The sequence below is a fragment of the Asticcacaulis excentricus genome, from assembly GCF_003966695.1.
Lineage (GTDB): Bacteria > Pseudomonadota > Alphaproteobacteria > Caulobacterales > Caulobacteraceae > Asticcacaulis > Asticcacaulis excentricus_A.
Map to the genome: position 1 here is coordinate 170,327 of NZ_AP018827.1, position 56,821 is coordinate 227,147.

Sequence of the window (56,821 nt, forward strand, 5' to 3'; positions counted from 1 at the left end):
CGAAAAACCTGCCGCACCGCGCGCGTATCCGCGTGGGCGATGAAAGCATCGACTTGCAGATTTCGGCGGTGCGCGATCACCGCGATCAATATGCCGGGGCGATGCTCGTATGGGATCTCGTCACCGATCAGGCCCAGTTAAGCCGCGATTTCGAAGTGCGGGTGCAGGACGTGGTGAACGGGCTGGCGGCGTCGGCGGCAGAGCTGTCGCAGGTGGCCGAAACCGTGACGGGCGATTTGCGCAATGGGGCCGGGCTGGCCGTATCGGCGGCCTCGTCGGCGACCCAGACGACGGCCAGCGTGCAGACCGTGGCGGCCGCCGCCGAAGAACTGGCGGCCTCGGTGCGCGAAATTTCCGATCAGGTGCAGACGACCAACCGCCTGGTGGCCGATTCTTTCCATAAGGTGCAGGACGCCGATCTGGTGGCGCAGAAGCTGTCTTCGGCCTCAGACCGCGTCAGCGAAGTGACGACCGTCATCGCCAATATCTCTAGTCAGATCAATCTTCTGGCGCTCAACGCCACCATCGAATCGGCGCGCGCCGGTGAGGCGGGGCGCGGCTTTGCCGTCGTCGCCGGTGAGGTGAAGAATCTCGCCAACCAGACCAGCCGCTCTATCGGTGAAATCAACAGCGTCATCGACGAGATGCGTCAGGCGTCGCGCGAAATCGTCGGTGTCTTGAGCGATATTCGCGGTGCGGTGGATGCCATCACCCACGCCACCACCTCGGTCGCGGCCGCCGTCGAGGAACAGTCGGCGACCACCGGGGACATTGCGCGCAACATGGCCTTTGCGGCTGAGGGGACGCGCGTGATCAGCGAAAACCTGGATCAGGTGTCGGGGATCACCACACGCAGCGGGGAGGCCTCGGTGCACCTGTTCGACTCGTCTCAGGCCCTGTCGGATCAGGCGGCGGCCCTGCGCGGTCGCGTAGCGGAGTTCCTCAGCCGGATCAACCGGGCATCGTAAAGGCGCGCAAACCACAGATTACACAGATTACACAGATTAACGGGCCTTCCCACAAGACGGGGCGCGAAGCGCCAAATCTGTGCAATCTGTGTAATCTGTGGGTCCAGATTGTTGGTGCGGCCAAACTCCGGGCAGCAAGACGAAGGGGCCAGTTGGCCCCTTCACCCCAACACATATCGACACACGAAGGCATGACCGAGTGCGTTACTTTCGGGGTGCTGGGGACGTGTCCCCTGTCTCTTTTCAGGCTTTCACGGCACAGGCGCGCAGGCTCTGACTGCGCAGCAGGGCCTGCTTTTCGCGGACCGAGCCATGGCGATAGGCGGCGGTCTGCCTGACGGCGGCGAGGGCTTCGGCGCGGCAGGCGGCCGGGGCGGCGGTGGCCGGAACCGCGGCGATCAGCGGCAGGGACAGGGCCATCAGGCACAGAAGCGGTTTCATACTGGGACACCTTTCAACAGTCGGAAACCACAGAGCAATCGCCGGGCCGCTCTGGTCATATCCGGTTAACCCTGTCTGTAAACTATAACCCAACAGATTTCGGGTAACATGGATATTGTCGAGCGATGTGCCCGATGTGTTCAAGGTTTATCCATGCGTCTGTCTGTTCTCGCTTGTGCGTTACTGTCTCTGGGTTACGGCACCTCTGTGGCCGGCGTGGCTTCGGCCGGCGTCGAATACGATGCCGTTCTGACCGCTGATCTGCTGCGTAACCATTCGGGAGGCTTGCGCAAAGGCAACCGGGTCATGAGCAATCTCGACCTGTCGGCCGCCTGGCAGGGCGAAGGTGAGGCCTTTAAAAACTGGGACGGTTTCGCCTATGTGCTGGCCGATAGCGGGGGCGGCTTTTCCGAGTTCTATTCCGGCGATGCGCAGGTCGTGTCCAATATCGACGCGCCGAAGGGCGTGCGCCTGTTCGAGGCGTGGCTGCGCCGCACAAGCGATGATGAACGCTGGTCTGTGACCGGCGGCCTGATCAATCTCAATGGTATTTTCGACGTGCAGGAGGCGGGGGCGCTGTTCCTCAACGCTTCGCACGGCATTGGTCCGGACTATTCGCAGAGCGGCCCGTCGATCTTCCCGTTTTCGACTCTGGGGCTGGTCGGCGAATGGCAGGCCAGCGAGACTTTGCGCCTGCGCGCCGGGGTGTTTGACGGTGTGGCCGGCGACCCGGCGCATCAGAGCAGCTTTATCGGCGTCAGGCTGGGTGACGGCGACGGTGCGCACTGGGTGGCCGAAGCGCAGCAGGACTTTGCGCGCGGCTATGTCAAGCTGGGGGCGTGGGCCTATACGGCGAAGGCCGAGCGTCTCGACGGCACGGGCCTGTCCGATGGCAACAGCGGTTATTACGCGCAACTGAAGTACGATTTTTATAAACCCGAAGCCGACAGCGACCGCGGCGTGTCGGGCTGGGCGCGTCTGGGTAAGGCCAATAAGGACCTTCAGGCCATTGAAACCTATGCGGGCGGTGGTCTGGTGTGGACCGGGCCGTTCACAGGGCGCGAGTCGGACGCGGTGGGCTTTGCCATCGCCCACGCCGATTTCGGTCAGCCCTATGCCGAAGCGGTGGGCATAAACCTGAAGCCGGAAACCATTTACGAACTCAGCTATCGTTACGCCATCAGGGACGGCCTGAGCCTTCAGCCAGACGTGCAATATATCCGCCACCCGGCTGGTGATCCGCAGACGGACGATGCCCTGGTGCTGGGGGTGCGTCTGCGGGTGGGGCTCGCGGCGTTTAAATAAGCGCTTGCAATCGCAAAACGGAATCCGCATATAGCGAGCGAGATCGCGCGGGCGGAGGCCTCGCCAACCTGGTCAGGGCCGGAAGGCAGCAGCCACAACGAATTCACCTTCGGGTCGCGCGGTCTCACCTTTCCCCTATATTCTAAGCCGTCCACAAAGCGCTGCCTGACTGCGCTGAACCCACGTGCTTTCCGACTCGCAAACCCTGCGTTTGGCGCTATAAGTCGGGTATGTCCGACCATCCCGAATCTCCTGAGACCGGCGATCCCTTTGCCACCGAACGCGATGAGAACACCGACGATATGTTCGGTGGTCCGGCGGTGCCTGCGCCTGCGAAAAAGGACGCGGCCTATACGGTGCTGGCGCGCAAATACCGCCCGCGCACCTTTGAGGACCTGATCGGGCAGGAGGCGATGGTGCGCACCCTGTCCAACGCCTTCGCCACGGGGCGTATCGCCCACGCCTTCATGCTGACCGGCGTGCGCGGGGTGGGTAAGACGACGACGGCCCGCCTGCTGGCGCGTGCGCTCAATTACGAATCTGACACCGTGAAGGGGCCCAGCGTCGATCTTTCGACCTTTGGCTACCACTGTCAGGCCATTATCGAAGGCCGGCATATCGACGTGCTGGAGCTGGACGCCGCGTCTCGCACCGGCGTCGATTCGATGCGCGAACTTTTGGAAAGCGTGCGCTATGCGCCGGTCGAAGCACGCTACAAGGTCTATGTGATCGACGAAGTGCACATGCTGTCGACCGGGGCCTTCAACGCGCTTCTGAAGACGCTGGAAGAACCGCCACCGCACGCCAAGTTCATCTTCGCCACCACCGAAATCCGCAAGGTGCCGGTGACCATCCTGTCGCGGTGTCAGCGCTTTGACCTGCGCCGCGTCGAGCCGGAAACCCTGACGCCGCATCTCGAGAAAATCTGCCGCCTCGAAGGGGCTAAGATCGAGCCGGACGCTTTGGCCCTGATCGCCCGCGCCGCCGAAGGCTCGGTGCGCGACTCCCTGTCGCTGCTCGATCAGGCGCTGGTGCAGGCCGAAGAGGGGCAGAGCGTGTCGGCTGAGGTGGTGCGCGACATGCTGGGGCTGGCCGACCGGTCGGCGACGCTCAGCCTGTTTGAGAATATCATTTCCGGTCAGATGCCAGACGCGCTTCTGGCCTTCCGCACCCTGTACGGTTTCGGGGCCGACCCGTCGCAGGTGATGGGCGACCTGCTCGAATACTGCCACGCCACCTCTGTGGCCAAGGTGCTGGGGGCCGAGGCCACGCGCCTGCCCAAGGAGCCGGCGCAGCGGGTGGCGGCGCTGGGGGCGCAGTTGTCGGCGGGCACCTTGTCGCGCCTGTGGACCCTGATGCTCAAGGCGTTTGAGGAAATCCGCCGCGCTCCGGATCCGGCGGCGGCGACCGAAATGGCGCTGGTGCGCTTCTGCTATGCGTCCGATCTGCCGGGGCCGGAGACCCTGCTCAAGCGCCTGCAAAACGGCGAAAACTTGCTGGACGGCGGCCCGTCGGGCGGCGGCATGGGCGGTGGGTCCGGCGGCGTCAGCGCGCAAGGTGCGGTCATGCGCCCGCAGGCCTATGCCAATGCCCAGCCGCAAATCCAGCTCAATACGTTTGACGACGTGCTGGCCCTGATCGCCGAAAAGCGCGACATCGGCCTGCGCGTCGATGTCGAGCGCTACGTCAAGCTGATCTCCTTCCGGCAGGGCGCGATTACGTTTGAACCTGCCCCGCACACGCCGATTGATCTGGTGCGCAAGCTGTCGGCGCGGCTGAAGGAATGGACGGGGCAGCGCTGGCTGATCGCCACCGAAGGCGGCGGCGGGGCCGAAACCTATCGTGAGCGCGAAATCCGCGAAAAGGCGGAAGCCTTGCAAACGCTGCGCAATGACCCATTTATCTCCGGTCTGATGACGGCCTTTCCGGGCGTGGAAATCCTCAGCTTCCGGCCGAAGCCGAAGCCGGTGGCCGCCACCACGCCCGACATGCCTATGACCGAAAACCGCGACGAATTCAGCGAAAAGGACGATGACTGATGGACTTGAACGCCCTGATGAAGCAGGCCCAGGCCGTGCAGCAAAAGTTCACCGAAGCGCAGGAAAAGATGAATCAGGTGGTCGTCACCGGTCAGGCCGGCGCGGGTCTGGTTTCGGTCGATCTGCAAGGGGGGGGCGTGCTGACGCGCCTGCATATCGACCCCAGCCTGATCAATCCGGACGAGGTTGAGGTGCTGGCTGACCTGATTATCGCCGCTCACGCCGATGCCCGCAAAAAGCTCGATGAGGAGTCCGCGCGCCTGATGAAGGAAGCGGCGGGGCCGTTCGGGAATATGCCGATGCCGAAGCTGTTCTAATCTATGGCCTCTGGCGCCGGACCTGAAATCGAACGCCTGATGGCGCTGTTGTCGAAGCTGCCGGGTCTGGGGCCCCGCTCGGCGCGCCGCGCCGCGCTGGCCTTGCTCAAAAAGCGCGAGCAGTTGCTGATCCCGCTGACCGCCGCCATGCAGGATGCGGCTGAGCGCGTCACCTCGTGCCACATCTGCGGCGCGCTTGCGACCCGCGACCCGTGCGCCACCTGCGCCGACCCGGCCCGTGATGCGGCCATGATCTGCGTGGTCGAAGAAGACTCCGCCCTATGGGCTATGGAGCGCGTCGGGGCCTTTTCCGGGCGTTATCACGTGCTGGGCGGGCTTTTGTCGGCGCTCGACGGAGTGCGGCCCGAAGACTTGCGCCTGTCGGGCCTGATGCAGCGCGTCAGTGCGGGCGGTGTCGAAGAACTGGTCATGGCCCTGCCGGCCACGGTCGAAGGCCAGACCACGGCGCACTATATCGCCGACCGCGTGAAGCAACTGGCCCCGGCGGTGACCATCACCCATCTGGCGCGCGGCGTGCCAGTCGGCGGCGAACTCGATTGGCTGGATGATGGGACCATTGCCCACGCCTTTAGGAGCCGACGCTAAAAGCCTTGAATTTGGCGATCTGGTGCGTCGGTGTCACTTGCAGGTCAAACCGTACCTGCGTCGCTTGGCTTCTGGCATCTCATCCAAATTGAAGGTTTCCCGGACTGTGATAATATGGTGGTGATGTTTGACCACATGCCGTCTTAGCACGAAATAGAGAATTGACATCCTCGGCCGCTTATTCAGCACCGGATTCGATTGCAACTGTTCTATTGTTTTCGTGTGTTTGGATGCATTATCAAATCGCATCTTATAGGGCGAAGGTGAAATTTAATTTTAGGGGGCGATATTGATTAATAAGAAGCATTGGTTCTTAAAGGTGGGACCTTTTGGTGGTCTATTTCCTGTTACTTTATTGGGATTTGTATACACAGTATTTTATGTATTGGTGGTCTTGAGCCTTGTTTTAAAAGCAGAAGACCTGTCGAATGCCGGCCAGGGTTCTGCGGCCACACCGTGGTGGGCGGCAGCTATCCTGGTCGGCTTGGTTGGTTATGTATTTGCGAGTGCGAAATCGAAATAGCAATAATCTGGATTAAGCGCTCGGTAAGTTGCCCTTAGCCTCGTGCCGCCTCAGCACGAGGTACACCACCAGCACCCCGACCAGCTTGCTCAATACTGACGTCGTCAGCGACCAGATATTAAAAATGCCGGGGATGCTGATCGAGGCGATCATATAGAAAACCGCCGAGTCGATGGGCGAACTGATCGCCGTGGAAATCGCCACGCGCTGCGACAGAGGCCGTTTCACGAAGGTGAAGATGGCCCAGTCGATCAGCTCCGACACCGCAAAGGCGCAGGTCGAGCCGAGCGCCACCGCCGGGTCAGACGTCAGAAACGACAGGGCCAGCCCGACGACCAGCGCCGCGATGACCCAGTGTTTGATCTCGCGCTGGGCGAAGTCGCGCACGATCAGCACAAAGCCGGTCACGATCGCCATTGGCGTCCACGAGCCATTGTCGGGCAGGGGGATTTGCGGCACGGCGGCAAAGCACCAGTTGATAAACGGGATCAGCGCCAGATAGAGGTACGTCCACGGCGTGCGCCCTGTGACCGCCTTGCGTACAAATGCGCCGAATCCCATCTGCCCCTCCCAAAAGTGCCTGATACGTCCTTGCCAGCCCCGCAGATGACCGCAAGTGAGTATTTGGTCCGACCGGAATCGTGTCAGGAAAAAGCTTGTCAGCTTTTATTTCGTATGGCAAGAACATTTCATGAACTTTGAATCCGTCGCCCTTATTGCCTCTGTCTTCGCCTCGCTGGTTCTGGGGGGCGGCTATTATCTGGCCTTTCAGGAGACGCGCCGCCTGCGCGAGCGTAATGAAGACCTGAGCGATCAGTTGCGTGACGCCGCCGCTGAGGTGTCGCAACTGAAGGAGCGCACGCGCAATCTCGAAGACGCGCGCGCCGCCATGAGCGAACATTTCCGCGCCGCGTCTCAGCAGGCGCTGAGCCAATCGACCGAGGCACTTCTGAAACGCGCCGAGGAGAATTTTGCCGCGCGCGAAAAGCTGGCGCTGGAACGCATGGGCCACACGCTGAAACCCGTTGCCGAAACGCTGGGCCGTTTCGAGGCGCAGGTGAAGGAGATGGAGGAATCGCGCGCCAAGGACACCGGCGGGCTGAAAGAGCAGATCACCCACCTGATGCAGGCGTCGGTGGCGACGCGCGAGGTGACGCAGAAGCTGGCCAACGCCTTGCGCCGTGGGGCCGGGGTACAGGGCCGCTGGGGCGAAGAAACGCTGCGCAATGTGCTGGAAAGTGCCGGACTGTCCAAGCATTTCGACTTCGTTGAGCAGCAGAACCTTGACACCGATATGGGGCGTCGCCGCCCGGACGTGACGGTGAAACTGCCCGGTGGTGTCTTCGTCATTGATGCCAAGGCCAATCTGACCGCCTATCTGGAGGCCATTGAAGCGACCGACGAGGCCATCCGCGAAGAGGCACTGCAACGTCATACGCGCGCCTTACAACAGCACGTGCGCGACCTGTCGGCCAAGGCCTACTGGGATCAGTTCCGCGAACAGTCGCCGGATTTTGTGGCCATGTTTGTGCCGGGCGACGGCATATTGTCGATGGCGCTGGAGCGGATGCCGCACCTGATGACCGAGGCGATGGACCGCAAGGTGATCATCGTCACTCCGACCACCCTGTTTGCCCTGTGTAAGGCCGTGGCCTATGGCTGGCGCGCTGAGGAGCAGATTCACAATGCCCATGAGGTCGCGGCGGTGGGGCGCGAACTGTATAGCCGTCTGTCGGTGATGGGCGGGCACGTGGCGGCGCTCGGCAAAAATCTCGGCAGCGCCGTCGATAAGTACAATGCCTTTGTCGGCTCGCTGGAATCGCAGGTGCTGACTCAGGCGCGTCGCTTCGAAGACCTCAAGGTCAGTCATGAGGGCAAGGAGATCGTTGAGGCCGCACCGCTGGATGTGCAGACGCGGCCCCTAAGCAAGCTGACCGTGGTGTCGGGCGATTAAGCAAACGTCCCGTGGAAGCCCAGCGGTGTGGCGTGCGCCGATCGCCATGAGCCCACCGGTCCGGCGCTGAGGTTTTTCGCCTCGAACACGTGCAGTTCGGTGGCCCTGGCCTTGAGATTAAGCACCGTGCCAACCATCCAGCCGTCCATCTCCTGACCCGTGCCGCCGTGGCTGGCCGGACGCGGGACGAACAAAGCCTCTTCGACAATAGCGTCCGCGCCGAAATCGTGGGTCTGCGCTGTACCGGTCTTCCAGTCGAAGGCCGACAGGGCGTGCGCCCCCAGACGGCCCTCAATATAGCCGCCGACGTGCACGACGCGGTCGCGGCGCAGACCCTGAAAGCGGTGATCGGTCTGCGGAAACTCCGATGAAACGCCCGTCGCCTGCATGTCGGCGCGACCGTCCGGGCGCAGCGTGATCAGGGCCAGATGCGCCTCCTCATCATTGCCGGCGTTGTAAACCCCCTTCACCAGATCGCGCGCCCCGCTCATGCCGAACTTGGGCGAAGAGGCCAGACAGACATCGAAACGGATCGTGCCATCGGTGTCTTCCCAGGCGTCGCCCGTATGGAAGTAGGTGGCGGCGGGCAGTTCATACAGACGCCGCTTCGACAGGTCGGCCTTTTCGACAACCAGAATGCGGATCGGCTGATCGGGACGCCAGACCAGCGTATCGACGAAGGGCGGCGTTCGGCGTTCGGCGATAAGCGGCTGCATGGGCAGGATCAGGTGGCGTTCGCTGACCACCCAGTCGTGGGCATACCCCGCAGCGGGAAGCTGGATCAGCTCGCCGCGCTCCATCTCGCCCGACGGGCTGAGTTGCCAGATCCACGCCTTGTCGCCCATGAACCCGGCGCTCCAGATGCGGCCCGACGGTTCGACCTTGGGGTGGGCCAGAAAAGCCAAACCTTTCAGGTCGTCACGGAAGGTTTTGGGGCCTTTGGTCAGCAGGGTCTGGGCATCAAGGCGGTAGGGTGAGCCGCCTTCCCACAGGGCCCACAGCTCGTCCCCGACGCGCAGGACCGAGGTATTGGCGGCGTTGACGTCGTCATTGCTGGTCACCGGGGCATCGGCGCGGCCCTTGGTGCCGAAGCCCGGCATGACGATGGCCTGTCTTTGCTGCTCGACGCGGCGTTTGACCGTATCGACGAAGCGGCCGGTGTGGCGCACGCCGTCGGCGCTGAGGTCGTATTTCTGGATCATGCCATCGCCGTCGAACCAGTGGCCGGTGACGTCGTCGCCATAGCGGAACCAAGCCGGGCCGTTGCGGTAGAGCGTGCCGCTCAGGCCCGCCGGCATCTTGCCGCTCAGGCGGGTGAGGGCGGAGGGGGCGTAGCCTTCGGCGGGGGCGTTGGCGACGGCCAGACGCCAGCCTTCTGAAAAATTGGCAGTCGCGGCCGCGGCGGCCCACGATGTCGGGGCGGCGGCCATCAGGCCTGCACCGCCCAGCGCGGTCAGGAAGGAACGGCGGGACAGGTCGGTCATGTCGATCGCTCCTTAAAACGCGATGTCTTGCGTGGTGTTGCCCTTGACCTCAAAGGCGGCGTCGGCCCAGGCCGCCGGGCCCATGCGGCCCTTTGCATTGTTGGAAAAGGCGAAGGGCTCGACCGGCATGCCGAAGGGGTTGGTGTCCATCTTGCCGTTGCCATTGAGGTCGTGGAACATCTTCAGGCCATACTGACCCGGTTCGACGTCAAAGGTGGCGCTCGCCGTGTCAGCACTGACGGTGACCTGCTGAGCGGCGACCGGCTTGCCGCTTGTATAGGCCTCTTCGCCCTTATAAAGCGCGACCATCAGCGTGCCCTTGGGCGTCAGTTTGGAAAACTGCACCGTCAGGGTTTCGGCGCTGGCGGGCAGGGCGAGAAGGCCCATCAGGGCGGCGACAAGAGCGGGTTTGAACATAAGAACCTCGGTTGGTTGCGTTGCGATGACCCCGGTGTAGATCGGCCCGGCGGCGGTGGGGCAAAAGATGCGCGAAAGGGGCCTTTGCCTACGTCAACGGACGGTCTGCCACTGGCGCTTCGTGAATGGCATTGGGCAAGTGACTGATTTATAAGCAATCGTCAGCGGCGAAGCGCGAATGCCTTGACCCGCCGGGGGCGGCTTCTTATTTTAGCGGCATGGCCATTCGAGACATTATCACCGTACCCAATCCGCTGCTCAAGCAGGTGTCCAAACCCGTTGAAGGGGGCGTGACCGACGAACTGCGCGCTCTGATGGACGACATGCTGGAGACCATGTACGACGCGCCCGGTATCGGGCTGGCGGCGATCCAGATCGGTGAGCCGATCCGCGTCATCGTCATGGACCTTCAGGAACGTCCCGACGACCTTCCCGAAGACGCCCCGGCGCCGAAGCAGCCGCGTTACTTCGTCAATCCGGAAATCATCTGGGCGTCGGACGAACTGTCCACCTACGATGAGGGCTGCCTGTCGGTGCCCGAAGTCTATGACGAGGTGAAGCGCCCGGCGCGCGTGCGCCTCAAATACCTGAACTATCAGGGCGAAGAGGTGATCGAAGAGTGCGATGGCCTCTACGCCACCTGCATCCAGCACGAAATGGACCACCTGAACGGCGTGCTGTTCATCGACCACCTGTCGAAGCTGAAACGCGACCGGGCGGTAACCAAGGTCAAGAAGCTCAAAAAAGTCGCCTGATAATCCGGGTTGCTGGCCTGCAAAACATCATCTATCTGCGAGACGCTGCTCACGTACTTAAGTACGCTGCGCTGCGTTTCTCGATAGCTAATATTTTTCGGCTCAGCACTCCGAATTATCAAAATACGTCTCTGAGCCGGGGCGGAGTAATCCCATGCGTTTGGCCTTTATGGGCACCCCCGAATTTGCCGTGAAGGCTCTGGCCGAACTGGTCGCCGCCGGTCATGAGATCGTCTGCGTCTATTCGCAGCCGCCCGCGCCTAAGGGTCGGGGGCAGGTGCTGACCCCGTCGCCGGTGCACGCCTTTGCCGATAGCCTCGGCCTGCCGGTGCGCACCCCGAAGTCGATGAAGTCGGCTGACGCGATTGCCGAATTTCAGGCGTTGGACATCGACGCGGCCATCGTCGTCGCCTATGGCCAGATTCTGAAGCGCGAGGTGCTGGAGCATCCGCCGCTCGGCTGTTTCAACCTCCATGCCTCGCTGCTGCCGCGCTGGCGCGGGGCCGCCCCGATCCAACGCGCCATCATGGCCGGAGACACCCATACGGGCGTGCAGGTGATGCGCATGTCTGAGGGGCTGGACGAAGGGCCGGTCATCCTGTCCGGCCGCGTCGAAATCACGGCGCAGGACACGGCCCAGACCCTGCACGACAAGCTGGCCGGGCTGGGGGCGTCGCTGCTGCCGGTGGCCCTGGCCGCCATTGAGCGTAGCCAGCCGGAAGGCGAGCCGCAGGTCGGTGAGGTCACCTACGCCAAAAAGATCACCTCGGAAGAGGCGCGCATCGACTGGAGCCGGCCGGCGCGTGAACTCGACTGGCACATCCGTGGCCTGTCGCCGTTTCCGGGGGCATGGACGATGCTGACGACGCCCAAGGGCGAGCAGCGCCTTAAGGTGCTGATGTCGCGCGTCGATGCGGCGGTGAGTGACGCCGCACCGGGTACGCTGATCGGGCCGGGCCTGCGTCTGGCTACCGGCGACGGCGTTATCGAACTCCTGCGCGTGCAGCGCGAAGGCAAGGGCGCGCAGGACGCCACCGAATTCCTCAACGGCGCGGGCCTGAGCGTCGGGGATCGTCTGGGCTGATGCCGCGCTATTCCTGTCTTGTTGAATATGATGGCCGCCCGTACAAGGGGTTTCAGGCGCAGGACAACCTGCCTACCGTGCAGGGGTCGCTGGAGCGCGCCATTCTGGGCTTTTCCGGCGAAACCCTGCGTCTCACGGCGGCCGGGCGCACCGATACGGGCGTCCATGCGTCGGGTCAGGTGATCACGTTTGATCTGCCCAAGACCTACCGGCCCGATGTGGTGCGCGACGCCATGAACGCCTATCTGATCCCCGAACCGATTGCCGTGCGCGAAGCGGCGATTGTCGATGACGACTTTTCGGCGCGCTTTTCGGCGACGGGGCGCATGTACCTCTATCGTATCCTCAACCGCAGGGCCCCGCCGGCGCTGGAGCAGGGGCGGGTGTGGCACGTCAAGAAGCCGCTGGATGCCGAAGTGATGGCCGAGGCCGGGCAACACCTGATAGGGCGGCATGATTTCACCACCTTCCGCGACACGGAGTGTCAGGCGGCGTCTCCCGTCAAGACGCTGGATATCGCGCGGGTGAAACGGGTGGGGGAGGAGATTCACCTCGTCTTTGCCTCACGCTCCTTCCTGCATCGGCAGGTGCGTTCGATGACCGGCACGCTGGTCGAGGCCGGGATCGGTCGCTGGACGGTGGCCGATGTCAAGGCGGCGCTGGAGGCGCGCGACCGCCGTGCCTGCGGGCAGGTGGCCCCGCCGGAGGGCCTGTGCCTGACGCATGTGACCTTTGAGCCGGAACCGGATTTCGCAAGCCGCAGTTCGATCTGATCTCCTCCCCATCGCTGCGCGACAGGGAGGAGGAATTAGGCGAACACCTTGAAATATTTGGCGATCAGCGCCGCATAGGCGTCGGTCAGGTCATAGAGGTCCTGTACCGGGGTCGCTTCATTGACCTGATGCATGGTCTGGCCCACCAGACCGAATTCCACCACCGGGCACAGGGCGCGGATAAAGCGCGCATCCGACGTGCCGCCGGTGGTGGACGGATCGGCCTCGACCTTCAGCACCTCGCGGATGGCGTCCTGAATGACATCAACGAACGGCCCGGCCTCGGTCAGAAAGGCCTCGCCCGATATAGCGGCTTTCACCTCGATCGCGGCACTGCTGCGCTCAGAATGACGCGCGCAGACCTCCTCGATCCACGCCTGCAAGGACGCGCCCGAATGGGTCGGGTTAAAGCGGATATTGATGCGCCCCGAAGCCGTTTGCGGAATCAGGTTGGTGGTCTTGTTCGCCACATCAAAGGTGGTGATTTCGAGATTGGACGGCAGGAAGCGTTCAAAGCCCTCATCCAGCACGCGCCCGTCCAGTTCAGCCATGATGGCGACCAGCACGGGGATGGGGTTGAGCGCGCGCTGCGGGTAGGCGACGTGGCCCTGCTTGCCGGTAACCGTGATCGTGGCATTGATCGACCCGCGGCGGCCGACCTTGATCATGTCCCCCAGCACCGCGGAAGAGGTCGGTTCCCCGACGATGCAATGGTCGATGACCTCACCCGTCTGCCTCAGGTGTTCAACGACCTTCTTGGTGCCGTCCAGCGCTTCGCCTTCTTCGTCGCCGGTGATCAGGAAGGACAGCGAACCTGGCAGGCTGTCAAAGCGCGACACGGCGGCGATCCACGCCGCAATGCCACCCTTCATATCGACGGCTCCGCGCCCGGTCAGCACACCGTTTTCGATGGTCGCGGCAAATGGGTCCGAGCGCCAGCCGTCCAGCGCGCCTTCGGGCACCACGTCCGTATGACCGGCAAAACACAGGTTGGGCGAAGCCGTTCCGCGCCGTGCATAGAGGTTTTCGATCTCGCCGAACCTCAGCCGCTCACAGGCAAAGCCGAGCGACTCCAGCGTCTGTTGCACGCGGTCCATCGCCCCGGCGTCCACCGGGGTCACGGACGGATGGTTGATCAGGGCCTTGGTCAATTCGACCGGATCGAGCGTGTTTTCGGGTATATTCGTCATGGCGCGTGGTGTAAGACGACTTTGCCGCGAACGAAAGTGAAATCATTCGCGGGCATATTTACCGGATATCGCCGTGACCCCTCCCGTTTCGCCTGAAATCGTTTCCGAGCCGCCGTCGCCGCCGGAATCGCAAAACCCGTTCCGCATACCCGCTTACCGCAACTTCTGGATCGCCCGCCTGTGTTCGGTGCTGGGCTTTTCGTCGCAAAGCGCGGTCATCGCCTGGCAAATCTATGAAACGGCGCGCAAGGATTCCGGCATCGGCGAAGCGGCGCTCTATATCGGCCTGATGGGGCTGACGCAGTTTATCGCCATGTTCGCCTTTACGCTGCCGGCAGGGATCGTGGCCGACCGTTATGACCGCAAGAAGATCATGGGCTATACGATCGCGGCGCAGGCCGTGATTGCGCTGGGCTATATGGGGCTGTCGGCGCTGGATCATCCGCCGATTGCCGGACTGATTGCCCTATCCTTCTTTCTGGGGGCGTCGCGCGCCTTTATCGCTCCGGCCTCATCGGCGATCGGCCCCATGCTGGTACCCAAGGCGATTTTGCCGCGCGCCATCGCCTCCAATGCCCTGGCGTTTCAGATCGGCGGTATCTCCGGGGCAGCGGTCAGCGGCCTTCTGCTCAGCGTTTCGGCCATGTTCGCTTACGGCTTTTCGGCGGCGCTGTTTGTCATCGGCGGCGTGCTGATCGCCACGCTGAAGGCCGATACGCACCCCGTCAATGCGCCCACCGGCTCCAAGATGGAGATGGTGCGCGAAGGCCTGATCTATATCTGGACCAACAAGATCGTTTTTGGCGCCCTGTCGCTCGATCTGGCGGCGGTGCTGCTGGGCGGGGCGACGGCGCTGCTGCCTATCTTTGCGCGCGACATCCTGCACGCCGGGGAAATCGGCTATGGCGCGCTCAGGGCCGCTCCGGCGGTCGGGGCCATGATGACGGCGCTCTGGCTGGCGCGGCGGCCTTTGAAGTACAAGGCCGGCAAGTGGATGTATGGCGGTGTGGCGGTGTTCGGCCTGATGACCATTATTTTCGGGCTTTCGACGAATATCTTCGTGTCGGTGGCAGCACTCGCCGTGCTGGGCGCGGCGGATATGGTCAGCGTCTTTGTACGCGGGACGCTGGTGCAGATCGTGACACCCGACCCCATGCGCGGGCGGGTGGCCTCGGTGTCGTACCTGTTTATCGGGGCGTCGAATGAGCTGGGCGAATTTGAAAGCGGTGTGGCGACGCGCCTTCTGGGGCCCATCGGCGCGGCGCTGTTCGGTGGCATTGGCGCGATACTGGTGACCGGGGCGTGGATCAAGCTGTTTCCGAGTTTGTATGAGGTGGACAGGTTGGAATAAATTACCGCTAGATCAATTTGCAGGTTGAACAATAAGCTTCATTTATGCGAAGGATGAAAGCCGCAGTATTTCAATTTTAAATTGAGGTGTGTGATGGGGTGGCCACAGCCGCGGGATACAAAAAGCGCCGTAAAAAAGGCAGGTGATCGTATCCGCAAGGGCGATTACAGTGTTGAGGATATTACTGTTCTCAATAACTGGCGTGCTGCGCACGGATATATAATAAATACTTTTCAAGCTGCTTTGAGAAATAGGGCAAAAGGTTGGAGTGTTCCTGTCGCGCAGCGCTTGAAACGTGCTTCCACTATCATTGATAAACTGAGGCAGGGCAGAGCGAAAGACCTATCTACAATGCATGACATTGCTGGAGTTAGGATGGTCTTTCCAGATGAAACGTCTCTAAGATCATTTAGATATGGACAGCTTCGAACACGCGCTAAACATGAGCTTGTGAACGAACCTGATAAATACAACTATTTGCTGAATCCAAAGAGTAGTGGTTATCGTGGAATTCACGACGTTTACAGTTATTCGGCTGGTTCCGAAACAGGTGGAGCTTGGAACGGTCTTCTGATTGAACTTCAGTATAGAACCCTGATTCAGCACGCCTGGGCGACTGCTGTAGAGCTATCAGATGTTTTGACTCATAATCGAACCAAGTTTAGCCAAGGGCATCCTGACAACACTAGATTTTTTCAAATATGTAGCGAGTTACTTGCTAGGAAATGGGAGGGTGCATTTTCATGCTTGCCCGATCAACCATATGAAACTTTAATAGAAGAATGGCACGAAATTGAACAGCGCGCCCACCTTTTCCACCAGCTTAAATCGGTGGGTAGAGATGAGGGTGGTCAAGGTCTACATGGTTTGGTTCTCCTCATTATGAGAGAGGATATGACAGTCCAGCAGATACCTCAAAAATCGTACCGTTCAGCACTTCAAACATTGCTTAAAATAGAAGCTGAAAATCCAGAGCTCGACGTGGTGCTTGTGGGTGGAGCTGAGGACACAATTAGACAAACATTTCGCAATTATTTTAAGAACGCTACTGAATTTGTAAGTTTAGTGGAGGGCGCATTAGCTCAAGAATAACGAGTAAAAAAAGCCCGGCAGAACCGGGCTTTTTCGTCTGTTACTGGCTGCCGCGGCTGGTGGACAGGGCCGGTCGCAGCGGGATGTTCTTGCGCTCCGTCTTGGCGACCAGCTTGTTGGCGGCGCCGGAGTCTTCGTACTTGTACGGCGTGGTCTTCATGGCCAGCGCCTGAGACGGCAGATTGTCCTGCGTGCGCTTGAGATCGGCCATGGCGATCATGGTATCCAGCTCGTGCTTGCGCGCCTTGAAGGCCACGAGGTCCTGACCGGCCAGAATGGTGCCCTGCGGCACCTTGGCATCCTTTGGATTGATCGGGCGGTTTTTGTACCACACTTCGAAGTGCAGGTGCGGGCCGGTCGAATTGCCGGTCGAGCCGACATAGCCGATCAGTTCGCCCTGCTTGACGCGCTGACCGGGGCGGACCTTGATCTGCGACATGTGGGCATAGCCGGTCGCCCAGTCGCTATTGTGCGACACGCGCACCCAGCGGCCATAGCCGCCCCACCATTTGGCATCGGCCACGACGCCGTCACCGGCGGCATAGATGGGGGTGCCCGTACCGGCGGCAAAGTCGATGCCGGTGTGCATCTTCATAAAGCCCTGAATCGGGTGGCGACGCATACCGAAACCGGACGAGGTGCGGGCCGCCGCGACCGGCGTCGCCAGAAGGAAGCCTTTGATATTCTTACCCGTATCGTCAAAGAATTGCGACTCTTTATCGCCCTGACGCTTATAGGAATAGAAGCGTGTGATGTGGCCCTTGGCGCTGATTTCGGCGTACAGCAGATTGCCGGATTCCACGACGCGGCCGCTTTCGGTGACCTTGCGGTCAAAGACCAGCTTGAAGGTGTCGCCCGGCTGGATGTCGCGTTCAAAGTCGATCTTGTGCGCGAACAGCTTGAGCACCTGACCGGTGACGTTCGGCGTGGCGCCCAGCGCCGTGGCCGAGGTGATCAGCGAACCGTCGATGGTGCCAATGGCGACGCGGCGCTCATCGCGCACCGATTCTTCGAGCGCACGCAGGCGCATCGAACCGTCGTGGCTGGTGGTCAGGGTCAGTTGCTTGGCCGGGCCGGTGCGCACGGTCAGGCCCAGAAGCTGCGCCGGGGAGCGGCCGTTTTCGGGGCGGGCAATGGCGGCCTGAAGGCTTAAGCCCTTGCCGACATTGACCACATCAAAGGCCTGCGACAAAAGGGATACGGCGGCATTGGCCTCGGTCGAAGAGACGCCCGAACGGGTCAGGGCCTGAGTGAGGGTTTCGCCGGCGCGCACCATGATCTGCACATTGACCGGCTGAGTGAAGCCTGGACGCGCGGCGGCTTCGGCCAGAGCGCGGGTTTCCAGCGCCAGGGTCGCACTGGGGTCAAGGGTCGGCAGCGTGCTCGGCAGCGGTTGATAAACGCGCCAGACCAGGGTGGCCACCGTCAGGGCGGTCGCAGAAACCAGCACCATCGGGGTCAGACGCACAGGTTGGCGGCGAGGGTCGAGTTGAGCCATTACGATCCAAAAACGGTATACGAGGTTTACACAACGCGGGCTCTACTCAAAACGGAGCCGTTTTCTCCGCCGCCCAGTTAGCCTGTATCTCCCTGTTTCAGGGAATATGCGACCCGACGAGATGCCGCAGACGCGAATTTGAAAGTGTTAACGCCCCTGCATACGCCGAAATGGGGCGAAAATGAGGCGGCAGCCGCCTCACATATCGCCGTTTTCCGGTCGAAGGGACACAAAAGGGTCTGTCCCAATTAGGGGGCGAAGGTTAATATCCGGCTTAAACCGGCCCTTTCAGGGCGCATTTATGGGTTTTTTGCGACACGCGACGCCCAGAGACGGAGTGAGGCCCAAAGCCTATCACTTTGCGTAACGCGCGACTAAAAAACGCACCGGGTGGCCGATAAAGGGGCCGTAATGTTCCGGATACGGTAAGAAAAAGAATCGGTTATGCGCCGTTTTTTTAAGAGTTGCGTGCCATAATGCTGCCCTGAACCTTTTGTCCAACCGTTTGATCCCGTGAGAGCTTGATCCGTTGCGCACCCACATTCTGACCGATGCGCCTGAGGATGGAGGTGAGCTGTTGTTTCCTGTGCGGCTGCCGCCCCAGTCGAGTTTTACCCGTGCGGTCAGCAACGGAAACGACGCCCCTGCGCCGCGCCCGAAAGGCGGTGGTGGGGGGGGGCAAAGGGGTGGCACCGCCTCTGGCGGACCGGGTGGTCCGGGTAAACGCAAGCGCTATCTGAAGGCGGGCGGCTGGCTGCTGCTGACCCTGTGGGGCGCGGCGGCGGTGGGCGTCATCGCCTATGCGGCGCGTAAGGACATTGCCCGCGAAGTGGCGCAGGGCTGGTTGCGTTCCAACGATGTACCGTCTGAGCTGCGCATCGACAGCTTAAGTCTGGACCATATGTCCGGCCGCATCGTGCTGGGTGAGACCGGGCGGCCCGACCTGAAGATCGAACGTTTTGACGTTGATTATGAGCTGAACCTGTGGCGGTTGGGCCAGCCGCTGACGCGCGTCAAACGCATTCATCTGGTCAAGCCGGAGCTGAGCTTTTCCTATGATAAGAAGGGGCTGGGCTTCGGGCGTCTGGACCGCCTGCTGAAAGGCGGCGGCGGGGGCGGCGGTCCTTTGCCGGAAGAGATTCTGGTCGAAGAGGCGCGCATTCGTGTGCGAACCGATTATGGCACAGTCGCGGCCACCGGCGGGCTCAGCCTGAAAGACGGTCGCCTGCGGGCGCTGAACGCCACCCTGATCCCCGGCGCCCTCAACGGCTCCCAATTACAGGGGCAGCTTTCCGACGGCCATATCCGCATTCAGGCGGAACCGGATGCCGATGCCGGTGAGGCCCTGCGCATCGACGCCAACCTGTCTGCGGCGGAGTTGCTGTTCCCGGCGGCGCGCGCGCCCGATGCCGAACTGGGTGATCCCCTGCCGCGCCTGAGCGGGGTGCACGCCGACCTTGATCTGCGCCTGCCCTATCGCCGCCTGTCGGACGCCGCGTCGCGCAAATCGCCCCTGTCGGCCTTTGACGGCATGATCAGCGGTATGCTGGCCGTGCGCGCCGAGGCTATTGAGGGCGCGGCTTCGCTTCAGGGTCTCGACAGCACCATAGGCCTCAATGGCCGGGTGGATTTTGAAAATACGCGCGTGGCCTTTTCGGGTACGTCGCAGGTGATGGCGACGCTGGACGGTGTCACCAGCGGCACGATGCAGGGCCGCGCCGTGCGGGTGATGGCGCAGGATATGACGCTGCGTAGCGATCTGGCGCTCGATGCGGCCTCGGCCCTGACGCTGGACGGCCCCTTGAGCGTCAAGGCCGGGGCTTTTACGCAGGACGCCCTGTCGCTCAACGACGCGGCGCTGGACCTCTCCGGGTTTTCTCTGGCGCACGGCTCCGAAGGCACAGACCTCAGTTTTGAAGGCCGCGCCGTGGCCGCCCGCGCCGCGCAGGGCGATCTGAGCCTCGCTGGTGTGACCGCGCGGCTGGAGGGCACCGGGCGCTTAGGGCCAGACGCTTATGAGATCGCCCTGACCACCGATGTGAACGGCCGTCAGGGCAGCTATCGCGGCATGGGCGCGCTGGCCGCCGACCGCGCCAGGGCTCTGGCCGAGGGGCGTGTGGCCTTTGACGCCGCCAATGCCCGCCTGCCGGACGGCATACCGCCGGTGCCCGCGCCGCCGCCGGGCCCGGACCTGATGGTGTCTCTGCTGCGCGCCGCCGACCGTTTCAGTCTGTCGGCTGACACTGTGCGCGTGTCGCTGAGCGGGCAGGGTAACCGCCACCGCTTCGCCGTGCGTCCGGGCAAGCCGGTGCTGATCCGTCCGCTCGATGGCGGCGAGATACGTCTGACGACCGAAGGCACGTCCGCCCTGATCGCCAGCGATGCGCGCAGCGTCTTTACGGTGGTGACCAGCGGCGAAACCCTGCCCGTGCTCAAGGCGCGGGTGTCGGACTTTGGTTTCGGAGCGCAGGGCGCGCTGGATGGCCGCCTGAGCCTTGAGGCCGGTTTCAACTTCGCGCCCGTCTATGGGGCGCAGGCCAAGGCCAATGGCCGCTTCGTCTATAGCGCGGCGGGCCTGTTGCAGGTGCGCCTTGATGACTGCGTGCCCGTTACCGCTGACCGCGCCGATATTGGCGGCCGCCTGACCGCGGTGACCACCCGGCTGTGCCCGACCACGGCCCCCATCCTGACCCTGAACAACGGGCAGTGGCGTAGCGAAGGCCGTTTCGACAGCCTGACCGCTGCCGCGCCCGACTATCAGGTGGCACTGGCGGGCGGCGAGGGGGCCTTTACCGCCAGCAGCTTCGCGGATGCCGAGGGGCTGGGCTTTACGGTGGGCCTGAAAACCCTGAAGGCCACCGACGCGCTCGACGCGCCGCGCTTTCATCCGGTGTTGATCGCCGGAGACATAGCGCAGGGCCGCAAGACGCTGGACGGCAAGCTGGCGGTGATGTCTGCCGATGCGGCGGTGCAGGCGCGCGCTGGTGGACCTCTGGCCGAGATCAGACTGACCTCGGGCGTGGCCAGCGGCCGGGGCCGCGCGGATCTGACCGCGACGAACCTGACCTTTGCGCCGCAAAAGCTGCAACCGCTCGACCTGACGCCGATGGTGGCGGGGGTGGTGCAGCGCGACACGACAGGCCGCGTCGATTTCAAGGGGTTTGTAGGCTGGTCGCCGGATGGTTCGACCTCAGGCGGCGTGCTGACGCTCAATGAGATGGGCTTTACCGGCCCGGCGGGTCTGGTCGAGGGCCTGAACGGGCGCATTGACTTTACCTCTCTGGCCCCGCTGCAATCGGCGCCGGGTCAGACCCTGACGATCCGCAACGTCACCAGCGTTGTGCCGCTGAAAGACGTGCGGGCGGTGGTGCAGTTTGCGGGGGAGTATCTGAAGCTCGAAAGCGCGCGCGTCACCAGCGACGGCGGCGATTTCGCCCTGGCCCCGATGGACGTGCCGTTTGATACGACCAAGCCGCTCAAGGGCGAACTGAGCTTTGACAAGGTCGATTTCGGCAAGGTGGTGGCCTCAAGCCCGTTCGCCAAGGACGCTGAATTTACTGGCTTCGTGTCGGGCAAGCTGCCGTTTGAACTGAATGGCGGTAAGCTCAGTGTGCGTAAGGGCTATCTGCTGGGCGAAGGGCCGGGCCGCGTCTCGATCCGCCGCAACGCGGTGACTGCGGTGGCGGCGGAGGGCGCTTCGGTCAGCCATGCCGATAAGGCCGCTGTCCCGGTGGCTCCGACGCCCGATCCGGCCCCCAATATCGTCGAAGGTCTTGCCTATCAGGCGATGGAGCATCTGGCCTATGAGGAATTGTCAGCGGCGGTAAACACCGACGACAAGGGGCAACTGAACTTCAACTTCCGCATCGTCGGGCGCTATGATCCGCCGCAGCGCCGGGAGGCGAAGATCGGCCTGATTGACTATCTGCGCGGCACCTGGACGCAAAAGCCCATCGACCTGCCGTCCGATACCAAGGTCAATCTCAATCTGGATGTGAATTACAATCTCGACGAGTTCCTTAAGGATTATTTTGAGGTGCAAAAGCGGGGTGGCTTCGACTGGTCGAAGCTCAAATAGACACAATTCTGAGCCATATCCGGTGCCAAGAATGTCTCTGTCATTCAGGCCCGGTTCAGCTTATAGCTGATATCCAGACGTCATGATCTCTTGCTGTGGAGCCCTTCATGTTGAAATCCCCTGTCGCCCGCGCGGGCGTGGCCGTCCTGTGTCTGGCGGGTGTGGCGCTCACCGCCGCCTGCACGCCGACGGTGCGCCTCAAGGTCGATCCCATCACCATCTACGCCAAGCTCGACCACAATGTGCGTATCTCGCTGGATGAGGATGTGAAGTCCCTCGTCAAACAAAATCCGGATCTGTTCTGAGGAATTTGGCTATGAAAAAGACCCTGTTTTCGATCCTCAGCGCCGTCGTCGTGTCGTCGGCCGTGCTGACCGCCGGTATCGCTCTTAACGCCCCGGCCTACGCCCAGTCGGCCGCCAAGGCGACCGTCGATGCCGCCAAGGCCGCCGGTACGGTGGGCGAGCAATCCGACGGTTATCTGGGCCTCGTCAAGGACTCAGCCGACGCCGCCACTAAGGCCGCCGTCGATGAGATCAATGCCGGCCGCGCCCGCGTCTATGCCGAAGCCGCCGCCAAGAACGGCGTCTCTCCGGCTGCTGCCGGGGCCTCGGCCTACAACAATGTGATCTTCCCTAAGGTCAAGGCCGGGGAATATTACAAGGACGATTCCGGCAACTGGAAGCGCAAGTAAGCCTTCTGATTTCACGGCTTCTTAAAGGCCCTGTGGCAGTGTGTGCCGCAGGGCCTTCTTCGTGCGTGAGTGGCATATGACGTGCAGGGCTTCGTCAAAATTCGCCTGACTGGTTTATTTCAGGACACCCCGCACAGGAACCCGCCCCATGACGACCCCCATTCGCGCCGCCGTTTCCCAGGCCACAGCCGACAATATCCGGCCGCTGACCTCGCTGCGTTTCTTTGCAGCGGTATGGGTGATCCTCTACAGCTACTGGTCGGCGCTCGAAGGGGCCATCTCCATCGGCATCATTGAAAAGGGCTATCTGGGGGTTGATCTGTTCTTCATCCTGTCGGGTTTCATTCTGAGCCACGTCTATATGACGTCGCTGGGGGAAGGGCGGTTCCGTTACGGGTCTTTCATCGTCAACCGGCTGGCGCGCGTCTATCCGCTGCATCTGGCGACTCTGTGTTTTGCTATCCTGCTGTGGGGGGCCGCGACGCTGAAAGGCATGAGCGTTGACAAGAATCTGGTCAACTGGCCGTCCCTGCCGGCGCATCTGTTCCTCGTTCAGGCCTGGGGTCTGGCGCCGGAAGCGTCTTTCAACCACCCTTCGTGGTCGATTTCAGCGGAATGGTTCGCCTATCTGCTGTTCCCGATCTTCGGCACGGTGGCGTGGTCGATGCGCGCCCGTCCGTGGCTGGCCGTCGGTCTGTCGGTCACCTTCCTCGTCAGCCTGTATATGATTTTCGAAGTCTTTATGGGCTTCAAGCTGACCTCGGCCACCGTCTTCTGGGGGGCGCTGCGTATCGTGCCGACCTTCATGCTGGGCTGCGCGCTTTATCTGGTGTGGCGGTCGGGCAAGCTGACACCGCAGGTGGCGTTGATGGGGGCGGCGGCCTCCAGCCTGATCGTTATTGCCGCGGCCTCGTGGCTGAAGATCGACGCCCTAATCGTGCCGATGCTGGGCCTGATGCTGTTGTGCGTGTCGCGCTTTGGCAATGGCGGCGTGATGGGCAACCGCGTGCTGGTCTATCTCGGCGAAGTGTCGTTCGCCATGTACATGGTCTATGTGCCGTGGAAGTGGGTCTATCTCAATGTGATGGGCATGGTGCTGGGTACCGGCGACGCGCCTTTGCCGCTGCTGTGGTGGGCAGTGGGCCTGATCGCCATCATCCCCGTCGCCATGCTGGGCCATCACATTGTCGAACTGCCGATGCGCAATGTCGTGCGCCATCTGGGTGACCGGCTGCGCTACCGACTCGCTTACCGCCTGGCGCGTTAGATCAGTTTGCCCCACTCTCATCCGTAAGCGGACGAAACCCCATAATTCGAGCGTCTTTTCCCGCGTGCGGCGAAAAGACGCTCGTTTTTTTTTCGCCCGCGCCCTGAATTTATAGTTAACTGATGTTTAACAACTTTTTTGCAACATCCTCAGGCACGGCCCGTCCGGATGTGGGAAATTTACCACGATTTGGAAAATAAAGGCTTTGTAAATGCCGCTGAGTTATGTATCAAACCTCTACAAGTAAATGTTGCGGGCGTTTTAGCTGATCTTTTTCACCCGCAGCCACCCCCTGTAAGACCCCTAAGAGGACCGCCGCAAAGGCCCCTCGATCAGGCCCCAAATGGAGTGCTCGTGTGCTGAAAAGACTAAGCGTATTGGCCCTGTCGGCGACTCTGGCGTTTGGCGCCGTGGGCGCGCAGGCCGCTGAGAAGAAATCCCCCTACTGGCAATGCGTCACCTTCGCCCGGTCGATCACGGGCATGAACATTTTCGGTGACGCCTGGACCTGGTGGGAAGGCGCTTCGGGCAAATACGACAAGGGTCAGGCACCGAAGGCCGGGGCGGTTCTGGTGTTCCGTCCGCAGGGCAAGATGCGACTGGGCCACGTGGCCGTCGTCTCTCAGGTTATTACCGATCGCGTCATTCAGATCACCCACGCCAACTGGTCGCCCATCGGTGGCCGTCGCGGGCAGGTCGAAAAAGACGTCACCGTCGTCGATGTCTCGGACAAGGGCGACTGGAGCAAGGTGAAGGTGTGGTACGGCCCGATCGCCGATGTGGGCACCACGGTCTATCCGACCTATGGCTTTATCTATCAGGCGGCCCAGAAGGGTCAGGAGATGGGGGAAAACCTCGTCACGCAGGTCCTCGACAAGCCGACCGTTAAGAAGCCGTCTGCGTTCGACAAGGTGGCGCAGAAGACGTCCTCCAAGACCAGCAATAAGGCTCTGGTCAATGCCCTGACCACCGATGTCGAAGCGCCGCGCAGTCAGGCGCTGGCCTCCGCGACGGCGGACGATGCGGTGGCGCCCAAGCCCGCCGATGTGAAGCCGGACGCCAAGGCTGCGGATAAGGCCAAGGCGAGCAAGACGAAGACCTCCACCGAAAAGGCCGTCGCTGATAAAGACGCCGACAAGGCTCCGGCGGCGAAATCAAAGACCAAGACCGACAAGGGCGACAAGACGACCAAGGTCGCGGACAACGCCAAGGCGGACAAGAGCGCCAAGGCCGCGCCGAAGTCCAGCAAGAAGGCCGTCGCCGAAGCGGACGACAAGGCCGCAAAGACTTCCAAAACCGCCAAGGCTGATAAGGCTGACAAATCGGGAACCAAAAAGGTCGCCGAAGCCGAGGCCAAGAAATCCGAAAAGAAGACAGAGAAGACCAAGGCCTGAGCCGGTTCTTTTTGTCTGAAGGTTTGCAACGCCGCTGGTCTTGCCAGCGGCGTTTGACTTGTCAGGGCGACGCAAAGCGGCCTATGCAGAAGCAATCTGTGAAAGAGCCTTCATGCTGAACATCTATAGCCGTGACGCGGCCCCGGACGGGGCCTTTACCGTGGTGCCGCCCGAAGGGGCAGGGGACGAGGCCGGCTGGTGTGAGATTACGCCGGACGGGGTGTGGATCGACCTCTACAATCCCGACCGCGAGGAAGAACGTTATGTCGAAGGCGTGGTCGGGCTGAATCTGCCGACGCGCGAGGACATGCAGGAGATCGAGTTTTCCTCGCGCCTCTATCTCGAAGACGGCGCGGCCTTCATGACGGCACAGGTGGCCTTTTACGGTGGCTTCGATCATCTGCAATCGGGGCCGGTGACCTTCGTCCTGCACCGTCAGCACCTGATCACCATTCGCTATATCGATCCCAAATCGTTCAGCATCTTTGCCGAACGCCTGGTGCGCCATCCGGAAAACTGCGATCAGGCGCACGAAGCCTTGGCCAACCTGCTGGAGGTGCTGATTGACCGCACGGCGGACCTGCTGGAGAAGGCGTCGGCCACGGTGGATGAGATTTCCGGGCGTATCTTCGCACCCAAGCGCGGGCGCAATCTGGAGCGGGTCCTGCGCGAGCTGGGCCGCTGTCAGTCGGACACGGCGCGCATCCGCGACAGCCTCGTCTCCTTTGGCCGGCTACTGCTGTTTGCGCGGGCGCTGGACCGCGAACTGGTCGGGGCAGACGAGGCGGGCTTCAATGCCTTCCATGACAAGCTGCGCACGCTGGAAAAGGACGTGGCCTCGCTGAACGACCATTCGGCCTTTGTGTCGGGCAATATCGCCTATCTGCACGACGCGGCGCTGGGGGTGATCAATCTGGAGCAGAACACGACCATCAAGATCGTTTCGGTGGCTTCGGTGGCCTTCCTGCCGCCAACCCTGATCGCCTCGCTTTATGGGATGAATTTCGAATTCATGCCCGAACTGCACGTGCCGTGGGCCTATCCGCTTGTGGTGCTGGCCATGATCGCCTCAGCGGTAGGGCCGCTGGTGTGGTTCCGCCTCAAAGGATGGTTATGAAAGCGGTTTATCTTTCCGCCAGCGTGTAGTTGCAGCCTTGATCGCGGACATGCGCCATTTCGGTCTCCAGCAGCCGCGCCCGCGTCAGGTCGGCGTGGCGCAGGCTGGCGTGGGTCAGGGTGGCGCGCGTCAGATCGGCGCGCAGGGTGCGCTCCCCACCCAGCGACAGGGGCGAGAGATTGGCCCGGTCCAGCGTGGCGCGGGTGAGGCGGGCCCCGATCAGGCGCGCCCCCCTGAGGTCCGCCCCGGACAGGTCAGCCATGCGCAGGTCTGCACCGGAGAGATTGACCCCCTGTAGCTGCGCCCCGGACAGGTCCATGCCGTACAGGATGGCCCCCGCCATATTGGCCGCCGTCAGCTTGCGGCCGATCAGGGTGGTGGCCGTGCGAAAATCGAGCCCGCTGAAATCCTGCGTCGCGCCTTTCTGACCGCCGCTGTTGCACCAGACCTCATAGGCGTCGAGCAGGTCATCAAGCGGTTCATCGTCAATGAAGACGCTGATCGGTTCACCCAGAATATCCGACATGTCGGTATCCTTGGTGGTCATGCCCTGGGTCTGGGTCCCGACCATCACCGCCCCTTTTAATGAGGCCCCGGACAGGTCGGCGGACGACAGGTCCGCCGCCGACAGGTTGGCCCCCTCCAGCGAGGCATTGCGCAGCTTGGCGTGGCTTAAGACCGCGCCTTCGAGCTGGGCATCGCGGAAATCGGCGGATATGGCCCCGGCGCCGGTCAGGCGTGCACCCGACAGGTCCGCCCCGGAAAGGATGGCGTAGTCCAGTTCGCCGGCGCGCTTTTCGTGTTTCATCAGGCGCAGGCCGTGCTTTTCATCCTTGAAGGCGATCTGGCCTTCACGCAGGTCGCAGCGCGTCAGGCTGGCCCCGGTGAGATTGGCCCCGCGCAAACAGGCCCCGCGCATATCGGCGCGGTCGAGCACGGCGAAGCGCAGATCGGCTTCGCGCAGATCGCATCCGTACAGATTGGCGCGGCTGAGGTTGACGTCGCGCAGCGCCGCGCCGCGCAGACAGGCCCCGGTCAGGACGGCATCGGACAGGTCTATCCCTTCGAGATTGACCCCGCTCAGGTCGATATAGGCAAGGTTAGCCAGTTGCCCGCCCGGCTTCATCGTTTTGTATTTGTGGTGCAACTCTATGATCGTGCGCAGGGAGCGCGGATCAATAGGCTGCAAGGTGGCGGCTGACTGCGTAATAGGCAAGGGAGCGTCCGGAGGGGGCGAGGGGATGAATGGATAGTCGCGTTATCCATACTGGGTTACAATGGTGAAAACTTGCTCTACGCCCGGTCACGGGGCGAAAAAAATGTCTTGTGGTCGTTTCGCGTTACGTTTGGAAGCGCAATGATTTCTACTGGAATCATTGCGCTCAAGCCGCCATTGAGGCGGCGGCCAAGGTGGCGGAGCCCGTACCCGGCGAGGGGCAGAATAAAAGCTAAATCATTATGTTTTTGCAGAAAACATAATGATTTAGCGACAGGCCTTGCACAGGCCGCGCGCTTCCAGCGTCACCCGGCGCGTTTCAAAGCCGCTGGCCGAGGCCTGCTGGTCGATTTCGGGCAGGCTGACCGCCACCTCTTCGCTGCTGCCGCAGCAGTCGCACAAAAGGAAGGCTGCGGCGTGCGGCTGCACGGCCTTGCCGTCGGCGTGGCCCTGACAGGCGACAAAGGCGTTCAGGCTTTCGATGCGGTGGATCAGCCCCATCTGCTCCAGAAAGGCCAGAGCGCGATAGACGGTCGGCGGCTTGGCGGCTCCGTCGGGGTGGAAGCGGTCGATGACATCATAGGCCTTCACCGGGGCATTTTCGCTGAGGATCAGCTCCAGCGTACGCAGGCGCGGCGCGGTCATGCGCTCACCCTGCGCTTCGCACAGGCGTCGGGCTTCGCTCAGGCGCGCGTCGATGCGCCCGCTATCGAGGGTGTGGACGTGGTCGTGATCGTGGCCGCAGGCGTGTGACATGGCTGTAACTTAGGCAGACTCGCGACATTTCGCAATGACGGCTTGACACTATTTATGTTATTACATAACAGATGACGGTCCGGTACGGCCTTTGTGTGTCGCCGTCCGCTTTTTTCGGGAGCCTCCCCCATGCAAACCCGTATGGTTCTCACCCTGACCGTCAGCCTTGCCGCGCTGGTCGCTTTTACCCCGGTTCTGGCGCAGAGTTCGTCTCCGACACCTCAGAAAGACGAGGACATAACGGAGATCGTCGTGACCGGTACGGCCTATGGCGTGTCGAAAGACGCCCTGATGAGCAATGTCGATGTACTGACCCGCACCACTATCGATCAGAAGCCGGCTGAGAGTCTTGGCGATATGCTGGCCACCCTGCCGGGCGTGCGCTCGTCTGCCTTCGCACCGGGTGCCAGCCGTCCGGTGATCCGCGGCCTTGACGGGTTTCGTGTTCTACTGCTCAACAACGGCATGGGAGCCATTGATGCCTCAGCCGTGTCGCCCGACCACGCGACAGGGACCGATCCGGTCGAGGCCCAGCGTATAGAGGTTCTGCGTGGCCCTTCGGCCCTTATCTATGGCGGCAACGCCATCGGCGGCATTGTCAACATCATCGACGATCGTATTGCGTCGGCCCCGGCCAAGGATGGTGTTGAGGGCCGCTTTACGGCACAGGCCTCCAGTGTTGATAATGGCAAGCAGCTTGGGCTGAATGTAAAGACAGGGCAGGGGCCTTGGGTTTTCACCGCCGACGCCCTCAAGCGCAAGAGTGACGATTACAAAACGCCCGTAGGTCCGGAGTCCCGTCGGCTGACCGACGCCGAAGGGGAGGAACCCGATACGCGCGATCGTCAGGAAAATTCGGCTGTTGATCTGAGCGCCTATGGGGCTGGCTTGTCCTATGTGGGTGACTTTGGCTTTGCGGGCCTGAGTGTCAAGCATACCGATACGACCTACGGCGTGCCCGGTCATAGCCATGCTGAAGACGCGTCTGATCACGAAGAGGGTGGCGACCACGCGCATGAGGAAGAAGGCCCGGTGACCATCGGCCTGAAGCAGACGCGTTACGATGTCCGCTCATCGTTCAATATCGCCTTTGCGGGTTTCAACAAGCTGACGGCGGATGCGGGCTACACGGATTATAAACATACCGAGTTCGAAGGCGAGGAGGTCGGCACGCGCTTTCTCTCTGACGGTTATGAGGCGCGCGTGAACCTGATCCGCCAGAAGATGGGCGATGTCTCTGGGGCGGTAGGTTTCAATGTCCTCGAACGCCATTTCGAGGCGATAGGAGCTGAGGCTTTTGTGCCGTCGTCTACGACGCGAGAATTCGGCACCTATGCGCAGTCGCGTATCGACAGGGGCGCCTGGGGCATCGAAGGCGGCCTGCGGGGTGACCGCAAGGAGATCACTTCCGCGGGTTTCTCAAAGGCATTCGACAACCTGTCGGGTTCGCTGGGCGGGTTCTGGAAACCTTCCGATCATGCCTTCTTTGGTCTGAGTGTGACGCGCTCCGAACGCGCCCCTTCTGATGTTGAATTGCTGGCCGATGGCCCGCACGCCGGTACAGGGGCTTATGAAATTGGCAATGCAGCTCTGAAATCGGAGACAGGCTACAGCGTAGAGGCCACCGGCCACTGGCAGATGGACAGCCATTCGGCTTTCAGCCTTGACGCCCACCTCTATTCCAGCCGTTTCGACAATTTCATTGACCTGCGTCCAACGGGTGACAACGAGGACGGCCTGCCGGTCTATCGCTACGTGCAGACGGACGCTGACTTCTGGGGCTTTGAACTGGAAGGCGGCGTGAACCTGTGGAGCCGTGGCGCTCAGGCTGTGCGTCTTGATCTGGCCTATGACTATGTTCGCGGCAAGAGCGATCTGGGCGATATTGCTCGTATTGCCCCTTCGGCGCTGACGGCCACCCTGGGCTACGAAGGTGAACGCTGGAAAAGCCATCTCGAAGTCCGGCATGTAGCGGCGGCGGACACGCATTTGGCGGCGTTCGAAACCCCAACCGATGCCTACACGGCCGTCAATGTCTTCGGGTCTTACTGGATCAATCCCAAGGTATCAGTCTTCGCCGAATTGCGTAACGCGACTGACGAGGAAATCCGCGAGCACACTTCGGTGCAGAAGGATATACTTGTCGGTGCTGGTCGCAATCTGCGCGCCGGTCTGACCTACCGATTCTGATGGATCGACGCAGGATCATGGCGCGGAACCCCGGAAGCTCGTACTTCCGGGGTTCCTGCACCTTAAAATACCCGCAGGTGCCGGTTTTTGCGCGAATTGCGGCCTTTGCACTCGCCTGCCTGAACGTGCCGCTTGCGCTTTCCCGCAGGCATGGGCTAGAAGCGAAACTTCTTAGTTTTTACCACTACAAAGAGCGATCATGGAACAGGCTCAAGACCAACAAAGCGCGCTGACAGGGAACGTGCTGTTTTACAAGACTCCGGAACCCCTGAGTGTCGAAGCCCACGGCAATCTCGGCATCAGCGCCTCGGCTACGCCGCACGCCTTTGTCGCTGAAACCAATGTGGTGCCGCTGACCGTGGCGGAATTCCCGGCGGCTTCGCTGAGCTACCCCATCGTCTTCATCGGCGAAGCGCGTATGCCGGTGGCCGCTATGGGTCTGGCCGCCGGTCAGAACATGTTCGTGTCCCCCGAAGGCGTTTTCCGCCCGGACGCCTACCTGCCGGCCTTTGCCCGTCGTTATCCCTTCGTCTTCGCCAATGACGAACAGGAACAGCGCATGATCCTGTGCGTGGATACCTCCTCGCCGGTGGTGACCGCCAACAATCCGGACGTGCCGTTCTTCGAAGGTGGCAAGCCGTCGGCCTTCGTCGAAAACGCCATGCAGTTCTGCTCGGACTTTGAAAACGAGCGCCTGCGCACCGAATCCTTCGTCAACCTGCTGAAGGACCTCGATCTCCTGGCTCCGCGCGAAACCATCTATCGCCCGGCCAATCCGGACGGTTCGCAGGGTGAGCCGCAAAAGATCGCCGAATATTTCGCGGTCGATGAAGAAAAGCTGGCCAAGCTGTCGGCCGACAAGCTGGTTGAGCTGCGTGACAACGGCGCCCTGATGCACATCTACGCGCACCTGATCTCGCTGCTGGCCTGGGACAAGCTGATCGCCCTGACTATCGAACGCAATCAGTCGGCCCCGGCGGTCAACTAAGCGTTTTCGGTTTGAAACGACAAACCCCGGAGGCTCTGGCTTCCGGGGTTTTTGCTTGGCCACGAAAAACACGAAAAGGCACGAAAAGGCTGGTGAACCGCCATGGCCCGTAGGGCCGTTTTTCAGTGTTGCGGCGTGCTGTCTGGTCGGGCGCTTCGCGCCATATGTTCGTGCTTTTCGTGGCGAAAACCTTACCCAACAGGCGGCGGATTGCGCTGAAACACCGAGCGCGTCAGGCACGAAAAGACCAGACGTCCGGCTTCGTCGAGCAGGTCGTGCTGGGCGATGACGACGCCCTTGGTGTCACCCACCGCGTCCTTGCCCATAATGGTCAGACGCCCGCGCAGCAGTTCGCCCGGCGGCGGGTTGCGCGACCAGCGCAGCGCATCGACGGCCAGTCGTTTCGTCTGCGGCCAGCCCGCGGCCGCTTCCTGCTCCAGCTTTGACCACAAAGCAAAGATCAGGGCATCGGGCAGGCCGTCCTGCGTGTTCCACGACGGCGCATAGGTGGCGCAAAACTGTTCCAGATCACTCTGGGAGACGACGCCCGCGCCGATAGAGGCGACCTGACCAATCCACAAATCGTCAAAGGCGGCAGGCATGAGCGACTCCGTTCAAACAGGAAAGTCCTGTGTTCTAAGCTGTGTCGGGGCGTTCGGCAACGCTTTTGCACAGGCGGTCGCAAAAGACAGAAAGCCTTGTTCCCAAAAGCCTTACGTATTGATTTGGGACGGGCGCTGTGGTTTGGTTTTTTACACACGTTGGGGGGAACAGCGTGCAGGATTTGCCGAAGTCTGATGAGTGCACAGGACAATATTACGGTTCTTGAGGACGAGGCCTATACGGGCCTGTTCCTGACGGCTGAGCGCGACGCGGCGGTGCGCGCGCAGGGTCAGGTGCTGGCTGGTGGGCGCGTGCAGGGTCAGGCGGAGGCGCTGGCCAGTGATCCGGAAACGCTCGGCAACATCCTGCGCAGTACGCGCGAGGCGCAAGGCTTTTCGCTGGAATACATGGCCGATATCACCCGCGTGCGGCGCAGCTATCTGGAGGCGCTTGAAGAAGCCGCCTATGACCGCCTGCCATCGCGCGCCTTTTCTATCGGCTTCGTCAAGGCCTATGCCAAGGCGCTGGGGCTGGACGAAGAAAGCCTGGCCGATCTGTTCAAGCGCTCGTTTGCCGACCCGGCGCAGTCGGACAAGCTGCGGGCCCCGGTGGGGGCCGCCTTTGAAGACCTGCGCCCCAGCTATCGCCTCTATGGCGGGCTGGCGCTGGCGCTGGTGCTGGCGGTGGTGGCGTGGAACCTGTTTCAGCGCACGCCGGGCTGGGGTGGGCATCACGCGCCGTCGGCTGATACGACGCCGCAGAAATGGGCACCGGGTGTCCCGCTGGTGCGCGACAGGCTGGTGCTGACGCAAGCGGCTCCGGCGCCCAAGGATCAGGACCTGCCCGTGCCCTATTACACGCCGGGGCTGGAGGAGGGCTTTGCCGCCATCGACGCTGAACGCGCTGAGCAGAACCCCTCGGCGACAGTGGGCGTGCCGCTTCAGATGCGCAAGGCCTTCAACCCGCGCGGGGCGGTATTTGGTGCCACGCCAGTCGATTCCATGGTGACGATTCAGGCCCAGCGCAGCGTCAATCTGGTCCTCAGCGGGACAGACAAGCGCGTCTATTTCGCGCGGCAACTGGGACCGGGTGAGGCCTATCGCCTGCCGCAGGTCAGCGCCGTCAACCTGCTGATCGAGGTGGGCGACCCCAAGGCGTTTGAAATCTATTATAACGGCGAATTTGCCGGGGTGATGGAAGAGCGCGCGACCTCCGTCTCCAAGCTCAATGCCCGTGCGGCGGCGCTGGCCAAGCTGATGGACGCCCAGATGGAGGCCCTGCGCCCGGATGGTCGTCGTCCCACGAACGCCGCCGCGCCTGCCGCCCCCGTGAACACGCCGGTTATCCCGGCGGACGTCCCGGTGCGTGACGGCCCCATCCCCTACGTGCCGCAGACGAGTCCGTCCGCGACGCCCCAGACAGACCCCGCACCCGCGACCCAGCCCTGAATTGCGGCTGGTAAAGCGCCCGTCGAAGGCTTACATAGGGCGCATTGACCCGTATCCCCAGAGTGCATGATGAGTGACCATACGCATGTCCGCCCCTGGCGCATGATCGAGCGCCGCAAAAGCCGCAAGATCAAAGTCGGCAAGGTCGAGGTCGGCGGCGACGCCCCGATCAGCGTGCAGTCCATGACCAATACGCGCACCCACGATGTCGATGCCACGGTGCGTCAGATTCACGCGCTGGAAGAGGCGGGGGCCGATATTGTGCGTGTCTCCTGCCCGGACGTGGACTCGACGGCGGCGCTGAAAGAGATCGTGCGTCAGGTCAGCGTGCCCATCGTCGCCGACATCCATTTCCACTACAAACGCGGCATCGAAGCCGCCATGGCCGGCGCGGCGTGCCTGCGTATCAATCCCGGCAATATCGGCTCACCCGAGCGCGTGCGTGAGGTGATCAAGGCGGCTAAGGACTATGGCTGCTCCATGCGTATCGGCGTCAATGCCGGGTCTCTGGAGAAGGAACTGCTCGAAAAATATGGCGAGCCGTGCCCGGACGCCATGGTCGAAAGCGCCCTGTTCCACGCCAATATCCTGCGCGATAACGACTTCCACGAATTCAAGATTTCGGTGAAGGCCTCGGACGTCTTCCTGACCGTCGCCGCCTATCAGGCGCTGGCTGACGCCATCGACTGCCCGTTGCATATCGGCGTGACCGAGGCGGGGCCGTTGCGCACCGGCACCATCAAATCGGCCATCGGGCTGGGCAACCTGCTGTGGGCGGGAATCGGCGACACCATCCGTGTTTCGCTGGCCGCCGATCCGGTCGAAGAGATCAAGGTCGGGTTTGATATTCTCAAATCGCTGGGCCTGCGCCATCGCGGCGTCAATATCATCGCCTGTCCCTCCTGCGCGCGCCAGGGCTTTAATGTCATTGAGACGGTGGCAAAGCTGGAGGAACGTCTGGCCCATATCGCCACGCCCATGTCGCTGTCGATCATCGGCTGCGTCGTCAACGGGCCAGGGGAGGCGCTGTACACCGATGTCGGCTTTACCGGCGGCGGCGCGGGGGCGGGCATGGTCTATATGGCGGGCAAGCCGGACCACAAGGTCTCTAATGACGACATGATCGAGCACATAGTCGGTCTGGTCGAAGCCCATGCCGCTAAGCAAAACCAGAGCGAGACGGCTCCGGAAGCGGTCTGAGCGGGCGGCTTCTCCACAGATGGCCACAGATAAGGTGTGTGATGCATCACCGGTGGGCGTTCGATCGCTTCTTATGCTATTGAAAAACCACAGATTGCACAGATTGGCGCTTCGCGCCCTCGACCCATCAGACCCCACGCCCGTGCCGGGGAACTCATAATCTGTGAAATCTGTGCAATCTGTGGTTCTCTAACCGCGCCACAAAGTCAGTAAAATGCCCCGTCAGGCGAACTGACGGGGTTTTTTGTTTCATAATATTTGAGGCTTAGAGCATCCGCCGGCTCAGTTGAGCCGCCGAATGGCTCTAAGTTTTTGTTTGGTCGCGCAATTTTTCCGAAAAGTGGTATCCACTTTATCGGCTTGCGCTCTAGCGCACGCCGGCGATATAGCGGCCATTGGTGATGTGGGTCACCTGTGAGGTCGCCTGACCTTCCATCATGATGTCGATCTCGCTGCGGTCCACGGGCTTGGAGAACAGATAGCCCTGAATGATGGCGCAGCCGGCCTGACGCAGGATGTGGCTCTGCGCCTGGGTTTCGACCCCTTCGGCCAGAATGCTGAGGTGCAGCGCCTTGGCCAGCTTGATGATGGCACGGACCAGCGCCTCGGCGTCCGGATCGACCCCCAGATTGGAGACGAACGAGCGGTCGATCTTGATCTTGTCCACCGGGTAGCGGCTCAGATAGCTGAGCGACGAATAGCCGGTGCCGAAATCGTCGAGCGCGATGGAGAAGCCCATCTGACGCAACGCATTGAGCGTATTCTGCGTCGGCTGATCGTCGTTGAGCAGCATCCCTTCGGTGATCTCGATTTCGATAGAGCGCGGCTCGACGCCGGTTTCGCGCAGCATGTCCTTCAGTTCCGGCAGGAAGCGCGAGGACCGCAACTGCGTCGCCGACACATTGATGGCCACCTTCAGGCCCGGCCAGCGTTTGGAATCGATCAGGGCGCGGCGCATGATCAGCGTGCCCAGATCCATCATCAGGCCGCACTCTTCGGCCAGAGGCACGAAATAGGCGGGGCTGATCGGGCCGCGCTGCGGGTGGCTCCAGCGGGCCAGCGCCTCGACGCCGACGATGCGGCCATTGTGATCGACCTGCGGCTGATAGACGACGTCGATGGCTTCGACGTGGATGGCTTCGCGCAGGCCCGTTTCCAACAGCTTACGCAGCTTGATCGTCGCGTCCATCTCGACTTCGAAGAAGGCGTATTGCGAACGGCCTTGTTCCTTGGCACGGTAAAGCGCAAGGTCGGCCTGACGCAGGGCTTCGGCGGCTTCGATGTCCGCTTCCTGCAACAGGGTGACGCCGATGGAGCAGGACGAATAGACCGGGCCGCTTTCCAGCGTGACCTGTCCCTTGAGGCCTTCCAGTACGCGCTTGGCCAGGGCGGCCGCGGAATGCGCATCCGTGTCGGTCTGGATAATCACGAAGACGTCGCCGCCCAGACGCGCCAGCGTATCGCCTGCCCGGATCATGCTGCCGATCTTTTGCGCCGAATGACGGATCAGTTCGTCGCCCGCTGAATGGCCCAGCGTATCATTGACGTCCTTGAAGCGGTCGAGGCCGACGCACATGACGGCGACCGAACCGCCCTGACGGCGCAGGCGCTCGGTGGCCTGATTGAGGCGATCGGTGAACAGGGTGCGGTTGGGCAGGCCGGTCAGGCCGTCGTGCAGCGCCATATGCTTGGCGCGCGCTTCCGAAGCGATCAGGCTGCGTGCGGTCTTCTGGCTGCGGTGCAGCAGCGCCAGCGCCACGCCCCCCAGACCGGCCGAAACCAGCAGCGAAGGGATCAGGGCGCGCATGAACAGGTCAAGCCCCGGTCGCGACGGCTGCCACGTCAATTCGGCCTTTTCCTGACCGGTCGAGTCGGTGAACACGGCGCGCGCCGAACCAGGTGGTACGTTCTGGCCGCTACGCAGTTCGGTAATGGTGCTCAGCAGATGCCCCTGCGACAGGGTTGCCAGCTCGGCATGGCTCAGGCGGTGCACGCCTACCACCAGATAGGGGGTGTAGCGCGCCAGGTCCTGTCGCGTGCTGTCGGGCAGGATCAGGCTGGCCCCCAGCAGATAGACGTGGCCGTCCAGCACGGTCAGCCGCGCAATGGCGTTGGTCTTCGACGTGAAGCCTATGCCGGAGGCGGTATAGACATAGTGGCGTTCGCGCAGGTCTTTCGACAGGCGGGTGATTTCACTGCTCAGGCGGTTATAGGTGGAAAGCGAGGTTTCCTGCTTGCCTTCCCAAGCCAGCACCGGACGATTGAGACCGTCCAGCACGAAGGTCTGTTCGTAATTCAGATATTCGGAAAAATAGCTGCCGTAATTGTCGGCGACGAACTGATGGTCGAATTTGACCACCGTCCGATTGACCGCTTCGTTCCAGATGGTCATGGGGGCCATCAGGCGCGCCTGCGTTTCCGCCAGATGCATCAGCCCGCTGCGCACATAGTTTTCTTCGCGCTCGCGGCTCGACTTGTCGATTTCGGCGGCCCAAAACCACAAAGACACGATCAACGCACACACGGCCCCGACCACAACAATGGTCATGGGGGCCAAAAGTCTTAATTCACTCCGGTCTCGTTTCACGAGGCGTACTCATTCTGAGGGCGGTTACCTGAGACGTGACCCTAAAGGAAAAGGTTTAAATTAAGGCAAACGAAAAACTCTTTTGTAATGAAGGGGTTGTGCGCCTATGCGCCGATGTGTGCAATGGTTTTTCCCTTGACCATCAACAGGTTGGGTCGCATCTATACAGGACTGTAACGGAGGCTGTTATGCGGTTGTTTATCAATTCAGGTTCGCCTTTTGCGCGAAAGTGCAGAATTGTGATCCGAGAGATGGGTCTGGCCGACCGTGTGGAGGACGTGCCGACCGTGACTTTGGACAGCGTTCCGGCGCATGTCGCTGTTAACCCTTTTGCGCAGGTGCCGGCCTTGGTGACCGACCACGGGGCGTTTGTGGATTCGACGCTGATCTGCGAATGGCTGGCGACGCATTACGGGCCTTACCCCCTCTATCCCGAAGGCGAGGCGCAGTGGGCGGCGCGTCAGGCCGAGGCGCTGGCCGACGGGATTCTCGAAACCGCCGTGAAGATGGTGATCGAACACCGCCGCCCGGAAGCCGAACGCTCTGCCGCTTGGCTCAAGCGCTGGGAAGAGGGGCTGCGTCGGGCCCTGAAGGCCGTGGACGGGCTGGGCGCACTGTCCGACGCGCCGCCGGGGCTGGCCGAAATCACCCTGGCTTCGGCGGCGACCTATATTGATTTCCGCTTCCCCCAACTCGACTGGCACGCCGAGGCTCCGCGCCTCGTGGCCCTGCGCGATCAACTGGAAAAACGCCAATCCTTTATCGACACCTATCCGTCTTAAAGGTAAGAAGCGCGTTTTCCCCCTCCCGGCATTGTGGGGAGGGGACCACGAAGTCTTTTGAGGTCGTTCCTTTGATACGTCTGCCGCAGGCCAAGCTCGATCAGGTCGTCGATCGTTTCCGTATGATCGAGGCGCGCATGGAAAGCGCCACCGATGGCACAGAGATCGTCAAGCTGTCGAAGGAGCACGCCGAACTGAAACCCGTGGTCGATGTGGTCACGGCGCTGCTTAAGGCGCGCGCGTCGGGGCCGGAGCTTGAGGAGCTGATTGCGCTCAATGATCCCGAACTGTCGCCGCTGGCGCAGGAGGAGTTTCAGGAGCTGAAAGAGCGCCTGCCGGAGCTGGAACGCGGTGTGGCGCTGTTGCTGGCGCCCAAGGACAAGGACGAGAACGCCTCGGCCATCCTCGAAGTGCGTGCCGGGACCGGCGGCGATGAGGCGGCGCTGTTTGCCGGCGACCTGTTCCGCATGTATTCGCGCTATGCCGCGTCGCAGGGCTGGCGCGTGGAAATCGACTCGATCAGCGAAGGTGATGCGGGCGGCTATAAGGAAATCATTGCTTCGGTGACGGGCGACGGCGTGTTCGGCAAGCTGAAGTTCGAATCGGGCGTGCACCGTGTGCAGCGCGTCCCGGCCACCGAAGCCGGCGGCCGCATCCACACCTCGGCGGCCACCGTCGCCGTTCTGCCCGAAGCCGAGGATGTCGAAATCGACATTCAGGACAAGGACATCCGCATCGACACCTACCGTGCGTCGGGGTCCGGCGGTCAGCACGTCAACAAGACCGACTCGGCGGTGCGTATCACCCACCTGCCGACGGGGATTGTCGCGACCTCATCGGAAAAGTCGCAGCACATGAACCGGCAGATCGCCATGCGCAACCTCAAGGCGCGCCTGTACGACATCCAGCGTCAGGCGCTTGATGCCGCGCGCTCCGATGCCCGCAAATCGCAGGTCGGCTCCGGCGACCGCTCGGAGCGCATCCGCACCTATAACTACCCGCAGGGTCGGGTGTCCGATCACCGCATCAACCTGACCCTCTATAATCTGGCGCAATTTATGGAAGGCGAGATGGATCAGATGATCAACGCCCTGATCGCCGACGATCAGGCGGCGCGTCTGGCCATGCTTGAGGAAGAACTGGGATAGGTGTAGGCTCTACTTCTGGCTGAAGAGTTCAGTTATCGGGGGGGCTTATGTATCTCAGGATATTCGCAACGCTTGTCTCACTTTCGGTGGTGATCTGGGCCGTTACGCAGGGCCAGGTTTATGGCCTTCTCTGGCTTGCCGTGCCCATTGGGATATGGCTGGACCATTTCAAGGTCAGGCCCGCCGTGCAGTTTACAGCGCTGGCCTGTTTGTTCGTGCCCATCGGTGTATGGGCCTTGCGGGATATGGACTTGCCCGGTCTTTGGCAGTTCATGACCAAAGAGTGGCTGACGACGATAGCCATAGCATTCCTGCCGGTGTTTTTCGGTCTCTACGCGGCCTATGTCTGGTGGGAAAAGCGGCAAATAGCCCGAAAGTAAGTAGCCTGTCCGGAAGGGGGCAACCGATGGGTATATTTTAACCCCGCGCTGCGCTAAGAGCGGTTCATGCACTCGACCAATGGTAAAATCGACTCCCTGTGGCGGCATCCGGTCAAGGGCTTTACGCCCGAACCTGTGGCCGAGACCTGCCTGACGGTCGGTGGTTTTTTCCCGTTTGATCGCCTGTTTGCGCTGGAGGTCGGGCCATCGGGCTATGACCGCGACGATCCGCAATTCCTGTCCAAGATGAAATACGCCGTGCTGGCGCGCTTTCCCGCCGTGGCGCGGTTGCGCACCCGCTATGATGAGATAACCGAGCGTCTGTTCGTCGATGATCGCCCCTTCGATATCGCGCAACCCGCCGGGCGGCACGCACTGGAGCGTCATATCGAAACCGTGCTGGCGGCGCATGAGGATTACGACCCGGTGGCGCAGCCCCTGCGGTTTCTCGATATCCGCGAAGATGCGGTCGAAGGTTACCGCTTCACAGACTCGTCCAAAGGCTTTGTGTCGATTCTCAATCTGAACAGCGTGCGTGACCTGTCCGGGCGCATGGGCATCGACCTCGATCCGTTGCGGCTGCGTGCCAATATCTGGGTCGAAGGGTGGTCAGCGTTCGAAGACCACGCCTTTGTGGGCAAGACGCTGCGCATCGGCGAGGAGGGGCCGCGGCTGGAGGTGCTGAAACCCATTGTGCGCTGTGTGGCGACGCACGTGAACCCGCAGACGGCGCAGCGCGATGCGGAGATGGTGCAGGCGCTGTGGACCCACTATGGTCACCGCGACTGCGGTCTTTATTGCCGCGTCGTGTCGCCGGGGCTGATCCGCGTCGGTGATGCGGTTGACCCGCAGGTGGCCTGATCCTATAGCAGGAACCGTCGTTTATTCTAAAGGTGTCCGGATGCCCAAACTCATTCTCCTCCGTCACGGCCAGAGCCAGTGGAACCTCGAAAACCGCTTCACCGGCTGGGTGGACGTCAATCTGACGGCCGAAGGCGAGGCGCAGGCGGTCAAGGGCGGAGAGCTGATCAAGGCCGAGGGGATCGAGATCGACCGCGCCTTTACCTCGGTGCTGACGCGCGCCATCCGTACCTGTAACCTGGCGCTGGACGCGGCCGGGCAATCCTATGTGCCGGTGATCAAGGACTGGCACCTCAATGAGCGCCACTATGGCGGGCTGACGGGGCTGGATAAGGCCGAAACCGCCGCCCTGCACGGCGATGAGCAGGTGAAGATCTGGCGCCGGTCCTACGACGTGCCGCCGCCCGAACTGTCGGCCGACAGCGCCTATGACTTCTCGAAGGATCGCCGCTATGCCGGTTCGGTTCTGCCGCTGACCGAGAGCCTGAAGACGACGCTCGACCGCGTGCTGCCCTTCTGGGACGGGGCGATCGTGCCGGCGCTGAAGGCCGGGGATACGGTGCTGGTGGCGGCGCACGGCAATTCGATCCGCGCCATCATCAAGCTGTTGTTCAACCTCGGTGAGGCCGAGATTCTGGAGGTCGAAGTGCCGACCTCGAACCCGCTGGTCATCGACCTCGATGCGGCGCTGACGCCCGTTTCGGCCAAGTACCTCGATGCCGAGCGGGCCAACCCCGTGCCCGTGTTGCAGGGCTAGCGGACGTGAGCTTCCCCCTCACCCCAGCCCTCTCCCTCAAGGGAGAGGGGGCGTTTCTCTTCTCCTCTCCCTTGAGGGAGAGGGTGGCGCGCAGCGCCGGGTGAGGGGGCATGGTCTCAAGACGTCCACCCGCGCAGATTTCTCGTGCTCGTAGCCTGCGACAACAGGACAATACGGCGGAGGAACGGTTGTGGCTCCGGCTGAAAAACCGTCAGTTTTTCGATGTGAAGTTTCGTCGTCAGCACCCTGTAGGCCCGTATTTTGCTGATTTTGCGAGTTGGGAGAGGCGTTTAGTTCTCGAAATTGACGGATCCCAACATATCGGCTCCCAGCGCGACAAAATCCGCGACGCCTTCATGATCGCTGAAGGCTGGTCCGTCGCGCGGTTCACATATGCCGATGTGCTCAATGACATGGACACGGTGTTGGACACCCTGAGTGCGATCATCGACGGGCGGATCACGGAGGCTGTGGTGTCGAGGGAGTTTCAGTTTTATCCGGCACCTCACCCTCACCGGGTCCTTAGGACCACCCTCCCTGTGTGGCCGAGGCGATGAGCGACTCCCGCCATATGGCGCGTGCCATCGCGCTGGCCACCGCACAACTTGGGCGCACCGTGCCCAATCCGCCGGTCGGCTGCGTCATCGTCAGGGACGGCGTGGTTATCGCCGAGGCTGCCACGGGTGATGGCGGACGGCCGCACGCCGAAGAGGCGGCGCTGGCCCAACTCGACAACCGCGCCGACGGGGCGACGGCCTATGTGACGCTGGAACCCTGTGGTGCGCGCTCTCATGGCGGTCTGTCCTGTTCGCAGCGACTGGTCGAAGCGGGCGTCATCCGCGTCGTCTTCGCCTGTCATGACCCGTCGCCCTATGCCTCGCACCTCGGCATTGCGCGCATGACCGAGGCCGGGCTCACGGTCGAAACCGGACTGATGGCCGACGAGGCCGCAAGCCTGATCGCCGATTTTGTGAATAATCTGCCGGTTAAGCCCTGATTTAGGCTTTTTCAGTAGGGTTAATTAAAACCCTATCGAAAGGTCCGTCCCCGCGCATGAGCGCCACCACCGGACAGTCACGCTACACCCGCCTGACCCAGGCGCAGGTGGACGCGATCTGCCAGAAGCACGAGCGTCTCAAGGCCATGAAGCCCGGAGGTGCGCGGGCTGTTTTCGCGTGGATGGACGTGTCGGGGCTGGATTTTCGCGGGCGAGACCTGCGCGACGCCGACTTCACCGCCGCCATCATGGTGGGCGCGGATGTGTCGGGCGCGCTGCTTGATCAGTCGAACCTCTATTGCGTCGATATGCAGATGGCCAATCTGACCCGCGCCTCCCTGCGCCGCACGGATTTGCGCGGGGCCTGCCTGCGCGGGGCCAATCTGGCCGATGTGGATCTGTTTGAGGCCGACCTGCGCGAAGGGGCGCTGGCTCTGCCGGACAAGGCGGCGGGGCTGGCCTATGTCGAAGTGTCCACGCGCGTGTCGGACGCCGGGTTTACCAATCTGCGCGGGGCCAATCTGGAGCGCTCCAAGCTGTCGGGCATTCAGGCCATGAAGGCCGATTTCACCGACGCCATCCTGAAGTCGTGCAAGCTGGTCCGCGCCAACCTTAAACAGGCGATCATGGACAATTGCGACCTGTCCGGGGCGGACATGTCGGGCTGCGACGTCAGCGGCGCGTCGCTGAAAGACGCGGTGATGATCGGCACCAAGACCGAAAGCTGGAACGCCTCGCAGACCAATCTGAGCGGCGTTTTGACCGAAAAGGCCGCCGGTACGGACGTCAGCCGTCTGCCCTATGACGAGATGATCCGGGATCACGCCGAATGGGTCGATAGTGTGGGCAAGGCGGGCAAGCCTTCGGCCTTTGACAAGGCCGATCTGCGCGCGCTCAAATCCATCAAGGGGCTCAATCTGGCGGCGCTGTCGGCCAGGGGAGCGGTGTTTTACGGCCTCGATATGCGCGGCATCCAGTTGCAGGGCGCGCACCTCGAAGGGGCGGACCTGCGCAATTGCGACCTGAGCGGGGCCGACCTGCGTGGCGCGCAGATGAAAGGTGTGCGGATGGATGGCGCCAATCTGGAGGGGGCCAATATTGGGCCTCTGAAGCTCTCCGGTGACCGTCTGTTCCCGGCGGACCTCAGAGAGGCGCGCATCCGCGGGGCCAATCTGCAACGCGCCGATCTGCGTCAGGCGCGCCTTGACGGGGCCGACCTGTCGCGCTCTGACCTCGACAAGGCGCAGATGACGCTGGAAAGCCTCGTCAATGTCGTTTGCGTCGGCCTTAAGGGCAAGATCGCGGCTTAAAACGCCTCGCTGACAATGTCGCCATCGCCGCTGAAATAGGCGCGCTTCATGCCCGCCGAGCGGAAGGGCGCGTGCACTTCGCCGGAACGGGTGACGACGATCAGCCCGCCTTCGCCACCCATGCGCGCGATCTGCTCCAGCACCTGACCGGCGCTTTCAAATGCGCCCTGACCGGCCCCGATGCGGAAGGCCACCTGTGCGGCGGCCTGAACGCGCAGGAAGTATTCGCCCTGACCGGTGCAGGAAATGGCGGCGTGGTCGTCGGCCCAGGTGCCCGCGCCGATGATCGGCGTGTCGCCGACGCGACCCGGCAGCTTGCCAAACACGCCGGCCGTCGAGGTCGCGGCCGCCAGATTGCCATAGGAATCGAGACACACGCACCCGACCGTCCCGTGCGCCAGCGTTCCCGGCGGATAGTTGGACTCAAAAGCCCCGGCGCGGGTGAAATAGTCGTCGGTCACCGTCTCAAAGCCCTGTGCCTCGGCAAATTGCCGCGCGCCATCGCCGGCCAGCAGGACGTGCGGCGTCTTTTCCATCACGGCGCGGGCGATAGCGACAGGGTTCCTGTACCCGGCCAGCGCCGCCACGGCCCCGGCGCGGCGATCGGCGCCGCTCATCAGGCTGGCGTCCAGTTCAAACACACCGGCGGCATTGGGCGACGCGCCTTTGCCCGCCACATAGAGGCCGGAGTCTTCGAGCGAGCGCACGGTCTCGGTGACCACATCCAGCGCGCGGGCGCCGTTATGGAGGTTGTGCCGCGCGATCTTGGCCAGCCCCTTCATGTGGGTGATTTCGCGGCCATAGTCGCGGCCGGCCTTGGCCCCGGCGCCGCCATGCAGGGCGAATGCGATCATCAGACGTGTCCTTCGGGTCGTTTGGCCGGGTTTTAGGCGAAGAGACGGGCGAAAGCTACCCCTGTACCTCCCTGACGAGTCGGGGGAGAAGGAAGGCAGCGTCAATGGCGAGGTCCTGATCGCACAGCCGTCGCGGGCCCGGACGGTGGCTGATGAGGATCAGGCCCTGACCCGTGCGCTTAAGATGCGCCTCGACCGCCTCGGTGACGGCGGCTTCGGTGGTGGCGTCCAGCCCCTCGGTCGGCTCATCCAGCACCAGCACATCGGCCTGACGCAGCAGGGCGCGGGCGAGGCTGAGACGTTTGCGCTCCCCACCGGACAGGGTCACGCCACCGTCGCCGATCCATTGGTGCAGGCCCTTGGGCATGGCGACGACGCGGGCCTTCAATTGCGCCGCCTCCAGCGCGGCCCATACCCGCGCCGTCAGGGTTTCCGGCGTTTCCGCCGCGATCTCCTGCGGCGACAGGGCCATCAGCAGAGTGTCGCCAATCGTGCCGTTGAGCACCGGTGCGTCCTGCGGTGACAGGCTGAACCGCAGGGCGGGCAGGGCGGTGAGGCCCGGCACCTCGTCCATCGGGCGCAGACCGATCAGGGCTTCGATCAGGCGCGTCTTGCCCGATCCCGACGCGCCGTGGATCAGCAGGCGCATCTGTGGGCCGAGGTCGTAATCGTGCGCGCCAAAGCGCAGGACCGACCCGGTGCGCGGGGCGGGTTTCGCGGCCTCTGCATCCCCCAGTTCCGCCACCCGCGCCTCGGCCTCGGCGAACAGGCGTGTTTGCGCCATGGCTTTCAAGAGGGGGCCGGTCGCTTCGAAGGCCACCGTCGTCACCAGCAGACCGAGCGCCAGCATCGGCATGGCCGCGTGCGCATGGGTGAGAACGATCAGGCTCAGGGTTACCGCCAGCACGCTCAGGTTCAGCAGGACGGGCAGGCTTTCGCTGCGCGCCTGCGCCTCGCGGGCGGTGCGCAGGGCGGCCTCCTGCTCTGATAATCGCGCCATAAACCGCTCCGACAACCGATAAGCGGCGATGTCGGGCAGGAAGGGCAGGGTTTCGTGTACGCTGTTTTTCAACGCCCCCAGTTCGTGCAGACCCGTGGTTGCCGTGGTTGCCGTGGGCGCGACGCGGCGCGACAGGCCGATCAGCGCGCCGATGCCCGCCGCCGCGATCAGGGTGGCTACGGGCGATAGCAACAGAGTCAGGATCAGGGCGGCGATCAGCCCGCCCAGCGCCGAGGCCCAGTGGCTTTGCGCCACCACCGCGTTTTCCAACTGCCCGACGTCCTGCACCAGCCGTGCCGAGGCCTCACCGCGGCTGAGGCGCAGCGGCGTATGGCTCACCCGCTCAAACAGCCACGGGCGCAGCTCCGCCAGGGTGCGCAAGGCCGCCGTATGGCCGCTCAGGCGCTCGAAATAGCGCATGACGGTGCGCGCAATGGCCAGCCCGCGAATGGCCGCCGACGGCAGCAGATAGTTGAAAGCCATCATCACCGCGCCGCCCGCTGCCCCGGCTATGGCTGCCCCGGCCAGAAACCAGCCGGACAGGCCGAGCAGGGTGGTGGCCGCGATCGACACCCCGGCGGCACAGACCGAAGCGACGATCAGGGATGTACGCTGACGGCGTTTCAGGTCGGCAAAATAGGCTTTGAACGCGCTCACAGCCGCACCTCCTGCGTGGCGATGGCGGCCAGCGCCTCGGAATGGGTGGCCATGATCACCGTGCGGCCTTTGGCGGCGCTGCGGATGGCGGCGATCAGGGCGGCCTCGGCCTCCGGGTCGAGATCGGCGGTCGGCTCATCGAGCAACAGAAGCGGCGCGGGCTTGAGCAGGGCGCGCGCCAGACCGATGCGCCGCCGCTCACCGCCCGACAGGCCGGAGCCGCGCTCATCCAGCGGCGTCTCAAGCCCGCGTGCCGCCACCAGCGCCTCCAGCCCGGTCAGGCCGATCACCCGCTGCACCTCGGCGTCGCTGGCCTGCGGGTGCGACAGGCGCAGATTGTCGGCCAGGGTGCCGGGCAGGATCGGCGTGTGCTGCGACATCCACGACAGACCGGGCGACAGATCGTGCGCGTGCGTCAGCGGCTGACCTTCGATTTCGATGAGGCCGCACGCCTCCACATCACCGCCGCGCTCCAGCAACAGGCGCAGCAGGGTGGACTTGCCCGACCCCGTTTCGCCGCGCAGGGCGATGATGGCGCCGCCGCTGGCGCTGAAACTGACCGCGGCGAAGACGGGTGCCGGATCGTCGGCAAAGACGGCGCTGACCCCCTCAAAGCGTAGGGCGGGGGCGGTGGTGAGCGTCAGCGGCACTGGGTCTGGTGTTTCCAGCCGCACCTCCAGTGCCATCAGGGCTTCGGCGGCGGCGCGCGCCTGCTGCTCCTCGTGATAGGCGGCGCTCAGGCGGCGTAGCGGGAAATAGACTTCGGGGGCCAGGGCCAGAGCGAAGAAAGCCGGGGCAAAGGCATCGCCACCGAACAGGTCTCTGTTGAAATCGAGAATAGCCGGCACGGGGAAGGGCAGCAGGCCCAGCAGGGCAAACCCGCAATAGACGGCGATCAGGGCGACCGACAGGGCAGCGAAAAATTCCAGTATGGCTGACCCCGTGAAGGCCATGCGCAGGACCGACAGGGTGCGCTCGGATACATCGCGGGCGGCGCGGCGCACCTTTTCGACCTGCGCGGCCTCGTTATCAAAGGCGCGGATCAGGGGCAGGTGGCGCAGGCGGTCGGCGAACAGGCCCGACAGCCGCGTCAGGGCCGCAAGCTGACGCCTTGATTCGGCGGCCGTGGCCATGCCGGACAGGGCCATCAGTGTGACAAAGGGACACAGGGTGAAGAGGATGATAGCGGCCGCCAGAGGCGAGGCCACACCAACAGCCAGCGTCACCAGAAGCGGCGTCAGGGCCGTCGCCTGACGCGCCGGAACGAAGCGCGCATAGTAGCCTTCGAGCGCTTCGGTATGCTCAAACAGCGCCGTCATGTGCCCCATCTGCGAGGCTCCGACGCCGCGTCCGGACAGGGCCTTGCGCATCAGCGACAGGCGCAGATTCTCGATGATCAGGCGCGCCGATTTGAGGCTAAGGACCTGATTATAGTAGGAAAGAACGCCTCTGAGGCACAGGCTGATGAGCAATAGGGCCAGGCCCGTCAAGGGAAACTGACCGCCGCGCACCGCCTGAAGGATCAGGGCCAGCCCGGCGGCAAAGCCCGTGGCGCACACGACCGACCCGACCTCAAGCTGTCGCACAAGTGTGACTTGTCTTTTCGCCGGATCGGCCCATAGTTTCAGCGCCTGACGCACAGCCTTGGCGCGACTCTTTTCGGCGTCGCGGGCAGCATCCTTAAAGGTCTCAGGGGTACGGGGACGTGGGTGCGACATTTGGTGCGATAGGGCGTTTCAGGGGCGGGGCATATACTCAGGCCCAGCTTAGTTGTTATGGCAAGTAAGCCGGAATGGGTTTTCTCCTAGCCCATTTCGGACATCAAGGGGCAAATTTCCACTCCGCTGCTGCACCTTGCCGCAGTTGGGGTGTGATCTAAAAACCCCAATAACCCGAGGGATATATCTCACATGGATATGATGACGGTCGATCTATCAAGGCTACAGTTCGCCTTGACGGCGCTGTATCACTTTCTGTTCGTCCCGCTGACGCTTGGCCTTTCCTTCATGCTGGTCATCATGGAAAGCGTCTATGTGCTGACGCGGCGCGAAATCTGGCGCACCATTACCCGTTTCTGGGGCACGCTTTTCGGCATCAACTTCGTGCTGGGCGTGGCCACGGGTCTGACCATGGAATTCCAGTTCGGAACGAACTGGTCCTATTATTCACACTTTGTCGGCGACATCTTCGGCGCGCCTCTGGCGATTGAAGGCCTGATGGCCTTCTTCCTCGAAGCGACCTTTGTCGGCCTGATGTTCTTTGGCTGGGACCGCCTCTCGCGCGTCGGACACCTGATCGTGACCTTCCTTGTGGCGCTGGGCACAAACCTGTCGGCCCTGTGGATCCTGATCGCCAATGGCTGGATGCAGAACCCGGTCGGCGCGGACTTCAACCCGGCCACCATGCGTATGGAAGTCTCGGACTTCATGGCCGTGCTGTTCAATCCGGTGGCGCAGGCCAAGTTCGTGCACACCGTGTCGGCGGGCTATGTGATCGCGGCGGTCTTCGTGCTCGGCATCTCGGCCATCTATTTGCTCAAGGGCAAGTGGGTGTCGGTTGCCAAGCGTTCGATGGCGGTGGCGGCGGCCTTTGGTCTGGCCTCCTCGCTGTCGGTCGTCGTTCTGGGCGACGAGTCGGGCTATGCCCTGACCGATAACCAGAAGATGAAGCTGGCCGCGCTTGAAGCCATGTGGCACACCGAACCGGCCCCGGCGGGTCTGACCCTGTTTGGCATCCCCAACCTGACGACCCAGCACACCGATATGGAAGTCAAGGTGCCCTATGTTCTGGGCCTGATCTCCACGCGCTCGCTCGACCGTCCGGTCATCGGTATCCTTGACCTCGTTGAAACGGCGGAACACCGCATCCAGTCGGGTGTGGCGGCCTATGACGCCGTGGAAAAGCTGAAGGTCAACCCCGAAGACCTCGCCGCCCGCGCACAGTTCGAAGCGCATAAGCGCGACATCGGTTATGGCTATCTGCTGAAAAAGTACGTCGCTGATCCGCGCACGGCGGACGCCGCCCTCATCCAGAAGGCCGCCCTCGACACCATCCCCAATGTGCCGGTGATGTTCTGGACCTTCCGTCTGATGGCCGCGATCGGCTTTGCCATGATCGCCCTGTTCGCGGTGGCCTTTGTGCTGGTTAGCTTGCGCAAGGCCGAGCATAGCCGCTGGTTCCTGCGCCTGTGCGTGCTGGCCATTCCGCTGCCGTGGCTGGCGGCGGAAGCCGGGTGGGTGCTGGCTGAGCTGGGGCGTCAGCCCTGGGCCGTCGAAGGCGTCCTGCCCACCTTTATGGGCGCGTCCAGCCTCACCGTCGGGCAAATCTGGGTGACCATAGTCGGCTTCACCCTGCTGTACGGCACGCTGGCCGTCATCGAGGTCGGCCTGCTGGTCAAGACGATCAAGACCGGTCCCTATGCGTCGAAATTCGGTCGTATGCACGATGCCGAAGACACCAGCCCGCTGCAAAGTGGTGGCCTCGCCGGTCCGGCTGAATAGAGCGCTTATAAAGGAGTAACCCCTTATGGAACTACCTATCGACTACATGACCTTGCGGGTCATCTGGTGGCTGCTCATGGGCGTGCTGCTGATCGGCTTCGCCATTATGGACGGCTATGCGCTGGGCACGCTGGCGACCCTGCCGTTCGTCGCCAAAACCGACGATGAGCGCCGGGCGGTGATCAACACCGTCTCGGCCACCTGGGAAGGCAATCAGGTGTGGCTCATCCTGGGGGGCGGTGCCATCTTCGCCGCCTGGCCCTTCGTCTATGCGGTGAGCTTCTCCGGCTTCTATCTGGCCATGTTCCTTGTGCTGTCGGCGCTGATCCTGCGTCCGGTCGGCTTCAAGTACCGCTCCAAGCGGCCGGGCAAGGCGTGGCGCAACAACTGGGACTGGGCGCTGTTTGTCGGCGGCTTTGTCCCGGCTCTGGTCTTCGGCGTGGCCGTCGGCAATGTGCTTCAGGGCGCGCCGTTCAGCCTCGATAGCGACCTGCGCATCACCTATCACGATCAGTTTCTGGGCGGCCTGCTCGGCCTGTTCAGCCCCTTCACCGTCCTGTGCGGCCTGACCTCCGTGGCCATGCTGCTGCTGCAAGGGGCGACCTGGGTGTCACTGAAAATCGAAAAGGGTGCCCTGCGTGACCGCGCCATCACCTACGGCGTCTATGCCGCTCTGGCCGTGATCGTTCTCTTTGCGCTGGGTGGCGTCTATCTCGCCTATGGCGGTCTGGGCTTCAAGGTCGTGGGCGACGTCGCCGTCAATGGCCCGTCCAATCCGCGAAATGCTGAGGTCGTCAAGGAGGCCGGCGCGTGGCTCCTCAACTACGGCACCTATCCGTGGATGATCGCGGCCCCGGTGCTGGGCTTTGTGGGCACGCTGCTGGCGCTTCTGGGCCTGAAGACCAAGGCCGATCCGTGGGCCTTCATCGGGTCTTCCATCGGCGTGCTGGGCATTATCGGCAGCGTGGGCGTTTCGATGTTCCCCATCATCCTGCCTTCGACCATTGACGCCCGCTCCAGCCTGCTGGTGTGGACGGCCTCCAGCTCGCACACCACCCTGTTCATCATGCTGGGTGTGACGCTGGTCTTCCTGCCCATCGTCCTGCTCTACACGGCGTGGGTCTATAAGGTGCTGTTCGGCCGCATCGAAGTGAAGGCGTTGAAGACGAATCCGGACCTCTATTGAGAGCATGGGGGAAACTCTGTTTCCCCCATGTGCCCCCTTTTAAACATTGTGAGGCATTTTCTCGGGGCGGCCCGTCGAAAATGCCTCGCTTTCCTAAGTCAGGCTTTGCCGCAGGCAAAGCCGGAAGGAGTTGCAAAATGTGGTATTTTACCTGGGTGCTGGGCCTCGGTCTGGCCGTAACCTTCGGGATTTTGAACGGGATCTGGTTCGAATTCCTCACCACCGATGATCCCGATGCCGAAGACCCGCATAAGGATTGAGATGCAAAAAAACCCCGCTGGTTACAGCGGGGTTTTTTTACACCTCTTCGGTGTGGGGCGTCGGCGGAGTCGGGGAGTAGTCGCGCAGGGTTTTGACGAAGCGGAAGACCTGCGCCTTGACGATTTCGTCCTCGCCGCGTTCGGCCAGCGTGAACAGCTCGCTCATCAGATTGGGCGGCAGGTGCAGGTCCATCGCCTGATTGACCACCTTGAAGATACCCGGCCGCAGGGGCTCACGGATCTCGTTGTCGTCGAGCAGCGCCTCGGTGATCTTTTCGCCGTCGCGCAGACCGGTCAGGACGATCTTGATGTCCTTGTCGACCTTGAGGCCGTACATGTCGATCATGCGCTTCGCCAGATCGTAGATACGGATCGGCTCGCCCATTTCGAGGATGTACAGGCTCGATTTTTCCGACAGGTTTGTCGCGTTGTGCATGGCCGCCGTCATGACCAGTTGCACCGCCTCGTAAATGGTCATGAAGAAGCGCTCGACCTTGGGGTCGGTCAGCGTAATCGGCCCGCCGCGGTCGATCTGCGCGCGGAACAAAGGCACCACGGACCCCGTCGAGCCCAGCACATTGCCAAAGCGCACGACGCAGGCCTGATTGAGGTGGCCCATTTGCGACGAAATCAGGTGTTCGGCCAGACGCTTGGTCGCCCCCATCATCGAGGCGGGCGCCACGGCCTTATCCGACGAGATAAGCACCAGTTGCTTCACATTGGCCGCCTGCGCCGCGTCAATCACGTACTGCGTCCCCATGACATTGGTCAGCACGCCTTCCGACGGATTGATCTCGACCATCGGTACGTGTTTAAGCGCCGCCGCGTGGAAGATGACGTCGGGCTTCTGCGCCACGAAGATGGCCTCAAGGCGCGCCTTGCGCCGGATGGAGCACAGGATCAGGCTGACCGGCGGCTTGCCGAATTCCAGGTTCAGCGACTGCTCGACATCGTAGAGCGCCAGTTCGGTGTGATCGATCAGAGTGACGTGCGCCGCCCCCAATCGCAGGGCCTGGCGTGCGATCTCAGAGCCGATGGAACCGCCGCCGCCGGTAATCAGGATGCGCTTGCCGGCGTAGAAGGCGCTCAGCGCCGCGTGGTCCAGATGCACCTGCGGGCGTTGCAGCAGCGACTTGTACGAAATCTGATCATTGGGATCGGCCAGCGTCAACTTCACGTTGCGCCGTCCCATCAAGCCGGACTTGGCCAGAAACCGCAAAATACGATAATTAAAAATGGCCATACGAACCTAATACCGGCCCCGAAAAAGAATAAAACCTACAGGCATTGACACCCCCCGCGTCGTGCGTGCATGGCGATAAAAAAGCGTTCGCCCACACCTAACTTACAGCTTTTCGCGAAAAAAGAATAAGGTAATTTTGTGGGCGGCCGATTTTCCCCAACCGTTTTCCACCGGTAGCTTTATGAAGGTCACAGTTCTCTTTTTTGGTAAGGTGGCCGACGTGATGGGCGAGCGGCATCGCGTGTTGGACCTTGCTGATACGCCGGGGCGGCTGTTTGACCTGCGCCAAAGCGTTCTGGAAGCGGCCTTTGCGTCTGGCGCGCTGGAGGCTCAGCGGGTGCTGATGAGCGTCAATCAGGCCCTGACGCACGAGGATCGTCCATTGCAGGACGGCGATGAAGTGGCCTTTTTTCCCGTCTTTTCGGGGGGCTAGGGGCATGGCGGTGATCGAAACCCTGTTACTGCCGCAGGCGCTGGACGGGCAGGCCCTCTATGGTCGCTTTGTCGAGGCCAATCGCGGCGCCGGGGCCATTGTCACCTTTTCCGGCCGGGTGCGGGGCGAGACGACCGAGGGCGCGGTGTCGCGCCTGTGGCTCGACTGGTATCCCGGTATGAGCGAGCAGAGCCTGAAGGCCATTGCCGAGGCCGCCGCCGAGCGTTTCGATGTGCGGGCCCTGCTGGTGGCGCATCGCTGCGGCGAGGTGAAGGCCGAAGACGAGATTGTGTTTGTGGCGGCCGCTTCGGCGCATCGGCGGGCGGCCTTTGAGGCGGCGGACTATCTGATGGACCGGCTCAAGTCCGAGGCGGCCCTGTGGAAGCGCGAGGTCGGCGACGGCTTTGCGCGCTGGGTGGAACCGACGGCCAAAGACGCCGACGATCTGAAACGGTGGACATCATGAGCGAAAACAGCCTGTCACACATAGGCAAGGATGGCCGCGCCCACATGGTCGATGTCGGCGCGAAGGCCGTCACGGCGCGCAAAGCCCGTGCTGAGGGGCGGCTGATCTGCGCCCCGGAGACGCTGGCCATTGTGCGTGACGGCAAAGCCCCTAAAGGGGCGGTGATCGCCACGGCTGAGATCGCGGGCATTATGGGGGCCAAGAAGACCGCGGACCTGATCCCCCTGTGCCACCCTTTGAGCCTGTCCAAGGTAGGGCTTGAGATCGTGATGGATGAGACCCTGCCGGGCTTTCGCCTCAGCGCTGAGGTGAAGACGTCGGGGCAGACGGGCGTCGAGATGGAGGCCCTGACCGCCGTGTCGGTGGCAGCCCTGACCCTCTATGACATGCTGAAAGCCGTCGATAAGACCATGCGTATCGACGGCATTGAGGTGGTGGGCAAGGCCGGCGGTAAGGCGGACTTTGGTTACTGACCGCCGCGCTGCATAACCAGCGTGCACCACGCATCGCGGTGGATGCGACGCACGACGCGGAAGCCCTTGGACAGGTAGGCGGCTTTGACGAAGCGCTCCTGCGTGCGCAGCAAGCCCGACAGGATGACCGTGCCACCCGGCTTGAGCGCCGTCTTGATCGACTGCGACAGACCGACCAGAGGCCGCGCCAGAATATTGGCGAAGACCAGATCGTAGGGGGCGTCCTTGCGCACGTCCTTGTGGTTCAGGCCGTTGGCCCACACAAAGCGCGCCGCCGCCGCGTTCAGCTTGGCGTTTTCGTTTGAGATGCGCACGCTGATAGCGTCGATATCGGTGCCGACGGCGTATTTGGTGCCGGTCTTGGCGGCGGCGATGGCCAGCACGCCGGTGCCTGCACCGACATCCAGCACGCGCTCATAACGGTGCTTTTTCAGCAGGTCATTATAGGCCCACAGGCAGCCGACCGTCGTGCCGTGGTGGCCCGTCCCGAAGGCAGCCCCGGCTTCGATGCGCAGATTAACCGCGTTGAGCGGCTTTTTGCCGCGATCGTGAATACCGTACACGAAGAATCGTCCGGCGCGCACGGGCGGCAGACCCGACAGGGCCATGGCCAGCCAGTCGGCATCGGCCAGTTGATCCGCCGTAACGACCAGTTCCGGATATCCTGCCAGAAGCTCTTGTAAACGCTGATCTTCTTCCTCAGTGGTGGGGAAGGCGTCGATGCGCCATATATTGCGGTCCTCATCCTCTTCGAGGATCGAATAGGTCGCGCCTTCGAGCCAGGCATCGTTGTCGATGGCCTCCGCAGCGGTTTCTGCCACCAGACGGGGGCCTTTTGCGATGATTTGTTGTGGATTATAAGTCATTGTAGGCTTTGCAGATCGTCCGATTCGATGTGACGGAAGCGTTTCAACGGTCTTTTATGCGTAAGGGGGCCCTTACGCCAATGGGAAAGTAGGCAATGGCGACGGAAAAAAAGACGAAGACGGTAAAAGCGGCGGAAATTCCGGCGGATGCCGGGGTGAAAAAGACCATCGCTCGTAAGGCTCCGGCGCCGAAGCCTGCGGCGGAAGCCGCTGTGAAGGCCGCGACCGAAAAGACCGTCAAGGCTGCCGACGCTACGGCCAAGAAGGCGGCAAAGACGGCCGCCACTGTGACAAAGAAGGCCGAAACCGCCACCAAGGCCGCAACGGCCAAGATCGAAAAGGCCGCCAAGACCGCCAAGGCCAAGGTCGAAAAGGCCGAAAAGGTTGTCGAGGCTGAGGTCAAGAAGGCTGCCCGCTCCACGACCCGCGCCGCCAAGACCGTCGCCGCCGTTGAGCCCAAGGTGACAAAGGCCCGCACCCGCGCGGCGAAGGCCGTCGAAGCGGCTCAGGGCGAGATCGACAAGGCCGTCAAGCGCGCCAAGCCGGCGCTCGACAAGGCTGCCCAGACCGCCAGCGCCGCCGCCGCCGTGGCTAAGGAAAAGCTGGAAGACGCCGCCGAAGCCGCTAAGCCGGTTGTTGAGCAAGCCAAGGCCAAGCTCGACGATGTGGTCGAGGCCGCCAAGCCGAAGATCGAGGAAGCGGTGCACAAGGCCGAAGAGGTCGCCGCTGCCGCCAAAGACAAGCTGGACGAGGCCGTAGAAAAGGCCAAGCCGGTACTGAACGAAGCCAGGGAAGCGGTCGAAGAGGCTGTGGCCAAGGCCCAGACCGAAGCCCACAAGGTGCAGGAAGAGGTCAAGAAGGCGCAGGCGCAGGTCAAGAAGCGCGGCTTCTTCGACTGGCTGTTCGGCCGCAAATAGGCGAGGGGGCAGAGCGGCGGATGCACGAAGCCCTGCCGGTCATCGGCATCACCTGCTGCCATCGTGACTTCGGCGTCGAGATGGCGCAGGCGGTGATGGACCGTTATGTCCGCGCCGCCACCACCTACGCTGAATGCTCTGCCGTGCTTATCCCGGCCATCACCGGTTTCTTTGACGCCCGTTCCGTTGCTTCGCGACTGGACGGGCTTTTGCTGACCGGGTCGCCTTCCAACATCGAGGCGCGCCGCTATGGTCAGGCCGAAGGGGAGGGGCCGTTCGATGCCGAACGCGATGCGGTGTCGTTGGCGCTGATCGAATGCCTGACCCTGATGGGGAAACCGGTCTTCGGAATTTGTCGCGGCTTTCAGGAAATCAATGTGGCGCTGGGCGGCACTCTGCGCCGCGATCTGGGGACAGCACCTGAGGGCTCCGGGCGTCTGGACCACCACGCCCCGGTGCAAGCGAGTTTTGCGGACATGTTTGACCACGGGCACCCGGTGACCCTGACCCCAGACAGTGTGCTGGCGCGCGCGGTCGGGCGTGAGACGCTGACGGTCAATTCGGTGCATTTTCAGGGGGTTGACCGGCTGGCCGAGGGGTTAAGCGTCGAAGCTGTGGCCGCCGATGGCGTGGTCGAGGCCTTCAGCGCCAATATCGGCGGCGCGCAGGTACTGGGGGTGCAGTGGCACCCGGAATGGCAACCGGAGCTTTATCCCGACCGTCAGGCCTTTTTCCGCTTGCTCGGCGCCGCGGTGCGCGGAAACGCGATTTAACTTGGCCTCCTCTGATAAGGCTTGCAGCGTTCAGTTTAGAGCTAGCGCCAGTAAGGTTAGAACCACAGATTACGCAGATTGCACAGATGGGCGCTGCGCGCCGGTGCGGGGTCTCGGGACACCTATCTATCTGTAAAATCTGTGTAATTTGTGGTTCCTATCGTTTCCAGTAAACCCCTTCCGCAAATTGTGATCACAATTTTGCGCGGCCCGTGATTTGGCCATTCCGCTTTTGCCGGGGCGGGGCTATAGTCCCGTGGAAACCTTTCCATTACGGAGCGCCCGTCATGAATCTTCCGCTCAAAAACAACGACTCCGCCGAATTGAAGGCGCTCGATCTGGCGCACCACCTGCCGGCGCAGGCTGACTATGCGCTGCTGGAGCAACTGGGCGGTAGCCGTATTATCACCCATGCCGAAGGCTGTGTGATCACGGATATCGACGGCCAATCGCTGCTGGACGGCATGGCCGGTCTGTGGTGCGTCAATGTCGGCTATGGGCGCAGCGAACTGGCCGAAGCGGCCTATAAGCAGATGCTGGAACTGCCCTATTACAACACCTTCTTCAAGACGGCGACCGCCCCGGCCGTGCGGCTGGCGGCCAAGATCGCCGAGAAGATGGTT

Annotated in this window: 54 protein-coding genes and 1 other RNA gene (2 of these 55 cut by a window edge); 40 read left to right on the forward strand and 15 right to left on the reverse strand. The window is 62.4% G+C overall.

Going from position 1 to position 56,821, the window contains the following annotated elements; all coding sequences use genetic code 11:
• A protein-coding gene (locus EM6_RS00830; RefSeq protein ID WP_126419588.1) for a methyl-accepting chemotaxis protein crosses the window boundary here: on the forward strand, positions 1-968 show its final stretch. It extends 979 nt beyond the left edge of the window; the window shows 968 of its 1,947 coding nt (coding positions 980-1,947); the start codon falls outside the window, past its left edge; it ends in the stop codon at positions 966-968.
• Positions 969-1,211: 243 nt separating this feature from the next.
• Here EM6_RS00830 and EM6_RS00835 read toward each other — a convergent pair whose 3' ends face one another.
• Entirely contained in the window at positions 1,212-1,409 is a 198-nt protein-coding gene (locus EM6_RS00835; protein ID WP_126419589.1) for a hypothetical protein, read from the reverse strand.
• 153 nt (positions 1,410-1,562) lie between these two features.
• Here EM6_RS00835 and EM6_RS00840 point away from each other — a divergent pair, with 153 nt between their 5' ends.
• From EM6_RS00840 to EM6_RS00865, 6 genes are all read left to right on the forward strand, one after another.
• A complete protein-coding gene (locus EM6_RS00840; protein WP_172961099.1) occupies positions 1,563-2,714 on the forward strand; it encodes a carbohydrate porin in 1,152 nt (383 codons plus the stop codon).
• 36 nt (positions 2,715-2,750) lie between these two features.
• An RNA gene (gene ffs / locus EM6_RS00845) (signal recognition particle sRNA small type) lies at positions 2,751-2,846 on the forward strand.
• Between the two features lie 98 nt (positions 2,847-2,944).
• Entirely contained in the window at positions 2,945-4,753 is a 1,809-nt protein-coding gene (locus EM6_RS00850; protein WP_126419591.1) for a DNA polymerase III subunit gamma/tau, read from the forward strand.
• On the forward strand, positions 4,750-5,070 hold the full coding sequence (locus EM6_RS00855) for a YbaB/EbfC family nucleoid-associated protein (protein ID WP_172961207.1): 321 nt from the start codon (positions 4,750-4,752) through the stop codon (positions 5,068-5,070). Before EM6_RS00850 ends, EM6_RS00855 begins: the two co-directional genes overlap by 4 nt.
• A 3-nt stretch (positions 5,071-5,073) precedes the next feature.
• A complete protein-coding gene (recR, locus tag EM6_RS00860; protein ID WP_126419593.1) occupies positions 5,074-5,676 on the forward strand; it encodes a recombination mediator RecR in 603 nt (200 codons plus the stop codon).
• Between the two features lie 289 nt (positions 5,677-5,965).
• Entirely contained in the window at positions 5,966-6,199 is a 234-nt protein-coding gene (locus EM6_RS00865) for a hypothetical protein (RefSeq protein ID WP_126419594.1), read from the forward strand.
• A 12-nt stretch (positions 6,200-6,211) separates the two neighbouring features.
• On the opposite strand, the gene EM6_RS00870 is transcribed toward EM6_RS00865, so the two are convergent.
• Positions 6,212-6,760, reverse strand: a complete 549-nt coding sequence (locus tag EM6_RS00870) for a VUT family protein (protein ID WP_126419595.1) — start codon at positions 6,758-6,760, stop codon at positions 6,212-6,214.
• Positions 6,761-6,890: 130 nt separating this feature from the next.
• Here EM6_RS00870 and rmuC point away from each other — a divergent pair, with 130 nt between their 5' ends.
• Positions 6,891-8,153 (forward strand): DNA recombination protein RmuC, encoded by a 1,263-nt coding sequence (rmuC, locus tag EM6_RS00875; RefSeq protein ID WP_126419596.1) that lies wholly within the window; start codon positions 6,891-6,893, stop codon positions 8,151-8,153.
• Here the strand turns inward: rmuC and EM6_RS00880 are convergent.
• On the reverse strand, positions 8,150-9,637 hold the full coding sequence (locus EM6_RS00880; protein WP_126419597.1) for a carotenoid oxygenase family protein: 1,488 nt from the start codon (positions 9,635-9,637) through the stop codon (positions 8,150-8,152). The two genes, rmuC and EM6_RS00880, sit on opposite strands and share 4 nt — an antisense overlap.
• A 12-nt stretch (positions 9,638-9,649) precedes the next feature.
• On the reverse strand, positions 9,650-10,054 hold the full coding sequence (locus EM6_RS00885; RefSeq protein ID WP_126419598.1) for a DUF2141 domain-containing protein: 405 nt from the start codon (positions 10,052-10,054) through the stop codon (positions 9,650-9,652).
• 218 nt (positions 10,055-10,272) lie between these two features.
• Here EM6_RS00885 and def point away from each other — a divergent pair, with 218 nt between their 5' ends.
• The 3 genes from def to truA all read left to right on the forward strand — a co-directional run bounded on the left by def (position 10,273) and on the right by truA (position 12,666).
• A complete protein-coding gene (gene def, locus EM6_RS00890) occupies positions 10,273-10,809 on the forward strand; it encodes a peptide deformylase (RefSeq protein WP_126419599.1) in 537 nt (178 codons plus the stop codon).
• A gap of 154 nt (positions 10,810-10,963) precedes the next feature.
• A complete protein-coding gene (gene fmt / locus EM6_RS00895; protein WP_126419600.1) occupies positions 10,964-11,893 on the forward strand; it encodes a methionyl-tRNA formyltransferase in 930 nt (309 codons plus the stop codon).
• A complete protein-coding gene (gene truA / locus EM6_RS00900) occupies positions 11,893-12,666 on the forward strand; it encodes a tRNA pseudouridine(38-40) synthase TruA (RefSeq protein ID WP_126419601.1) in 774 nt (257 codons plus the stop codon). Before fmt ends, truA begins: the two co-directional genes overlap by 1 nt.
• A 35-nt stretch (positions 12,667-12,701) precedes the next feature.
• Here the strand turns inward: truA and dapE are convergent, their stop codons facing one another.
• Complete coding sequence (gene dapE, locus EM6_RS00905; RefSeq protein ID WP_126419602.1) at positions 12,702-13,856, reverse strand: succinyl-diaminopimelate desuccinylase; 1,155 nt, start codon at positions 13,854-13,856, stop codon at positions 12,702-12,704.
• A 73-nt stretch (positions 13,857-13,929) separates the two neighbouring features.
• On the opposite strand from dapE, the gene EM6_RS00910 reads away from it, so the two are divergent.
• Entirely contained in the window at positions 13,930-15,207 is a 1,278-nt protein-coding gene (locus tag EM6_RS00910) for an MFS transporter (RefSeq protein WP_126419603.1), read from the forward strand.
• Between the two features lie 93 nt (positions 15,208-15,300).
• Positions 15,301-16,299, forward strand: coding sequence for a RelA/SpoT domain-containing protein (locus EM6_RS00915; protein WP_126419604.1), 999 nt, complete (start codon positions 15,301-15,303; stop codon positions 16,297-16,299).
• Positions 16,300-16,339: 40 nt separating this feature from the next.
• On the opposite strand, the gene EM6_RS00920 is transcribed toward EM6_RS00915, so the two are convergent.
• Positions 16,340-17,797 (reverse strand): M23 family metallopeptidase, encoded by a 1,458-nt coding sequence (locus tag EM6_RS00920; protein WP_126419605.1) that lies wholly within the window; start codon positions 17,795-17,797, stop codon positions 16,340-16,342.
• Positions 17,798-18,326: 529 nt separating this feature from the next.
• On the opposite strand from EM6_RS00920, the gene EM6_RS00925 reads away from it, so the two are divergent.
• The 6 genes from EM6_RS00925 (at position 18,327) to EM6_RS00950 (ending at position 26,347) form a co-directional block, all read left to right on the forward strand.
• Positions 18,327-21,875, forward strand: a complete 3,549-nt coding sequence (locus EM6_RS00925; protein ID WP_126419606.1) for an intermembrane phospholipid transport protein YdbH family protein — start codon at positions 18,327-18,329, stop codon at positions 21,873-21,875.
• A gap of 107 nt (positions 21,876-21,982) precedes the next feature.
• A complete protein-coding gene (locus EM6_RS00930; protein WP_126419607.1) occupies positions 21,983-22,180 on the forward strand; it encodes a YnbE family lipoprotein in 198 nt (65 codons plus the stop codon).
• Between the two features lie 11 nt (positions 22,181-22,191).
• Entirely contained in the window at positions 22,192-22,569 is a 378-nt protein-coding gene (locus EM6_RS00935) for a YdbL family protein (RefSeq protein WP_126419608.1), read from the forward strand.
• 148 nt (positions 22,570-22,717) lie between these two features.
• On the forward strand, positions 22,718-23,836 hold the full coding sequence (locus EM6_RS00940; RefSeq protein ID WP_126419609.1) for an acyltransferase family protein: 1,119 nt from the start codon (positions 22,718-22,720) through the stop codon (positions 23,834-23,836).
• Positions 23,837-24,192: 356 nt separating this feature from the next.
• Positions 24,193-25,230, forward strand: coding sequence for a CHAP domain-containing protein (locus EM6_RS17705; protein WP_126419610.1), 1,038 nt, complete (start codon positions 24,193-24,195; stop codon positions 25,228-25,230).
• Between the two features lie 112 nt (positions 25,231-25,342).
• Positions 25,343-26,347: a magnesium transporter CorA family protein gene (locus tag EM6_RS00950; protein ID WP_126419611.1), complete on the forward strand. Its 1,005-nt coding sequence runs from the start codon at positions 25,343-25,345 to the stop codon at positions 26,345-26,347.
• A gap of 7 nt (positions 26,348-26,354) precedes the next feature.
• Here EM6_RS00950 and EM6_RS00955 read toward each other — a convergent pair whose 3' ends face one another.
• Entirely contained in the window at positions 26,355-27,563 is a 1,209-nt protein-coding gene (locus EM6_RS00955; protein ID WP_126419612.1) for a pentapeptide repeat-containing protein, read from the reverse strand.
• 267 nt (positions 27,564-27,830) lie between these two features.
• A complete protein-coding gene (locus EM6_RS00960) occupies positions 27,831-28,319 on the reverse strand; it encodes a transcriptional repressor (RefSeq protein ID WP_013478420.1) in 489 nt (162 codons plus the stop codon).
• 129 nt (positions 28,320-28,448) lie between these two features.
• On the opposite strand from EM6_RS00960, the gene EM6_RS00965 reads away from it, so the two are divergent.
• Both EM6_RS00965 and EM6_RS00970 read left to right on the forward strand, forming a co-directional pair.
• Positions 28,449-30,509 carry a TonB-dependent receptor gene (locus EM6_RS00965; RefSeq protein ID WP_126419613.1) on the forward strand — a complete coding sequence of 687 codons (2,061 nt, stop codon included), beginning with the start codon at positions 28,449-28,451 and terminating at the stop codon, positions 30,507-30,509.
• Between the two features lie 199 nt (positions 30,510-30,708).
• The gene (locus tag EM6_RS00970; RefSeq protein ID WP_126419614.1) at positions 30,709-31,497 is read left to right on the forward strand and encodes a SapC family protein; all 789 of its coding nucleotides are present in this window, start codon (positions 30,709-30,711) and stop codon (positions 31,495-31,497) included.
• 191 nt (positions 31,498-31,688) lie between these two features.
• On the opposite strand, the gene EM6_RS00975 is transcribed toward EM6_RS00970, so the two are convergent.
• Positions 31,689-32,099 carry an acyl dehydratase gene (locus EM6_RS00975; protein ID WP_126419615.1) on the reverse strand — a complete coding sequence of 137 codons (411 nt, stop codon included), beginning with the start codon at positions 32,097-32,099 and terminating at the stop codon, positions 31,689-31,691.
• Positions 32,100-32,294: 195 nt separating this feature from the next.
• Between EM6_RS00975 and EM6_RS00980 the strand changes: the two genes are divergently transcribed.
• Entirely contained in the window at positions 32,295-33,548 is a 1,254-nt protein-coding gene (locus EM6_RS00980; RefSeq protein ID WP_126419616.1) for a helix-turn-helix domain-containing protein, read from the forward strand.
• 66 nt (positions 33,549-33,614) lie between these two features.
• Positions 33,615-34,748, forward strand: coding sequence for a flavodoxin-dependent (E)-4-hydroxy-3-methylbut-2-enyl-diphosphate synthase (ispG, locus tag EM6_RS00985; RefSeq protein WP_126419617.1), 1,134 nt, complete (start codon positions 33,615-33,617; stop codon positions 34,746-34,748).
• Positions 34,749-35,115: 367 nt separating this feature from the next.
• Here the strand turns inward: ispG and EM6_RS00990 are convergent, their stop codons facing one another.
• The gene (locus EM6_RS00990; protein ID WP_232037062.1) at positions 35,116-37,296 is read right to left on the reverse strand and encodes an EAL domain-containing protein; all 2,181 of its coding nucleotides are present in this window, start codon (positions 37,294-37,296) and stop codon (positions 35,116-35,118) included.
• Between the two features lie 227 nt (positions 37,297-37,523).
• On the opposite strand from EM6_RS00990, the gene EM6_RS00995 reads away from it, so the two are divergent.
• The 8 genes from EM6_RS00995 (at position 37,524) to EM6_RS01030 (ending at position 43,570) form a co-directional block, all read left to right on the forward strand.
• Positions 37,524-38,117 (forward strand): glutathione S-transferase N-terminal domain-containing protein, encoded by a 594-nt coding sequence (locus tag EM6_RS00995; protein ID WP_126419619.1) that lies wholly within the window; start codon positions 37,524-37,526, stop codon positions 38,115-38,117.
• A 74-nt stretch (positions 38,118-38,191) separates the two neighbouring features.
• Positions 38,192-39,265 carry a peptide chain release factor 1 gene (prfA, locus tag EM6_RS01000; RefSeq protein WP_126422800.1) on the forward strand — a complete coding sequence of 358 codons (1,074 nt, stop codon included), beginning with the start codon at positions 38,192-38,194 and terminating at the stop codon, positions 39,263-39,265.
• Between the two features lie 47 nt (positions 39,266-39,312).
• Positions 39,313-39,645 carry a hypothetical protein gene (locus tag EM6_RS01005; protein ID WP_126419620.1) on the forward strand — a complete coding sequence of 111 codons (333 nt, stop codon included), beginning with the start codon at positions 39,313-39,315 and terminating at the stop codon, positions 39,643-39,645.
• Between the two features lie 66 nt (positions 39,646-39,711).
• Positions 39,712-40,506: an MOSC domain-containing protein gene (locus tag EM6_RS01010; protein ID WP_126419621.1), complete on the forward strand. Its 795-nt coding sequence runs from the start codon at positions 39,712-39,714 to the stop codon at positions 40,504-40,506.
• Between the two features lie 40 nt (positions 40,507-40,546).
• Complete coding sequence (gene gpmA / locus EM6_RS01015; RefSeq protein ID WP_126419622.1) at positions 40,547-41,263, forward strand: 2,3-diphosphoglycerate-dependent phosphoglycerate mutase; 717 nt, start codon at positions 40,547-40,549, stop codon at positions 41,261-41,263.
• Between the two features lie 110 nt (positions 41,264-41,373).
• Positions 41,374-41,820, forward strand: a complete 447-nt coding sequence (locus EM6_RS01020; protein WP_126419623.1) for an endonuclease domain-containing protein — start codon at positions 41,374-41,376, stop codon at positions 41,818-41,820.
• A complete protein-coding gene (locus EM6_RS01025) occupies positions 41,817-42,260 on the forward strand; it encodes a bifunctional diaminohydroxyphosphoribosylaminopyrimidine deaminase/5-amino-6-(5-phosphoribosylamino)uracil reductase RibD (protein ID WP_126419624.1) in 444 nt (147 codons plus the stop codon). Before EM6_RS01020 ends, EM6_RS01025 begins: the two co-directional genes overlap by 4 nt.
• 56 nt (positions 42,261-42,316) lie before the next feature.
• Entirely contained in the window at positions 42,317-43,570 is a 1,254-nt protein-coding gene (locus EM6_RS01030; RefSeq protein WP_126419625.1) for a pentapeptide repeat-containing protein, read from the forward strand.
• Here EM6_RS01030 and EM6_RS01035 read toward each other — a convergent pair.
• Genes EM6_RS01035 through EM6_RS01045 form a run of 3 tightly spaced genes read right to left on the reverse strand, consistent with a single transcriptional unit; the run spans position 43,567 to position 47,799 of the window.
• Entirely contained in the window at positions 43,567-44,424 is an 858-nt protein-coding gene (locus EM6_RS01035) for an isoaspartyl peptidase/L-asparaginase family protein (RefSeq protein ID WP_126419626.1), read from the reverse strand. The genes EM6_RS01030 and EM6_RS01035 overlap by 4 nt on opposite strands.
• Before the next feature lie 55 nt (positions 44,425-44,479).
• The gene (locus EM6_RS01040; protein ID WP_126419627.1) at positions 44,480-46,081 is read right to left on the reverse strand and encodes an ATP-binding cassette domain-containing protein; all 1,602 of its coding nucleotides are present in this window, start codon (positions 46,079-46,081) and stop codon (positions 44,480-44,482) included.
• Positions 46,078-47,799: an ABC transporter ATP-binding protein/permease gene (locus EM6_RS01045; protein ID WP_126419628.1), complete on the reverse strand. Its 1,722-nt coding sequence runs from the start codon at positions 47,797-47,799 to the stop codon at positions 46,078-46,080. The genes EM6_RS01040 and EM6_RS01045 overlap by 4 nt, the downstream gene beginning before the upstream one ends.
• A 192-nt stretch (positions 47,800-47,991) precedes the next feature.
• Between EM6_RS01045 and EM6_RS01050 the strand changes: the two genes are divergently transcribed.
• From EM6_RS01050 to cydX, 3 genes are all read left to right on the forward strand, one after another.
• Positions 47,992-49,581: a cytochrome ubiquinol oxidase subunit I gene (locus EM6_RS01050; RefSeq protein WP_126419629.1), complete on the forward strand. Its 1,590-nt coding sequence runs from the start codon at positions 47,992-47,994 to the stop codon at positions 49,579-49,581.
• 25 nt (positions 49,582-49,606) lie between these two features.
• The gene (gene cydB, locus EM6_RS01055; RefSeq protein WP_126419630.1) at positions 49,607-50,767 is read left to right on the forward strand and encodes a cytochrome d ubiquinol oxidase subunit II; all 1,161 of its coding nucleotides are present in this window, start codon (positions 49,607-49,609) and stop codon (positions 50,765-50,767) included.
• Between the two features lie 137 nt (positions 50,768-50,904).
• A complete protein-coding gene (gene cydX / locus EM6_RS01060; RefSeq protein WP_126419631.1) occupies positions 50,905-51,027 on the forward strand; it encodes a cytochrome bd-I oxidase subunit CydX in 123 nt (40 codons plus the stop codon).
• Between the two features lie 37 nt (positions 51,028-51,064).
• Here the strand turns inward: cydX and EM6_RS01065 are convergent, their stop codons facing one another.
• On the reverse strand, positions 51,065-52,270 hold the full coding sequence (locus EM6_RS01065) for a polysaccharide biosynthesis protein (protein WP_126419632.1): 1,206 nt from the start codon (positions 52,268-52,270) through the stop codon (positions 51,065-51,067).
• A 181-nt stretch (positions 52,271-52,451) separates the two neighbouring features.
• Between EM6_RS01065 and EM6_RS01070 the strand changes: the two genes are divergently transcribed.
• From EM6_RS01070 to moaC, 3 genes are read left to right on the forward strand one after another with little or no spacing between them, the layout of a single operon-like run.
• Positions 52,452-52,703, forward strand: a complete 252-nt coding sequence (locus tag EM6_RS01070) for a MoaD/ThiS family protein (protein WP_126419633.1) — start codon at positions 52,452-52,454, stop codon at positions 52,701-52,703.
• 4 nt (positions 52,704-52,707) lie between these two features.
• Positions 52,708-53,169, forward strand: a complete 462-nt coding sequence (locus EM6_RS01075; RefSeq protein ID WP_126419634.1) for a molybdenum cofactor biosynthesis protein MoaE — start codon at positions 52,708-52,710, stop codon at positions 53,167-53,169.
• Positions 53,166-53,642, forward strand: coding sequence for a cyclic pyranopterin monophosphate synthase MoaC (gene moaC / locus EM6_RS01080; RefSeq protein ID WP_126419635.1), 477 nt, complete (start codon positions 53,166-53,168; stop codon positions 53,640-53,642). The genes EM6_RS01075 and moaC overlap by 4 nt, the downstream gene beginning before the upstream one ends.
• On the opposite strand, the gene EM6_RS01085 is transcribed toward moaC, so the two are convergent.
• A complete protein-coding gene (locus EM6_RS01085) occupies positions 53,636-54,508 on the reverse strand; it encodes a 50S ribosomal protein L11 methyltransferase (protein WP_126419636.1) in 873 nt (290 codons plus the stop codon). The two genes, moaC and EM6_RS01085, sit on opposite strands and share 7 nt — an antisense overlap.
• A gap of 95 nt (positions 54,509-54,603) precedes the next feature.
• On the opposite strand from EM6_RS01085, the gene EM6_RS01090 reads away from it, so the two are divergent.
• The 3 genes from EM6_RS01090 to EM6_RS01100 form a co-directional block, all read left to right on the forward strand.
• Positions 54,604-55,425 (forward strand): hypothetical protein, encoded by an 822-nt coding sequence (locus EM6_RS01090; RefSeq protein WP_126419637.1) that lies wholly within the window; start codon positions 54,604-54,606, stop codon positions 55,423-55,425.
• A gap of 20 nt (positions 55,426-55,445) precedes the next feature.
• Positions 55,446-56,198, forward strand: coding sequence for a gamma-glutamyl-gamma-aminobutyrate hydrolase family protein (locus EM6_RS01095; protein WP_126419638.1), 753 nt, complete (start codon positions 55,446-55,448; stop codon positions 56,196-56,198).
• Between the two features lie 287 nt (positions 56,199-56,485).
• Positions 56,486-56,821: the beginning of an aspartate aminotransferase family protein gene (locus EM6_RS01100; protein ID WP_126419639.1), read on the forward strand. 1,056 nt of this gene lie beyond the right edge of the window; only the first 336 of its 1,392 coding nucleotides appear in the window; its start codon is at positions 56,486-56,488; its stop codon lies beyond the right edge, outside the window.

Coding starts and splice junctions, on each gene's coding strand:
- EM6_RS01030 (WP_126419625.1), top strand. CDS start 42,317: ATGAGCGCCACCACCGGACAGTCACGCTACACCCGCCTGACCCAGGCG.
- EM6_RS00885 (WP_126419598.1), bottom strand. CDS start 10,054: ATGTTCAAACCCGCTCTTGTCGCCGCCCTGATGGGCCTTCTCGCCCTG.
- EM6_RS01095 (WP_126419638.1), top strand. CDS start 55,446: ATGCACGAAGCCCTGCCGGTCATCGGCATCACCTGCTGCCATCGTGAC.
- EM6_RS01045 (WP_126419628.1), bottom strand. CDS start 47,799: ATGTCGCACCCACGTCCCCGTACCCCTGAGACCTTTAAGGATGCTGCC.
- EM6_RS01075 (WP_126419634.1), top strand. CDS start 52,708: ATGGCGGTGATCGAAACCCTGTTACTGCCGCAGGCGCTGGACGGGCAG.
- EM6_RS01085 (WP_126419636.1), bottom strand. CDS start 54,508: ATGACTTATAATCCACAACAAATCATCGCAAAAGGCCCCCGTCTGGTG.
- EM6_RS00950 (WP_126419611.1), top strand. CDS start 25,343: ATGCTGAACATCTATAGCCGTGACGCGGCCCCGGACGGGGCCTTTACC.
- EM6_RS00960 (WP_013478420.1), bottom strand. CDS start 28,319: ATGTCACACGCCTGCGGCCACGATCACGACCACGTCCACACCCTCGAT.
- def (WP_126419599.1), top strand. CDS start 10,273: ATGGCCATTCGAGACATTATCACCGTACCCAATCCGCTGCTCAAGCAG.
- EM6_RS01090 (WP_126419637.1), top strand. CDS start 54,604: ATGGCGACGGAAAAAAAGACGAAGACGGTAAAAGCGGCGGAAATTCCG.
- EM6_RS00980 (WP_126419616.1), top strand. CDS start 32,295: ATGAGTGCACAGGACAATATTACGGTTCTTGAGGACGAGGCCTATACG.
- EM6_RS01010 (WP_126419621.1), top strand. CDS start 39,712: ATGCACTCGACCAATGGTAAAATCGACTCCCTGTGGCGGCATCCGGTC.
- ispG (WP_126419617.1), top strand. CDS start 33,615: ATGATGAGTGACCATACGCATGTCCGCCCCTGGCGCATGATCGAGCGC.
- moaC (WP_126419635.1), top strand. CDS start 53,166: ATGAGCGAAAACAGCCTGTCACACATAGGCAAGGATGGCCGCGCCCAC.
- gpmA (WP_126419622.1), top strand. CDS start 40,547: ATGCCCAAACTCATTCTCCTCCGTCACGGCCAGAGCCAGTGGAACCTC.
- EM6_RS00840 (WP_172961099.1), top strand. CDS start 1,563: ATGCGTCTGTCTGTTCTCGCTTGTGCGTTACTGTCTCTGGGTTACGGC.
- EM6_RS01050 (WP_126419629.1), top strand. CDS start 47,992: ATGGATATGATGACGGTCGATCTATCAAGGCTACAGTTCGCCTTGACG.
- EM6_RS00970 (WP_126419614.1), top strand. CDS start 30,709: ATGGAACAGGCTCAAGACCAACAAAGCGCGCTGACAGGGAACGTGCTG.
- truA (WP_126419601.1), top strand. CDS start 11,893: ATGCCGCGCTATTCCTGTCTTGTTGAATATGATGGCCGCCCGTACAAG.
- EM6_RS01065 (WP_126419632.1), bottom strand. CDS start 52,270: ATGGCCATTTTTAATTATCGTATTTTGCGGTTTCTGGCCAAGTCCGGC.
- dapE (WP_126419602.1), bottom strand. CDS start 13,856: ATGACGAATATACCCGAAAACACGCTCGATCCGGTCGAATTGACCAAG.
- EM6_RS00850 (WP_126419591.1), top strand. CDS start 2,945: ATGTCCGACCATCCCGAATCTCCTGAGACCGGCGATCCCTTTGCCACC.
- EM6_RS00920 (WP_126419605.1), bottom strand. CDS start 17,797: ATGGCTCAACTCGACCCTCGCCGCCAACCTGTGCGTCTGACCCCGATG.
- EM6_RS00995 (WP_126419619.1), top strand. CDS start 37,524: ATGCGGTTGTTTATCAATTCAGGTTCGCCTTTTGCGCGAAAGTGCAGA.
- EM6_RS00915 (WP_126419604.1), top strand. CDS start 15,301: ATGGGGTGGCCACAGCCGCGGGATACAAAAAGCGCCGTAAAAAAGGCA.
- EM6_RS01035 (WP_126419626.1), bottom strand. CDS start 44,424: ATGATCGCATTCGCCCTGCATGGCGGCGCCGGGGCCAAGGCCGGCCGC.
- EM6_RS01070 (WP_126419633.1), top strand. CDS start 52,452: ATGAAGGTCACAGTTCTCTTTTTTGGTAAGGTGGCCGACGTGATGGGC.
- EM6_RS00935 (WP_126419608.1), top strand. CDS start 22,192: ATGAAAAAGACCCTGTTTTCGATCCTCAGCGCCGTCGTCGTGTCGTCG.
- EM6_RS00965 (WP_126419613.1), top strand. CDS start 28,449: ATGCAAACCCGTATGGTTCTCACCCTGACCGTCAGCCTTGCCGCGCTG.
- cydB (WP_126419630.1), top strand. CDS start 49,607: ATGGAACTACCTATCGACTACATGACCTTGCGGGTCATCTGGTGGCTG.
- EM6_RS00835 (WP_126419589.1), bottom strand. CDS start 1,409: ATGAAACCGCTTCTGTGCCTGATGGCCCTGTCCCTGCCGCTGATCGCC.
- EM6_RS01020 (WP_126419623.1), top strand. CDS start 41,374: ATGGTCTCAAGACGTCCACCCGCGCAGATTTCTCGTGCTCGTAGCCTG.
- EM6_RS00930 (WP_126419607.1), top strand. CDS start 21,983: ATGTTGAAATCCCCTGTCGCCCGCGCGGGCGTGGCCGTCCTGTGTCTG.
- EM6_RS00940 (WP_126419609.1), top strand. CDS start 22,718: ATGACGACCCCCATTCGCGCCGCCGTTTCCCAGGCCACAGCCGACAAT.
- cydX (WP_126419631.1), top strand. CDS start 50,905: ATGTGGTATTTTACCTGGGTGCTGGGCCTCGGTCTGGCCGTAACCTTC.
- rmuC (WP_126419596.1), top strand. CDS start 6,891: ATGAACTTTGAATCCGTCGCCCTTATTGCCTCTGTCTTCGCCTCGCTG.
- EM6_RS00870 (WP_126419595.1), bottom strand. CDS start 6,760: ATGGGATTCGGCGCATTTGTACGCAAGGCGGTCACAGGGCGCACGCCG.
- EM6_RS00990 (WP_232037062.1), bottom strand. CDS start 37,296: ATGACCATTGTTGTGGTCGGGGCCGTGTGTGCGTTGATCGTGTCTTTG.
- fmt (WP_126419600.1), top strand. CDS start 10,964: ATGCGTTTGGCCTTTATGGGCACCCCCGAATTTGCCGTGAAGGCTCTG.
- recR (WP_126419593.1), top strand. CDS start 5,074: ATGGCCTCTGGCGCCGGACCTGAAATCGAACGCCTGATGGCGCTGTTG.
- EM6_RS01005 (WP_126419620.1), top strand. CDS start 39,313: ATGTATCTCAGGATATTCGCAACGCTTGTCTCACTTTCGGTGGTGATC.
- EM6_RS01025 (WP_126419624.1), top strand. CDS start 41,817: ATGAGCGACTCCCGCCATATGGCGCGTGCCATCGCGCTGGCCACCGCA.
- EM6_RS00975 (WP_126419615.1), bottom strand. CDS start 32,099: ATGCCTGCCGCCTTTGACGATTTGTGGATTGGTCAGGTCGCCTCTATC.
- EM6_RS00880 (WP_126419597.1), bottom strand. CDS start 9,637: ATGACCGACCTGTCCCGCCGTTCCTTCCTGACCGCGCTGGGCGGTGCA.